The following is a 57671-nucleotide window of genomic DNA, read 5'->3' on the forward strand; positions in this document are numbered from 1 at the left end:
CTCTGTAGCTCTGAATATAATTGGCTTTTTACATCTCCAACAATGTGGGTATGAGTGGCTTATCTTATTATCAGTAAGTAGTGCTCCACTTTCTCTAATATCTTCAAGAATTGCCTCATTACCTTCTTGGTATGATAATCCTTCATACTTTCCAGCTTCTGATGTAAATCTTCCTCTGTTATCAACTGGGTTAACAACACCTAGGTCGTATTTTTGTCCAACTTCAAAGTCTTCCTTACCGTGTCCTGGTGCTGTATGAACACATCCAGTACCAGATTCTAGTGTTACGTGATCTCCTGTAATAACTAGAGAGTCCCTATCCATAAATGGATGTGCACATACTTGCCCATCAAGTTCTGATCCCATAAACTCAGCTACAACTTCTGCTTCTTCAAAGCTTAAAGCTTCCTTAACTGAATTTAACAGTTCCTTAGCAACAACGTAGTAAGCACCTTTTTCCTTAATAAGAACGTATTCAAAGTCAGGTCCTAATGCAATACCAAGGTTTGCAGGAAGTGTCCATGGAGTTGTTGTCCATATAATATAGTAAACCTTTGATAGGTCGATATTAAGTGATGAGAATACACCCTTATCTTCCTTTAGGTTAAATCTTACATAAATTGATGTTGAAGTCTTATCTGCATACTCAACTTCTGCCTCTGCAAGTGCAGTTTCACAAGAACTACACCAATATACTGGCTTAAGTCCCTTGTATATATAACCTTTTTCAGCCATTTTACCGAAAATTTCGATTTGCTTAGCTTCAAACTCTGGCTTAAGTGTTAGGTATGGATTTTCAAAGTCTCCAATAATACCAAGTCTCTTAAATTGAGCCTTTTGTCTTTCTACTTGGCTTAAAGCATAATCTCTACATTGACGTCTAAATTCAACAGAACTCATTGAATTCTTCTTAATTCCAAGCTTCTTAATAGCCATAAGCTCTATTGGAAGACCATGTGTGTCCCATCCTGGAACATATGGTGTATAGAATCCCATCATTGTCTTATATCTATTGATTATATCCTTAAGCACCTTGTTTAAAGTATGTCCTAAATGTATATCTCCATTTGCGTATGGAGGCCCATCGTGAAGAACAAATGAGTCATTGTTCTTATTCTTCTCAAGTGCTTTCTTGTATAGATTCTCGCTCTCCCACTTTTCTAATATAACCGGTTCTCTTTGTGGAAGATTTGCCTTCATGGCAAAGTCTGTTTTAGGTAGATTAAGTGTTTTACCATAATCCATCTTTTCGTTTTCCATGTATTTCCCTCCTTAAGTAAACAATTTCAGAGCAATAAAAAAGAGCAGACCACGCCCTCATGGGGCGAAATTCTGCTCGCGGTACCACCCAAATTTATAACTTCAGTAGATAACGGACAAGTAATCCGGCACAGCTTACTTAATTTCAGCCTGCAACTAAAAGGTGATTTTCAATAGGTTGAATCTGTGGGCTCTCACCACACCCCACTCTCTGCAAGATCTTCTGCTATTTACTCTTCCTCATCATTGTTTTTCCAATATTTATGCTTAATATACTACAAATAAAAAGGTATGTCAATAAAATTATGCCTGTGGTTTCTCATTTCTCTTATTGTTATACTTACCCTTACTATAATCCTTTTTATAGTCTTTTCTGTAGTCCTTTTTATAGTCTTTCTTATAACTTGGTCTTGTTTCAACTTTAACTTCTTTTTCGTTTGACTTATTTCCATTTTGTATATCTTTTGTTTCTAAAGCTTTAATTGCCTCTATTTCACCTGATATATTAATAGTGCAATCTGTTGCTACTTCCTTTTCGGCACTATTATTTTCAAGATACTCTTTTTCTTCTTTGGTAACTATAACTTTAGCCTCAACCTTCTCCTTTGAGATTCTTTCTTTTTTAGGCTCTCTGTTTAGTGATGTTTCAATTTCTATTTTTTCAACAATTTCAAGCTGGGCTTCTACCATCCCTTTAAATCTTGACTTAAAGGAATTAAACTGCTGCTTAATAAATTCATATTCCTTATTAATCTCACTAACTGTTGCTTCAGCCTTTTTAATAATTTCCTGTGCTTCCCTCTTTGCTTCACGAAGAATAATATCTGCTTCTTTTTCTGAATTATCCTTTGCTTGTTGAGCTGCACTTTGAGCTAGAACTAGAGTGTTTTGTAGAGTATTTTCCATGTTAGAATAGTGTTCTACTTTTTCCTTCAAAACTATGATCTGCTCTTTATAGTTTGCATTTGCCTTATAAATTTTCTCATAGTCTTCTCTTAGAGCATCAAGGAAGGTATCAACCTCATCCATGTCATATCCTCTAAAACCTTTTTTAAAGTCCTTATTGCTAATCTCATTAGGTGTTATTGCCAAAGTAATCCCCTCCAAATAATTATGTGTACTTAAAAATAGTCAATATTAGCCTTTCTTTCTTAGTGGTAGCAACAATTTGTCCCACCTTAGACTTTCCGAATCCTCTAACTGTTATAACATCATTTTCCGAAAGAACTTTGGAAACATCTATAGCTATAACAGAATTTATCTTAACTTCTCCCCCCTTTATAAGGGTTTGTGCCTTACTTCTTGAAATGTTATACATAGAAGCAATAACAGCATCTAATCTTAAAGAGGTTACATTAACAGATTCTTCTTTTAAAACTACTGACTTAACGTCAAGATTTTCAAGGCTAATTTCTTTTATTCTTACCCCAGAATTTTTAACTTTTGTAAGATTAATTTCTATATAGGATGAAACATCTTCATGTGCTAATACAATAGCACCACTATCAGATACAATAATATCTCCTATTTTTTCTCTCTTAATCCCTAGTGCTAATATAGAACCTAGGTAATCCCTATGTCCTACTTTTTCAAATTTTGTATTTGCGATTATTTGCAAGACCCTACATGGATATTCTAAAGTGGCCTCATATGGAGAAACTCCTGCCATATTGCGTTCAAATCCTTCATCGAATAAAAAGTCAACTTCCATTGACTCTTCGTATGCTAAATACTTTATAAATTCTTGTTCAGCAAGAGTTAAAAAATCTGTATAGAAAACATCCCATGTTTTCTTAGATAATCTCAGTTTTCCATAAAGCATAACTGCCCTATCCTTTTCAACCGAGAACCTATTCATAAGCCTATTTATATTCTTATCGTCTATAGTTAACATAATCTACACTTAGTAAGCAAAACTTCTTAATATACTTTGTATGATATTTAATGCAAAAATTGCAAAAATTGGTGATAAGTCAATTGGTAATGCTGAAGACATAAATCTGTCTTGTAGTTTTCTAAATGGCATTACTATTGGATCTATTACTATTCCAATTGCCCTAGAAAAAGCATTACTTCTTGGTATAATAAACCAAGATAAAAGCGCATCAATTATTATTAACCATTGCACCACAGATAGAAACTTAATAATTATTATCAATTATATTCCTCCTACTCTTCAACTATATTAATAGCGTCACTTGGTTGACCATTCACTTCAGTTCTTATATAGTTTGTAAGGTCCACATTTTCTCCTACAAGTATATATACAAGATGTGATATTTGAGCAAACTTACCATTAATCGCGTAACATGCTCCTCCAATATAGTCAATCATTCTTTGTGCTAGTGGCAGGTCTACATCTAGTAGGTTAACTACTGCTATTTTCTTAGATTTAACAGCATCTACAACCTCCATCATATCTTCCATTTCCTTTGGTTTTTTAAGGATAACCTTTGGTGAAGATGATGAGTTAATACTTACTACCTTACCTTTACCAGCTGTTTTTATTGCATCTATTTCGTCAAAATCATTATTCATTGGCTTTCTTCTTTCATTCTTATCAGATTTTTTTTGTTTTACTTCTTCCTCATACTCATCTTGAGTATCTTCCATGTCCATGTCGTAATCGTCCTCTTCGCTTAACCCAATTGAACTAATAACTCTTTTAAAAATTCCATTTTTGTTTTCCATAGTTATACCCTCCTTAAATTATTACTTAAGGTAATCCCTTTCTCCAAAGATTCCAGTTCCTACCCTAACCATGTTAGACCCTTCTTCTATGGCCACTTCATAGTCACCAGTCATACCCATTGAAAGATATTTCATTTCCATAGAATTGTCTTCTAGGCATTTTAAGTGGTCAAATAATTTTCTCATCTCTTTAAAGTAGTTTCTAGCTTCTTCCTTACTACACTTTGGGGGAATCGCCATAAGTCCACATATTTTTATATTGTTAAATTCCTTAACCTTTTCTATAAATGAATTTAACTCATCCTTATGTATACCTGACTTTGTAGCTTCATCGCCAATATTTATCTGAACAAGAGTATTAACTACTATACCCTTTTTATCAGCTCGTTTATTAATTTCTTCTGCTAAGGAAATGTTATCAAGTGAGTGAATAAGATCTACCTTATCAACTATATACTTAACCTTATTCTTTTGAAGCTTTCCAATAAAGTGCCAAGAAGCATCTGGTATATTTTCATATTTATCCATAACCTCCTGTACCTTGTTCTCTCCAAATACCTTAATATTACATTCCCATGCCTCTTTTAGTAATTCAATAGGTTTTGTTTTGCTAACTGCTATAAGAGTTATCTCCTCAGGTGTCCTTCCTGATACTTTTGCTGCCTTTTCAATGTTTTTGTATACTTCATTAATGTTACTCATTAAGTCCATTATATCACCTCTTACCTTACCCTAGACCCTTCTTTTAAGGAAGCTTTAGGGCTAACAATTATATTATCGTATTCCTTTAATGTACTATTTTTCTTTGGCACTACAACAGCATATTCTCCATCATCATATAAAACATTAACACTTTTCTCATCAACATATCCATTTGACTTTCTAACAAGAACCTTGTATCCATTTTCTACAACTCTTACTGCTGAGGATGGAATTTTAAACCCCTTATAGTCAGACTTAATTATATTTCCATTAAAACCTCTTTTAAAGTTATTAAAATCTAGTCCATCTATAAGCTTAAGTATTAGGAATGTTCCTTCCTTCCTACTTATACTATCTTCAACTATAGTCCTAAACTTCTTATTACCTATTTCAATGGTAAATACTTGACCTTTTTTAAAACTACCATCTTTATTTAAAAAAGAATATATATATACATTATCAGGGTCTATTATCTTAATACCCTTATTTCCAGGGGTATATCCTATAATTTTATCCAATTCAGTTAAACTTAAACTTTTTATATTTTTTAAGTTATACTTATTTTCAAAACCATCAACATTCCCAATAAGAACCCCTGCCTCGGGACTTTTTAAACTGCTCGTTATTTTCTCTCCCTTAGCAACCCTATAACCATCATCACTTTTAAATGTTAAACTGTCACTTCCCTCGAGAACATACTCCTTAGCAAAATACATTCCCTTAAAGCTTACTTTATCATAATAACTAGTCATTGTTGCTGTTACAGTTTCTACAGGCATCTTATAAATAAAGGTAACGTACACAATTGCTATGCAAAATAGATATATCAAGCTATTTCTTATTCCAATTTTTCTAAGCATACACTTACCTCCATCATAACTTATGTATTCTTCAAAGATAGATATAATCCTTCAAATATTTTATACTTTATTTAATAATTTTACTTGATTTTTCACTAAAATACAAAACTTTTATGTTTTTTTAATTAATTTAGGGTTTTTTGGAAAATAAAAATAGCCTTGATTAAATCAAGACTATTTTATATTTTATAATATTATACAAATTAAGCTTCCACTACCGTCGTTAACAATCCTTTGAATTGTTCTTTGAAGTTTTGCTTGAATATCCTCAGGCATTTTTTGAATCTTACTTTGAAGACCTTCCTTAACAAGTTCCTCTAAAGACTTACCAAACATATTTGCCTGCCATAACTTTTGAGGGTCTGTTTCATACTCTTCAAGTAAAGCCTTAACAATATCTGCTCCCTGCTTTTCAATTCCAACAATAGGTGTTACCTCTGTTTCTACATTTGTTCTAATTAAATGTAGTGATGGAGCGGATGCACGAAGCTTAAGTCCACATCTACTTCCCTGTTTAACAGGTTCAGGATCCTCAAGTCTTAATTCATCCATTTGAGGCGGTACAATTCCATAACCTGTTTCCCTAACATCTCTAAGAGCATCTGATATTTTATCATATTCCTTCTTAGCAACAGTTAAGTCCTTCATTAGGTTAAGAAGACCAAACTCGCTTTCAATTTTACTATCTGATATTTCACCTAGAATCTTAAAGAATAGCCCCTCTTGAACCTTCATATCAAGGGTAGCTTTTCCTTCCCCTAATCTGATTTCGTCGAAGTTAACATTTCCTATAAAATCTAGGTCCTCATATCCCTTAGCAACAAACTTAACATCTCTTAACTTATCAATTCCTACTACTGATGATTTAATAGCAAGAACAAAGTTCTTCTTAAGCCAATGTGAATTATCTAGTGCCTCAACCCACTCAGGTAAGTTAACACCGATTTCTTTAACTGGGAATTCAAATAGGATTTTTTCTAGAATTCCTGTTATATCATCCATGTTCATATTTAGTGCATCTACTATTTGTACAGGCACCTCATACTTTTCTTCCATAGATGCCTTAAGTTCCTTAGTTTCATTACTATATGGTGAAAGTGAATTAAGAAGAACTATAAACGGCTTGTTAAGCTCCTTAAGTTCTGAAATAACCTTTTCTTCAGCCTCTAAGTAATTATCCCTTGGAATATCAGTTAGACTTCCATCTGTAGTTACAACAAGTCCAATAGTTGAATGTTCTGAAACAACCTTTCTAGTGCCTATTTCAGCAGCCTTAATAAATGGTATTTCATCTTCAAACCATGGTGTTTTAACCATTCTTAACTCATCATTTTCAATATGTCCTGTTGCACCATTAACCATGTATCCAACACAGTCAACCATTCTAATCCTCATTCGAGCATTATCAGTAAGTACAATTTCTACAGCTTCCTCGTTAGGAACAAATTTAGGCTCAACTGTTGTTATAGTTTTACCTGAACCACTTTGTGGCAATGTATCCTTTGCCCTTTCCTTCTTGTGGCTGTTTTCAATATTAGGAATTACCAATAAGTCCATAAATCTTCTTATAAAAGTTGATTTTCCAGTTCTAACAGGTCCTACAACACCAATATATATGTCTCCTTGAGTTCTTTCGGATATATCTTTATATATATCAAAGTTATCCACTGCCCTACCTCCCTTTATTAGTTTTTCTGTTAATATATATTGTAAATCTAACCTGTTTAGAACAAAAAAGATGCAGATAATCTGCATCTTTTTAAAGAAGTTCTTCAGTTTCGTGTGTTTTATTTCTAATCATAAGTTCATTTACTGCTTCCTTAGGGTTTTTACCCTCAAATAAAACACTATATAAAGCCTCTACAATAGGCATATGTACATTTAGCTTTCTAGATAAATGATATGTGGCTTCTGTTGCGCTAATTCCTTCAACTACCATTTGAACCTCTTCAACAGCTTCCTCCATTGTTTTTCCCTGTCCAATTAATATTCCTGCTCTTCTATTTCTAGAATGCATACTTGTACAGGTAACAATTAAGTCTCCTATTCCTGAAAGCCCTGCAAATGTTAATCCATTAGCACCAAGAGCACTGCCAAGTCTTCCTATTTCAACAATTCCTCTAGTCATTAATGCTGCCTTAGAATTGTCACCATAGCCTATACCATCAACAATACCAGCTGCAAGAGCTATAACATTCTTAACTGCACCGCCAAGCTCTACACCCTCAATATCATCATTAGTATACACTCTAAAACTCTTAGTCATAAAAATATCTTGCACTGCATAACTAATTTCCTTATCACTTGATGCTACCACTACTGCTGTTGGAATTTCCCTTGAAACCTCCTCAGCATGACTTGGTCCTGAAAGCACCGCAACCTTAGCTTTTGGTAATACCTCGCTGATTATTTTAGACATTGTTTTATATGTTCCATTTTCAATACCCTTTGATAAATTAACAATAATTTTATCAGTATCAGTTATTAACTTTATCTTTTCGCATGTAACTCTTACAGCATGTGATGGAACACATAAAACAATAAGTTCAGTATTCTCTAGTGCCTCTTCTAAAGTTTCAACAGGGAAAACGCTACTAGGAAGTTTAACTCCCTTTAAGTATCTAGCGTTTTCTCTATCTTTTTTCATATCCTGAATTAGCTCTGTATTTCTATCATACGTATAAACATCATATCCCTTATTACCAAGTAATACAGCTATGGCAGTACCAAAGCTTCCTGACCCTATAATAGAAATCTTCATGTTTTTCCCCCTAATCATCCTTTTTCTCTCTATAAATTATCCTTATAGGAGTTCCTTCAAGTCCAAAATGTTGTCTTAATTGGTTCTCTAAGTATCTTTGGTATGAAAAGTGTACTATATTTGTGTAGTTTACAAAGAATACAAATGTAGGTGGCTTAGTTGAAACCTGTGTAACGTAGTAAATCTTAAGTGCCTTACCTCTTTCAACTGGTGGCTGCTTCATCATTACCGCTTCACTTATAACCTCATTAAGTACCCCTGTTTTAATTCTCATTGAATGCTTTTCTGATACAAACTTAATAGTCTCTATAAGCTTATTAATTCTTTGACCTGACTTAGCTGAAATAAATACTATAGGAGCATATGGCATAAATGCAAGGTCGCATCTTACCTTATCAGTAAACTCATTCATAGTCTTGTCATCTTTCTCAATAAGGTCCCACTTATTAACAACTATAACGCAAGCTCTTCCTGCCTCATGTGCAAGTCCTGCTATTTTTTCATCCTGTTCTGTAACACCTTCAGTAGCATCAATCATAATAACGCATACATCGGATCTTTCAATAGAAGAAATAGCTCTAAGTACACTATATCTTTCTACTTCTTCAGAAACTTTACTTTTCCTTCTAATTCCTGCAGTATCTATAAATAAAAATTTATCGTCTCCAAATTGTACATAGCTATCAATTGCATCTCTAGTAGTTCCTGCAACGTCACTAACTATAGCTCTTTCTTCTCCTGATAATTTGTTAAGAAGTGATGACTTTCCTGCATTTGGCTTACCAATAATAGCAACCTTAATATCAGAATCATTTCCAAGACCTTCTCCAATTGAATCAAAATTGTCAACAATCTCATCTAGCATATCACCAAGCCCTAGTGCCTGTGATGCTGAAATTGCAATAGGATCACCTATTCCAAGATTGTAGAACTCATATTTATTATCTTCAAGTGTAAGTGAGTCTATCTTGTTAACTACTAGTTCAACTGGCTTCTTTGACTTTCTAAGCATTGTTGCAACTTCATAATCAGCAGCTACAAGCCCTTCTCTTCCATCTACTATGAAAACAATAACATCTGCAGTTTCAATTGCGATTTCTGCTTGTCTTCTCATCTGCTTAAGAATAACGTCTTCACTATTTGGCTCTATACCACCTGTATCTATAAGAGTAAACTTATGGTTAAGCCACTCTACTTCTGCATATATTCTATCTCTAGTAACCCCTGGTGTATCTTCTACAATAGAGATTCTTTCACCTGCTAATCTGTTGAAAAGAGTTGACTTACCAACATTAGGTCTTCCAACAACAGCAACTATTGGTTTTGACATACAATCACCTCGTCTATAATTTTTTGGACTAAGTCTTCACCTGTGTATTTACATTTGACTATGTTTGTGTTTAAAGCCTCTCTTAGCTCATCTAATGTAATATCATCAAGGAAAATATCCTTATCTGCCTTAAGCATATTTGATGGAATAACTAGACACTTTTCAGGTTCTTTACCCTTAAAGTAGTTAATAATATCCGTTGCTACTATTAGTCCTGCAACTGATATTTCTCCACCAAAAAACTCATTTTTTATTTTGTGCACATTAATAGTTATATTAAGCTTTTTTTCTATTTTGTCTGCTTCAGCCCTAACATATTCATAGGCAGATTCACCGGTTATAATTCCAGCTACCTCTCCACTACCTTTTATGTTAGTTGTATCTAGAGCTTCATCCACACATGACTCTAAATACCTAATCATACCAATCCCATCCTCAATCTGTTCAAAATCATCATAATGCTCATATGATGGAAGATCCGTATTAGCAAGCACATAAAATTCATCTGCAAGTCTTATAAAAGGGGAGCCGCACTTATTCATTAAATCTTCCTGAATAACCTTAACCTCTTCTATTACTTTCATTGCAGTATCCTTATTATATGTTTTAAGTTCGTGTAGGTTATCTCTAAATCTAGTTACTCCTACAGGCACAACTGATAAACTTAAAACATTAGGATTTAAGCTATATAAATCATATATAGTTCTCTTTAGTTCTTCCCCATCATTAATTCCTGTACATAAAACAACCTGACAATTAACCTGAATATGGTTATCTGTAAGCATCTTCAGAATTTCAAATACCTTCCCTGCATTTTTATTCTTAAGCATCTCAACCCTAAGGTCTGGATTGGTTGTGTGTACTGAAACATTGATTGGACTTATTCTATATTTAATAATTCTTTCAAGATCTTCATCCTTCATATTCGTTAAAGTTACGAAATTTCCTTGTAGGAAAGATAATCTTGAATCATCATCTTTAAAGTAAAGACTGCTTCTTAAATTCTTAGGAAGCTGATCTATAAAACAAAATACACATTTATTGTGACATCTTCTTGCATGGTCAATTATAGGGTCTTCAAAATCAATTCCTATATCTTCATAGTAATCCTTTTCGATTTCTATTTCCCACTCTTCCATATCTGGTTTTCTAATAATAAGGGTTAAAACCTCATCACAAATAATGTATCTATATTCTATTATATCCTTAACTACCTGATCATTTATACTGACTAAAACATCTCCAACTTCAATCCCAACTTCTTCTGCTATGCTCCCCGCACTAACACTGCTAATTATTATATCTTTAGCCATAAAAATCACTCCATATTTTAAATTCAGTATACTTTAATTCATTAAGTTATAATACCATTTAAACACTTAAATATCAAGGCAAAGCAAAATATGAAAAAGGGTAGGAACCCCTACCCTTTAATTAATCAAAACGTCCAGTAATATAATCTTCTGTTTGCTTTTTGCTTGGATTATAGAATATTTTTTGTGTTTCATCATATTCGACAAGATCACCATTTAGGAAAAATGCAGTGTTATCTGATATTCTTCCTGCCTGCTGCATGTTATGTGTTACTATAACAACAGTATAATTTTTCTTCATCTGTGCTATAAGTTCTTCTACCTTAGAAGTTGAAATAGGATCTAGTGCTGATGTTGGTTCATCCATTAAGAGCACTTCTGGTTCTGTTGCAATTACCCTTGCAATGCACAGCCTTTGTTGCTGCCCACCTGATAATGATAAGCCAAGGTCATCAAGTCTATCCTTAACCTCATCCCAAAGAGCAGCCTCTTTAAGGCTTTTTTCTACAATAACATCAAGCTCTGCCTTACTCGTAATACCGTGTATCCTAGGTCCATATGCTACATTATCATATATTGACATAACAAATGGATTTGGCTTTTGGAATACCATGCCTATCTTCTTTCTAAGTTCATACACATCTGTATCCTTATAAATATCTTGTCCATTATAGTTAATTTCACCAGTAACCTTAACATTCTCTATAAGATCATTCATTCTGTTAAGAGATCTTAGAAATGTTGACTTACCACAACCTGAGGGCCCAATTAATGCAGTTACCTTATTCTTAGGTATTTCTATGTTAATGTCCTTTAAAGCATGGTTAGTACCGTAGTATAAATTTAAGTTTTTTACAGTTATTGCGCTTTTCAAATTAATTCCCCCCTAAGGATTATGTAATTATATCTTAATTTAGCTATGTTAACTTCTCATTAACTAAAGGTAAAGTTATAGTAAAGGTTGTTCCTCGTCCCACTAAAGACTTAACCCTAATCTTACCGTCAAAGAGCATAACTATATGTTTAACAATCGCAAGCCCAAGACCTGTACCACCTGATGTACGTGATCTATCCTTATCTACACGATAAAATCTTTCAAATAGCCTCTCAATATGTTCCTTTTCTATACCTATACCATTATCCTTAACTTTAATAACTATATTATTACCACTTTTCATTAAGTATATGTAAACAAATCCACCATCGTTAGTATATTTAATTCCGTTTTCTATAACGTTTATTAGCATTTGCTTAAATTTGTCCCTATTACCTACAATACATTCATCTTTTATAGAGCATATAAAATCTAATGTAATGTTTTTCTTATCTGCAATAGCCTTTGTAATGTCATATACCTCCCTAGAGGCTTCTTTTACATTAATAAGAGCATCGTGGTTAATATTGTCCTTATTTTCTATTTCAGATAGAACTAGCACGTCATTAATAAGCCTTGTTAACCTATCAGCTTCTATATTTATTATGTCTAAAAATCTATCATGTGTTGGCTTATCCTCTACATGTTTTAGAGTTTCAGCAAATCCCTTAATTGATGTAAGAGGTGTTTTTAGTTCATGTGATACATTGGCTACAAAGTCACTTCTCATCTGCTCAAGCTTTTTAACCTTAGTTATATCTTGAACCATAATTAATACTCCAATTACCTCTTTACCATTTTCATAGCTTATAGCATTTGTTGCTCTTATTTTAAGGTATCTAACCTCTGGGTAAGTAATTGTTATTTCTTCCTCACCACTTGGCATATCCCGAATAATCTTTTCTATGTCGTGATTTCTAATTACCTCAATAAAATACTTCCCTATTATTGTTTCATCAAGATTAAATAATGTTTGTGCAGCTGGGTTAATCATAAGTATTCTACTACTATCATCTATTACAATAATTCCGTCCTCACTGTTAGATAATATAGATACAAGTTTACCCTGTTTATCTGTAAGATTTGCAATAGTATCCTCAAGACTTTGTGCCATTAAATTAAATGAACTGGCAAGTTTACCAATTTCATCCTTACTTCTAAGTTTAATTCTTCTATTATAATTACCCTTAGATATTGTTTCAGCCATTTCCTTAAGTCTTGTTATAGGCTTTGTTATTATGCTTATATATATATACATAAATACTGATGATACAATAATTCCAACTATAATAGTAAATAAAATAATCTTATAATAGCTACTTTGAAGATCTTTTATAGCATCAAGTTTAACTGCTAAACGTATAACATATTCTTCACCATCAAGGATTACCTTCTTAGCATAGTAACACATATCAGTCTTAGCTGTTTTACTATACCTAACCACATATGAACTTCCTGTTTTAAAGGCTTCTCTAATTTCTTTTCTATCCTTATGATTATCAAGTGATCCGAAGTCAACACTTGAATCTCCAACAACTATTCCTGTTTTTGAAACAATTGTTATTCTTCTATTAATTTTAGAGTTAATTGTTTTTGCAATTTGACTAAAATTATCGATGTTAATTTCTTTTATGTACTCAGAAGTAATATACACCTCTGACTGTAATGCTTCTTTATTAGTTTCAAGTATAGCATGCTTTGTGTAACCATATAATATAAACCCTGTTATACCAACAGTTAATATTATGGTTATCATAAAAAGTGCAAAAAGCTTTTTTCTCATATTAACTCCTAATCCTTAAACTTATAGCCTATTCCACGTACAGTTTCTATATATCTAGGCATCTTATCGTCATCCTCAATTTTCTTTCTAAGGTGTCTTATATGAACGTCTACCGTTCTTGTTTCTCCATAATATTCATATCCCCATACCTTATCTAATAAGTAGTCCCTTGTTAGAACCTTTCCTCTATTAACTATTAAAAGTTTTAAAAGTTCAAATTCCTTAAGTGTTAACTCTATTTTTCTAGAAGACTTAGTAACCTCATGCTTATCAAGATTAATTTCAAGTTCCTCAATACTTATAACATTAGCCTTACTGTCATCCTTATGATTTCTTCTGAGAACAGCCTTTATTCTAGCAATTAACTCCCTAACTGAAAATGGCTTAGTAATATAATCATCTGCACCAATTTCAAGTCCAAGTATCTTATCTAGTTCTTCCCCCTTAGCAGTTAACATAATCACAGGTATATGTTCTGTATCCTTTGATCTATTAATGTGCTTACACACATCAAATCCATCCATTTCTGGAAGCATAATATCTAATAATATAAGGTCTGGTACCTTTTCTGTTGCGATCTTTATAGCTTCTTTACCATTTTGGGCAGTAATAACCTTATATCCATTTGATTCAAGATTATACTTTAAAAGCTCTATAATATGCATTTCATCGTCAACTATGAGAATTTTTTCATTTGCCATTACTATACCCCTCCTAAGAAATTTCTATAAATGAACCTATTCTTCCTGTTTTACCACTTTGTCTTCTATATGAATGAAAGATTTCACCTGTACATACACTACACATATCTAGGAAATCTATATTGTCTAATAAAATATTATTTTCTAGTGCTTCTTTTTCAACCTCTTTATAAAGGTCTACAAAATATTTGTTACCACGAATTTCATAAAAATTGAACTTATTTATAATATCAGCTGATACTTCAAAGCAGCAACTCCCAATAAAGGGTCCTATTGCAACTATAATATCCTCTGAACTCGTTTTAAATTCCTGCTTCATTTTACTTATGGTTTTAGTAAGTATTTTACCTACAACTCCACGCCATCCTGCATGTATAGCAGCTACTACTTTTTTGTTTTTGTCATATAAAAGTATAGGTACGCAGTCAGCTGTAAAAACTCCAATAGGTAAATTCTTCTCAGCTGTAATAATAGCATCTCCATCTTTTCCTACAACCTGGTCTACGTTATCTCTATTAACTAAATAAACATCTTGACCATGTACCTGATGAAGATATGCAATGCTACTTGACATATTACATTCTCTTAATATTATATTAAAATTCTCTTTAACATTGTCTTTGTTATCATTTGTATAAACACCAAGGTTTAAACTTTCAAATTCACCTTCACTAACACCACCATTTTTAGTACTAAAAAAATGTTTAATACCCTCATTAAGTAATGATTTACTTTGAATATATTCAAGTGAACCCTTTTTAACTATGTTAAATTTACTCATAATACCCTCCTACCAATCTAATGTAACAGCTCTTCGATTTTTAATGCTTTCTTTAACACTTACAACTCTTTGATTTTCAGATCCTCTAAAGGCTAATTTAAGCGATTTCTTATTATCTATAAAAGGACCATCTATTAAAACATCTATATTTTCAAGTAGTTCCTTTGTTTCTTTATTTTTATATAGGCTTTCAAATGTAAATCCTGAATAGGAAATAATATGAATATTATTCTCTTTAAGACGCTTTGCAATATATGCAAATTCCTTTGGTTGGTAAAAAGGATCCCCTCCACTAAAGGTTACCCCATCTATGTATTTTAAACTTTTTATTTCTTCAATTAAATCATCAACATCCATTTCATTATTTATATTAAAACTATGTGTACTAGGGTTATGACATCCCCTGCAGTTATGTTTACACCCCTGGGCAAAAATAACATATCTAATTCCTGGACCATCAACTACACTATCTTTTTTTACTCCTGCTAAATTTACCTTCATCTTCATCACCCTTTTAAATTATATCATATTTATTAATTCATTAAGTTAATTCTTAGCTACATATTTAACCTTCACTTAACATACATAGTTAATTATATTAAAAAAGGAGTCTCCTATTTGAGACTCCTTAAATTTATTAGTCGTGTTTAACTCTCAGATCTAGCTCTGCCTTTTTAGCATCATTAAATCTATCTACAGTTGAAAGATATCCTGTTATTCTTCTGATTCTTCTAATATCATGGTTTCCGCACTCTGGGCACATATCTTCCTCAATAATTCCGCTATGTCCACAAACTCTACATTCATCAATAGGGAAGTTTATTCCAGCATAACCTATATCACACTTGTTCATCCATCTTAGAATGTTTTCAAATGCATCAAGGTTTTGATTAATGCTTGAGTCAAGCTCTATATAAGAAATGTGTCCACCACTACATAGGCTATGGAATCTTCCTTCTATTTCCATCTTATCAAATAAAGTCATTTCCTTATCTACAGGAACATGGTATGAATTTGTATAGAATTCCTTGTCTGTTACTCTTTCTACACTACCAAATTTCTTACTATCTCTTGGTGTAAATCTTCCTGCTGTACCCTCTGCTGGAGTTGCATAACATACAAAATTAAGTCCTGTTGCTTCACTTGTTTTATCACAGTATTCTCTAATATGTGATATTATCTCATACCCAAGGTCAAGCGCTTCCTTACTTTCTCCATGGTGCTTACCTATAAGGGCTATAAGTGTTTCAGCAAGTCCTATAAATCCGATTCCAAGTGTACCATTTTTTATAGCATCCTTTATTGAATCATCAAGTCCTAAATTATCTGAACCTAGGTATAGCTTCTGTCCCATTAGGAATGGAAGGTCGCGTACCTTAAGGTCACAAACAACTGAGAATCTGTGTAGAAGCTGTCTACTACATAGATCAAGAATTCCATCAAGTTCATTAAAGAATTCCTTAATATTGTTTTTACCAGCTTTAAGAGCAAGTCTTGGAAGATTAATTGTTATAGGAGCAATATTTCCTCTTCCCGCTGATACTTCCTCACCATTTCTATTTGAAATAGTTCTTGTTCTACAACCCATGTATGATACTTCATCACCATACTTTTTATTAAAGCTTGTATCCATAAAGCTAAATGTTGGGTTCATTCTATGTGATGCTACCTTAATAGCAAGCTTGAATAGATCGTAGTTAGGATCACCTTCATTAAAGTTAATACCTTCTTTAACTCTAAATACAAGATTCGGGAATATTGGGCTTTCCCCCTTACCAAGTCCTCTATCAAAAGCTTCAAGCATAGCCTTTATTACCATTCTACCCTCTTCACTAGTATCAGTTCCAAGATTAATACTACTAAATGGAACCTGAGCACCAGCTCTTGAGTGCATACTGTTTAAGTTATATACAAGTGCCTCCATAGCTTGGTATACCTCTTCATATCCAGGCTTCACAGTTAGATTTCTAATAACATCCGCCATTGACTTATCAAAGTGTGGGAAACTTTGCCCACCAAACATATCATTTTGGTTACTTTGAAGAATAATAGCAGCTTGAGCTGTTGCTGATGCTATTCTCTTAGGTGGTCTTATATAACCATATCCTGTGTTAAATCCTGACTCAAACATTTTCCCAAGGTCTATTTGAAGACAGTTAATTGTTTTCCCATAAAAATCAAGGTCATGTATGTGTACATCGCAATTAATGTGAGCCTTTGACATATCTTCAGGAATAATATTATTTAAATAATATTGTTTACTTGCAGCTGATGCTATTTGAAGCATTTTAGCTGAAGGTGAGTTACCAATATTAGCATTCTCTCTACTTGTTTCAACTAGTATTTCGCGAACAACATCCATAAGCTCAGACTTTGCTTCCCTATATCTTGTTCTTTTATTCCTATGTAATATATATGCCTTTGCAGTCTTAGCATGTCCTTCCTCTATTAAAACCTTTTCAACAGTATCTTGAACATCTTCAACCCCTGGAACACTACTACCATCTAGTCCGTTTAAAAGCTGTGAAACAACTTTTTCTGCAAGAATTTCTGCTGTACTATAATCAGAACCTCCAACTCCTTGTGCTGCAAGGAATATCGCTCTTGCTATTTTTTCCTTACTAAATGAAACTAGTCTTCCATCTCTTTTTTTAATTTCTGTAACCATACACTGCACCCCTTCTATTTCTCCTCTAGTATCTTCTGCAATTCATTTAAAAAAGTATTTATATCTTTAAACTGTTTGTATACAGAAGCAAACCTAACATACGCAACATCGTCTAACTTCTTAAGCTTCTCCATTACAATTTCGCCTATATAGTTAGTACTAATCTCCCTGTTCATTGTATTTTGAACATGTCTTTCAATTTCATCTACAACATTTTCCATATCTGTAATTGAAACAGGTCTTTTTTCACAGGACCTTAAAACACCATTTAGAATCTTACGTTTACTAAATGGCTCCCTAGTACCGTCCTTTTTAACTACGTAGACTGGTATATCCTCAACCTTTTCATAAGTAGTAAATCTCTTTAAACAACTTATACATTCTCTTCTTCTTCTAATAGAAGCGTTATCTTCCGTAGGTCTTGAGTCAAGTACCTTAGTCTCTACATTTGAACAAAATGGACACTTCAATATATATCACTCCAAACACTATGTCTAGTGGTTAGTAACAAACTAAACACTCAACATTTAGTTACTTAAATTAGTATAACAACTATATATAGTATAGTCTAACCTAAAAAATTCTTATATAACTATATAAATATGTGGAATTTCAAATATATCATTACTTTCCTCACGAATACTTTATTTATATCCTCTTCTCTTCACTTGCATTTTTATTAAGTAAATCAACAAGCATTATGTCAACCCCAATAACCTTTATTTGATCCCATGTTATTTCTATTTCATCCTTCTTTTTAAATACTGAAAAAATCCCACTTTGATATGGAATAACAAAGGACTTTATATATGTAAGCTCCTCATCAAATACAATATCCCCAATAAAACCAAGTCTCCTACCCTCTGCAACGTCTATTACTTCCATATTTTTAAGTTCTGATAACTTAAGCTTATTTGTTTCTTCCTTCTTATCCATAAAACCACCTCCTACCAAAGATATATGCATATAATATGTAAAGTAGAATTGGTTTTATCGGTTTATAAAAATAAAAAAAGCTAGAAAATATTTCTAGCTTAATTAATACTATATTAAATTATAAATACTTTCTCATATGAGATAGGGCTGTTTTCTCAAGTCTTGAAACCTGTGCCTGTGAAATACCTATTTCATTGGCAACCTCCATTTGAGTCTTACCCTCAAAAAATCTTAGATTAAGAATATGTTTTTCACGATTATTCAGTCTTTGAATAGCCTGTTTAATTGATATATTCTCAACCCAGCTATCATCATGATTCTTATTGTCGCTTATCTGGTCCATAACAAATATAGCGTCACCACCATCATGGTAAATAGGTTCAAATAGGGATACAGGGTCTTGAATTGCATCTAGTGCAAAAAACACCTCTTCCCTTGGAATATTAAGTTCCTTAGCTATCTGGGATATATTCGGTTCCTTGTTGTTTTTTGCAATAAGCTTATCTCTAACCTGTAGCGCCTTATATGCAATATCCCTAAGTGATCTACTAACTCTAATTGAGTTATTATCGCGAAGATATCTTCTAATCTCCCCAATTACCATAGGAACAGCATATGTAGAAAACCTAACATTTTGGCTTAAGTCAAAGTTATCGATAGCTTTAATAAGACCTATACATCCAACTTGAAATAAATCATCTAAGTTCTCACCTCGATTGTTAAATCGCTGTATTACACTTAGAACAAGTCTTAAGTTACCCTGGATAAATTCCTCTCTAGCAGCTTCGTCGCCATTTCTAATCTTTAGCATTAACTCTCTCATCACATCTGCTTTAATAACAGGTAACTTTGATGTATTAACTCCACAGATCTCAACTTTATTAATCATCATAGGTCAATCTCATCCCCTTTAGTGTAGCTTTAATTACATTATCTCCCTATCACTATTTTTTTATACTCGGATTGACCTTACCAAATTTTCCTATATCATTTTATTTATGTCTTTTTTAAGCCTTTTTATTATTCGTTTTTCAAGTCTTGAAATATATGACTGTGATATTCCTAAAATATCTGCTACTTCCTTTTGGGTTTTTTCTCCTCCACCTTGAAGACCAAACCTAAGTTCCATAATTTGTTTTTCACGATTATTAAGCCTACACATTGCATTTTGAAGAAGTTCTTTTTCAACCTCTGACTCTATTTCGTGATATATAAGATCATTTTCTGTTCCTAAAATATCTGATAATAATAACTCATTACCGTCCCAATCTACATTAAGGGGCTCATCAAAGGATATTTCCGCCCTTACCTTACTATTTCTTCTAAGATACATTAATATCTCATTTTCAATGCATCTTGAGGCATATGTTGCAAGCTTTATATTCTTCTGTGGGTCAAATGTATTAACTGCCTTTATAAGACCAATTGTTCCTATTGAAATTAAATCCTCAACACTAATTCCTGTGTTTTCAAACTTTCTAGCAATATATACTACAAGTCTTAGGTTACGCTCTATAAGAGTACTTCTAACCTCTTCATCACCATTACGAAGCTTTTCAACAAGCTCCTTTTCCTCGTCTATTGTTAAAGGAGCAGGAAGTGCCTCATTTCCCCCAATATAATATACCTCATCCTTACCAAATAAATTAAAGTAAAGCTGACTAATATATGTTTTAATACTTAAAAGTTTATCTTTGATTATAGATATAATTCCCACTTTTTACCCCCCTAAATTAAAATTTCAGGAAATGCCAATGCATCAAAATTTCCCTCACCTAAAAAGGCCTTATTATGAAATGCTATTGTAATTCCCTTATTTACCTTCACCTTATCTTTTCCCTTAGCAACTATCATATCGGTTTTCACTCCTGTTAAAGAGCCACCGCTTGTACCAATTGCACTATATGGAATTAATCTAAGTCGTGATTTTAGTCCTTCTTCCTCAAATATTTTTGAAATCTCACTGTATGCAAGATCACCCTCTTCTTTTATAGGTAGAATCTCTTTAAGGGCATTAAAGTCTGATACTATTACCTTTGAACCTGATTGGTCTACTAGGTAGTTTCCTGTATCTATAAATCCTTTAATAATGCAGCTCTTACCATTTATAAACACTTCTAGTTCTACTGCCATATCATTTTCTTTGTAGTAGGTTTCAAATACATCAAATCCTATTTTTACAAATATAGTAGTTATAATGCTTCCTACAATAACAAACCCTGGGGACATTCTACTTAACATATATCCACTATCCAGAGAATTTATATCACCAAATATCATATAGAAAATGCCAATAATTCCTCCCCCTAAAAGGAATGCTATAGTATAGAATACAAAAACATATTTTAAAAATAGCTTTTTAGTTTTTGGAGTAAAAGCTATGTAAATCATTAATATAGATACTAAAACCTTAAAAGCTAAAGTGTAAAGTATGTGTAATTGATCGAAAAATATTACAAATACATAAAGGGCTCCTATAAAAGAAGCAATTAGCATCTTATAAGCTTTAGTATCTATTTTACATAACCTTTTGAGCAGATATATAAGAAAAAAATTCATAGCTAAATTTTGGAGTATTAACACATCTATATAAACCTCATAGCCCACAATTATTCCCCCCTATAAATTTACCCTGTAAACTCATAACATAATTATAAAACTTATATAATGTAAAATTTGTCAGTATATAAAAATATATTCAATAAACCATTCCCTATTTAACTACACTTTAGGACATAAAAAATAGGGCCTAAAAAGGCCCTAGGGGGAATGGGGTTATGTATAAAACTATAAAGAACGTATAGTGCGGGATATTCACCATACATCATTAAATATTATTAACCATATTCTAAGTTAATATACATATATATATTATTGTCACATTATATATAATAAAGAGGTTATTTTTTATATTCCTCTATAAGATACTTCATCATATCTAATGTATCTTCAAGTGGCTTTGTTGTAGTAAAGTCAACTCCTGCTTTTTGAAGAAGATTAATAGAATAATCACTTCCTCCAGACTTTAAAAACTCCATATAGTTACTTAGGTGTGACCTATCCTTAATTATTGACTTTGCCATACTTATACCAGCTGCAAGCCCTGTAGCATACTTATAAACATAAAATGAATCAAAAAAGTGTGGAATTCTTGCCCATTCTGACTGAACCTCTTCATCTATAACACATGAATTTCCATAATACTTCTTATATAAGTCTATCCATATTTCGCACATATCATCAGCTGTTAAAGATTCTCCATTATCACTTTTACCATGGATAATAACTTCAAATTCAGCAAACATACCTTGTCTAAAGAATGTTGTTCTAATCCCCTCAAGGAACTGAATTATAACGGCCTTCCTCTTGTCTCCTGTTAATGTATCCATAAGATACATATACATTAAACACTCATTTGTAATAGAGGCTACCTCAGCACAGAATATTGTATATGAAGAGTATACATATGGCTGAGTCTTTCTTGAGAAATACGAATGTACAGAGTGTCCCATTTCATGTACTAGGGTTAATACATCATCAAGTTTATCCTTATAATTTAGTAGAATAAATGGGTGTGTGTCATATGAACCCCATGAATAAGCACCTGTATACTTACCCTTATTATAATAAACGTCAATCCATCTATTATTAAATGCTTCATCTACAACAGCTAAATAGTCTTTACCTAATATATTTAAAGCGATCCTACTCATATCTTTAGCTTCTTCATAACTAAATGACATATCCTCCTCCTTAACTGGAGCATATAGATCATATAAGTGCATTGAATCAAGTCCTAATTCATTTTTCTTAAGTAGTATATATTCATCAAGTAGCGGTATTCCTTTATGTACAACATCTATTACATTTTGATAAACCTTTCTATCTATATTATCATCAAATAATGCTGCATCAAGTGATGATGTAAATCCTCTAGTTTTACTATAAAAAGTATCTTTTTTAACTGCTGAGGATAATATTGCACCATATGTAGCTTTAAATGAGCCATATGTATTAAACATACTCTTAAATGCATTTTCACGAAGAGTTCTATCATCACTTCTTATATATGAAGAATAACTTGAATCATTAAGTTCAAGGACCTCTCCCTTTGAGTTTTTAACATCTGGGTACTTAAGGTCTACATAGCTAAGCATTTTGTATATATTATCAAATGCCATAGCCATTTCTTGAGAGGATGATAAAATCTTCTCTTCTTTTTCGCTTAAAACCACTTTCTTCTTTCTAATAAGTTCCTTAATCATATTTTCGTATAATGAAAGCTTATGTTCTTCCTTTATTAAAGATAGGATTTTCTCTTCTCCGCCTTCTAATATTTCAGGTACAATAAATGACATTTCACTTGAGGAATCTACACTTATTTTCTCTCCAAGACTTGCAAGTGACTGTGATGCTGCATTAGCATTATCCTCATCCCGTTTCATAAATGTATAGGCTATGATTTTTCCAGCTAACCTTTCAACCTCATCTGATAACCATAAAACCTTGTAAAGATTTTCTCCACTATCAAGAACATGTCCCTTAATACTTAGTATTTCTCCTAATAAATGGTCTATTTTCTCCTTGTCCTTTAAAACTTCTTCCCTAGACTTATATATGGAATCAATATTCCATGTGTACTCAGGATTTATATTCTTTCTTTCTTTAACTTCCATTTAAATCACCTCATTATATAGTTATACCAATTTTTTATGATTTTAGTATAAAAATTTATAAATTAAAAAAAAGTAGCTAAAAGCTACTTTTAAATTTTATCTTCTTCTTTGATTTCTAAAGAACGGTGGAATATCTAAATCTATTGCACTATTTGGCATTTCAGGAGCCTTAGGCTTAACCTTAACTTCCTCAGCTTGTGTTACTGCTACTTCTTCTACAACTTCTTGAACAGCTGGCTTTGCAGCTTCAAATCCTGTTGCTATAACTGTAACTCTAACTTCTTCTCCTAGTGACTCATCAATAACAGCACCGAATATAATATTTGCATCTGGGTCTGCTGCTTCACGAACCTTATCCGCAGCTTCAGTTGCTTCAAAAAGACTTAATTCTGAACCACCAGCAATACTTAATAGTACTCCTGTAGCACCATTAATTGTAGTTTCAAGTAGTGGACTTGAGATAGCATTCATAGTAGCATCAACAGCTCTGTTGTCTCCACCTGCATATCCTATACCCATATGAGCTAGTCCTCTATCCTTCATTATAGTTGTAACGTCAGCAAAGTCTAGGTTAATAAGTCCTGGTACAACAATTAGATCTGATATACCTTGAACTCCCTGCTTTAATATGTCGTCTGCAACTCTAAATGCTTCAGTCATAGGTGTCTTCTTATCTACAACTTGAAGTAATCTATCATTAGGAATTATAACTAAAGTATCTACTTTTTCCTTAAGTTTTCTAATTCCATCATCTGCATGAACCATTCTTCTTCTACCTTCAAAAGCAAATGGCTTAGTTACTACACCAACTGTTAATATTCCCATTTCTTTTGCTATTTCAGCAACTACAGGAGCGGCTCCAGTACCTGTTCCTCCACCCATACCTGCTGTAATAAATACAAGGTCTGCACCCTTAAGTGCTTGGATTATTTCCTCACGTGATTCCTGTGCAGCTTTTTCCCCTATCTCAGGATTAGCTCCTGCACCAAGACCTCTAGTTAGCTTGTCTCCAATTTGAATCTTTTGACCAGCCTTTGAAAGGAATAGTGCCTGCTTATCAGTGTTTATTGAAATAAACTCAATTCCTTGAAGTTCTGCTTCTATCATTCTATTAACTGCATTGTTTCCGCCACCACCGCAGCCTACAACTTTAATCTGAGCGCCATTCTCTATATCAAACTCAAAATCTAGCACAATATTTCCCCCTTTAACTTTTTAGAAAAAGTCTGAAAAGAACTCTTTAACTTTTCCAAAGAATCCTGACTTTTCTTCATTATCATCTAATTCTTCAGTATCTGCAGCTACCTCATCATCATTATTATAAACATTCTCTTGTGATGATGTTTCACTTGATAACTTATTTTGAAGTGCATAAATTGCTATACCTGTTGATGCAGAATATGTAGGACTTGCAACTCCTATAAAATTAGGATATCCAAATCTAACTGGAATGTCAAAGTGGTTTTGAATAACCTCTTGAATTCCCTTAATATTAAATAATCCACCACCAGTTATTACAATACCTGCTGACAAATCATTGTCATATTCTGCTTTTTCTATAGCATCTCTTATAAGGTATAATATCTCAGATATTCTAGCCTCCATAACCTGTGCTACTTCGTATAGGCTAACACTTTTTTCACCCTTGCCACCTAGTGCATTTATTTTTACAGTTTCTTCAGGTTTAACAAGTGAACTTGTTGCAACCCCGTATTGTCTTTTAAGATTTTCTGAATCAGAGGATGATATTTTACATACCATAGATATGTCGCTTGTTATATGTCCCCCTCCAACTGGAATAACTTTTGTAAATTCTAAAGAACCCTTTTTATATATTGATATGTCAGTTGTCTCTGAACCTATATCAACAAGAGCTACACCTAGTTCCTTCTCATCTTCACTTAGAGTTATCATTGAAGTCCCTAGCGGTTCTAAAATAATTCCATCTAATTTAAGACCTGACTTTTCAACACTTCTAATAATGTTTTGTACTGTTGTGCATGATGCTACAACAAGATTAACATCAACTTCAAGCCTTACTCCCTTCATTCCGATAGGGTCCTTAATATCACCATAACCATCAACAATGTATTGCTCTTTGATTATATCAATAATTTCCTTATCCGAAGTTACAGAGAATACTCTTGCAGCTTGTAGTACTCTTTTAACATCATCAGAAGTTATTTCTCTATTGTCACCTGAAACTGCTATAACACCTTTATTTTTATATAGTCCAGCGTACCCACCAGGTATGTTTACAAAGGTAGACTTGATTTCTCTATTAGACATTTGCTCTGCTTGAGATACAGCATCTAATATAGCTTCAACAGTTGAATCAATATCAACTATAATACCCTTCTTAACACCTTTACATGGGGAAGTTCCAACACCTAATATATTAAACTGCTTCTTATTAATTTCAGCAAGTACTACACATACTTTTGATGATCCAATATCAAGTGATACTACTGTATTACTCATATAGTAATTAACCCCCTTATACCATTTGAAGTACTCTTTATATTATCTTTATCAATTTTATGTATTCGACACAAATATTTGATTTCCTCTTAATATACGAAAAAAAATCAAAATTTTTTATGTCTACTTATTACTTCCTTCCTTTAACTCCTTCATATACTTAATTTCTTTATTAGGCATATATGGAGGAAGGCTTTTCTCTTCAAATGCTTCCTGTTCAAGTATAAGACCACGAAGTTTAAATTTACCAAATGTATTTTCCTGTGATGCTAGGGTATACTCTATAGCACTTTGGTCTCCTATAACATCTATTTTAAAAGGGGGAACTATGTTATTTCCATCAACCATAATAGTTGGCCCTTCACAGGTTATAGTTGACTGTGCAACTACCCTATATCCATTTATAGCAATAGCCTCTGCCCCTGCATCTCTTAATTCGTTTACAGCCTCATAAAGGTCTACATTATGAACCACACTTCGATCTACCTCGAATTGTGTAGAATACTCCTCTTTTCTTTTATCGTCTAAAGTTATGGTAACTCCATCTCCTGTTACCTTAGTTGAGCCATAAAATAATCTAAGATAATTAAGTTCATCCTTAATCTCTCTTTTAACCTTATCATTGGCCTTATCCCCTGCTGACTGATACTTATTAATTTTTTCTTCTAGTTCATAATATTTCTTGTAAAGATTTCTATTTTCTGCTTTAAGTGAATTTGCTGCAATCTGCTGCTCTTTGTATTGGTTATATGTAAGAGGCCTATATGCATTGGATGAACTATTAAGCATAAGTAGCACTAAAACTATTCCTGATAATATACCAGTTAGTAATAGTAAAATCTTACCTTCATTAATTTTCATTTTCATCTCCACCTGTTGTAGCATTATCTACAGTAACAACTTCCTTTTTCTTTTGGAAAATTATTCTTCTTATATAGGCAAAGTTATTAAATAGTCTTCCTCCAAATACAAATACAGCTGCAAGATACATTGGTACATTAAGCTTATCACCAAGATAAGTTAGTGCTGCTGCAATTAGAATATTACCAAAGAAACCTGAAACAAAAATATCTGTATCAAACTTCTTTTCAAGTGCTGCCCTTACTCCTCCAAATATAGAGTCAAGTGCAGCTAGAATTGCAACAGGCATATAAGCCATAAATGCAGTTGGTATATCTATACTAAGAAAAGACCCTATTAAAATACCTATAACAAGTCCAATTAATGGTATCATATTATCACCTTCCTGTTTTTATATGCTTATATTCTACCTTGCTGCTAACTTTTAATATTTTAACATTTGGTTGAATTTCTATTTTAAAGTCACATTGACTTAGTTGCACTACCTTATCAGCAACACTTGATGGAATCTTAAAGGCCCCTTCAAGCACCTTAGGACTACCTATTGCCTTAATAACTACTGGAAGTTGAGAATCAAACTTTGAGTTATTTACCTTGATCATATTACCTGCTGCCCTTATTTGGGTGTTACCTACATAACGCTCATCATTAACAGATATAGCCTCAGCACCTGCTGCAAGTAATTCATTTACAGTATCTAAAATATCATCATCTACTATTGTAGTAGATATCTTTGTAGTTACATCTACTACAGGTGAAATTGTAATAACAACCCCCTCACCTTCAACATCTGTATGTCCTGCTAAAACCCTTAAGTTATCAAGCTCTTCCTTCATCTTTCCTGCTGTACTATTAGTACTAGCAGCAGACTTTTCGTATTCGTCTACCTTCTTTTGGTATTCTTCAACCTTAGCACTTAATTCCTTTTTTTGTTTGTTAAGTTCTTCAATTTCCTTGGTTATATTATCTCCAGTTCTTCCTGATGATAACGAATTAACATCAACATTGGTTATCCTAAACTGGAATGAAAGCATAATTCCAAGAACTAAACATACAAGACCTAGCGATAATTTTGACTTTAGTCCCTTCATCCCATATCTCCTTTAAATTTTTTTGAAAGTAGCTGACCCACTATCTAGTATTTTAATTTCACCCTTTTGGTTCTTAACCTGTGATGAATTTAATATAGATATAGCATATCCTAATTTATACTCAATATTATTTACAGAACCAATACTAATTACTGTTTCATTTTGAGTATATAATTTAATATCATATGGACTGGTCATGTCTATTTTCTTAAAAACAGTGCACTCCTTAGATGATGCAATAGCATTTGAGCATTTGTTAAATGCATTTATTTGCTCCTGCTTTTTGAATACGTTTTGATTTGGAGTGTACTTATCAACTCCAGTATTAATAAGCTCTGGAAGATTCCCGCCTGGGAACTTCGATACAACCTGCACCATTTTTCCAAACTCATCAATATTAACATATCCTTCTTTCATCTTTATTATAGCACCAATTTTCTTTTCTTTAACATCAATTACTACTGTTGATGGTAATTTTCTCGAAATATTAACATTTTCTATGTAGGGATTAGACTTAACAAGTTCACTAACCTTATCCTTATTGATTAAGAATATATTCTTATCCTTAAGATCAGATAAAACTTGAACTTCTTCTTTAGTTACAATACTCTCTCCTTTTACTTCAATATTACTTATAAGAAAGTAGCTGGACTTTAAACCAACTCCAGCTACAATTCCTAATATTATTAAAAGTAAAGATAAGTAAATAAGCACTTTTCTTTTGTTAGCTTTTTTCTTTTTCTTTTCAACTGACATATTAATCACCTAAGCTTTTATTTTAGTAATTCTTTAATAATATCGTATATTTTATCAGATGCATCAACAATTCCAATTGATTTTGATGCTCTTTTCATTTCTTTTAAACTTTCCTTATTCCCTGCAAGAGAAATAAGTTTTTTAGATAATATTCCTGAAGGTAAATCCTTCTCCGAAACTTTTATACCTGCTGATACCCTTTCAAGTGCATTTGCATTTAGTTCTTGATGGTTATTAGCAACATATGGTGAAGGTATAAGTATTGCAGGAATTGCAAGTGCTGTAACCTCTGATAATATAGTAGCCCCTGCTCTTGTAACAATAATATCACATGCAGCTAAGGCATTTTCCATCTCATAAAGGTATGGAAGAACCTTAATATTATTATTTAGATTAATTCCCTTATTCTTAATACTCTCAATAATAGCGTCGTATTGGGCTTCACCTGTAATAAATAGTAACCCCATATTTTGAGACTTAATATCTTCAATCATATTAACTACTGCTTCATTAAGATTTTTAGCTCCTCTACTTCCTCCAACAGCAAGTGCTAGGGTTATATCTTCACTAAATCCAAGTTTTTCCCTTGCCTTTTTTCTACTTGCTGAAAGAATTTGACTACGAATAGGGTTTCCTGTATATATAACCTTCTTCTCGTTAAAATACTTTCCTGACTCTTCAAATGTAATTGCAATTTTCTTTACGAACTTAGAAAGAATCTTGTTAGTCATTCCTGGAATAGCATTTTGTTCATGTATTATAGTTGGTATTCCTTTCATTGCAGCTGATAGAACAACAGGACCACATACATATCCTCCAGTTCCTATTACAATATCTGGCTTAAACCTTTTAATAATGCTACTGGCCATTGAATACCCCTTAAAAACCTTCTTAACTGATGAGAAGGTTTTTAAGGAAACTTTCTTGTTAAGTCCTTCTACCTCAATAAGTTCTATATTAAATCCCTCTTTAGGTACAAGTGTCTTCTCAAGACCATTTTTACTTCCAACAAATAATATTTCAGCATCTTTATGCTTTTCTTTAATTTTTTTAGCTATAGCAACGCCAGGATAAATATGTCCTCCTGTGCCGCCTCCTGATACTATAACTCTCACAATTATTCAACTCCATTTCTTTCGCCATAGCGGGATATACTAAGTAGTATTCCAATAGAAGCCAAAGTAAATACAAGTGAACTTCCTCCATAGCTTATAAGTGGTAATGTAACCCCTGTAACAGGCATGAATGATGATACAACTAGTAAATTAATACTTGCTTGTATTGCAATAAAGGATGTAATCCCTGTTGCAACTAATGTTCCAAACTTATCCTTGCAGTTAAGTGCTATCTTAAATCCTCTCCAAATAAGAACTGCAAATAAACTTATTACAAAGAATACGCCAATAAACCCAAGTTCTTCTCCAATAATTGCAAATATAAAGTCATTTTGTGCCTCTGGTATGTAAAGCCACTTTTGTCTTGATTGACCAAGTCCTAGTCCAAAAAAGCCTCCAGCTCCCAGTCCATAAAGTGACTGTATTGCCTGGTATCCACTTTCAAGTGGGTCTTGCCATGGATTAAGGAATGCAAAAACTCTTTTTCTTCTATAATCCGCCGACATAGCAAATGTAGCTGCAACCCCTATACCAGATAGGGCTAGTCCCATAAGCTGTCCTGGTTTAGCTCCTGCAACTATAAGCATACAGAATACTGTTGCAAATAATATAACCGCAGTACTCATATTAGGCTGAATAAGAATAAGTCCTGAGAATATTCCTGCAACAAATAGGGTTGGGAAAACCCCATATGCAAATGACTTAACTCTTTGTCCTTTTCTTGTAAGTACATCTGCAAAATAAACAATTAAAACTATTTTAGCAAGCTCTGATGGTTGAAGTGCAAAGGAATTAATTCCAATCCATCTTCTAGCACCATTTATTGGCGGAGTAAATAAAACCACCACTAGTAAAACCGATATAGTTATAATACCAATTGAAATAAGCCTTTTATTTTGAAGCTTCCGATAATCAATATTTGCAATAAATAACATTGCTATTATTCCAATTATTGACCAGACAGCTTGTCTGATTAAATGGTGATATCCTGTGCCCTTTTCCTGTAGGTCAGAAACCATACTAGCAGAGAATATCATAACTAGTCCTATGCCTAAAAGCATTAGAACTACTAAAAATAGTACGAAATCAATAGATTTTCTTTTTTCTTTCATTAAAGGCCTCCTATTTTAAAAACTAATAGCCAAGAACCCTATAAGACAACAAATTGCTGTTATTATACAAAACATTGATACTATTTTTGTTTCGTGCCACCCAATATACTCAAAGTGATGATGTATTGGGCTCATTTTAAATACTCTTTTTCCTGTAAGCTTAAATGATGTTACCTGTATTATTACTGATAGAACTTCTATAACATATACAAGTCCTACTATTAATAGAATAAATGGCATTTTAAGAAGTACAGCAAGTGCTGAAATAGCACCGCCAAGTGCAAGTGACCCAGTATCACCCATAAACACCTGTGCAGGATATGAGTTATACCTTAAGAATCCAAGTAAGGCTCCTGCTAGTGCTCCACAAAATACTGATAAATCTCCCTTTCCAAGTCCAAATGTAACAACCGCAAAGAATACTCCTATAATTAGAGTAACCCCTGATGCTAGTCCATCAAGCCCGTCGGTTAGGTTAACAGCATTTGTAGCTCCAACAATAACAAATACCATAAAAGGAATATAGAACCAACCAAGATCTATAAACTTAGAAGTAAACGGAATATGTACGTCACTTCCAATAGTCTTATATGCAAAAATAGTTAAGATTAAAGCAAATATAACCTGACCTATAAGCTTTTGGTAAGCTCGAAGTCCAAGGTTTTTCTTTCTGATAATCTTTAAGCTATCATCTAAAAGACCAATAATTCCAAACCCAAGTGTTGTTACAAGTGCTACTGTTAAAGGTCCTGTTAGCCCTCTATACACTACTATACTTGTTATTAATATTGCTATAATAAACATTACTCCACCCATTGTTGGAGTTCCTGCCTTAACCTGGTGACTTTCGGGTCCTTCTTCCCTTATACTTTGACCAAACTTAAACCTTTTAAGTGCTGGTATTACAAGCGGCCCTAGTAATAACACCATTATAAAGGCAACTACAGCCGATAATATTGTAATTTGCATTTTAGTTTCCCCTCTCTGTGTCTTTTAATATATAGTCTAAAATAGTTTCCATCTTCATACCCCTTGATGCCTTAAGAAGTAAAACGTCTTCACTTTTTAGATTATTCTTTATATAAACCTCAGCCTCTTCCTTGCTGCTAAAGTATTTAGAATCTATATAATCCTTTGCTTCTTCGTATATAAATCTTGCACTATTTCCCACTGCAATTAGCATACTTGCACTTTCCCTTGCAGCAATCCCTGTACTTCTATGTCCATTTTCACTATAATCTCCAAGTTCAAACATATCACCAAGTACAGCAATTTTTCTACTTCCCTTAAATGATTTTAAAACCTCAAGTGAGGATTTCATTGATTCAGGATTAGCATTATAACAGTCTGCTATTATTTTTATGTTATTTTCTCCTTCATATACCTTCATTCTCATTCCACATGGTAGAAATTTTTCAATTCCCCTTTTCATGTCTTCAATTTCCATTGAAAGCATATCTCCAATTGCAATTGCAACAAGTGCATTATATACGTTATATACACCCAGTGCATTTACTCTAATCGTTTCTTCCTTGCCTTTAAATAAAATCTTAAATTCTACTCCCTCTTCACCAAGATTACAAACATCATATGCATTATAATCTCCATTTGCGTTAACTGTAACCTTAATTACTTTATAATTATCACTTTCAAGATTCTTAAGATACTCATCATCTCCATTAACAATTAATGTAGACCCTTTTCTAAATCCCTTAGTGATTTCCATTTTAGCCTTAAGTATTCCTTCTTTACTTCCTAAATTCTCAATATGAGCTGTTCCAATATTAGTTATAACACCAATACTTGGACTTGCCATAAGTGAAAGCCTCTCTATTTCATGGAAGTTACTCATTCCCATTTCAACTACTGAAACTTCATGTTTACTATTTAGATTAAATAGAGTTTTTGGAAGTCCTATTTCATTATTAAAATTCTTATCTGTTTTATGAACATTAAAGCCCTCAGCTAGCATTGAAGCAATAACCTCTTTAGTAGAGGTTTTGCCAACGCTACCTGTTACGGCTATCATAGGTACATTAAATTTATTCTTGTAAAACCAGGCAATCTTCCCTAGTGCTACAAGTGTATCCTCAACTTTAATATATGGAATATCCACATCAATATCTTCGGAAACAATTGCTAGTATAGCACCTTTTTCCTTTGCAAGATTTACAAATTTATTACCATTAAAATTTTCGCCCTTTAAAGCTACAAAAACATCTCCATTAGAAATTGTTCTTGTATCTGTTGATACTTCCCTAACTACTGAGTCCTCATTAAAATTAACTACTTCTCCATTAAGAGCAGTCTTAATTTCTAAAAGGCTTAAGTTTTCCATTATTTATCCTCCTTAAGGAACTGTAATACGATTTCTTTTTCGTTAAAATCAATAGTCTTATCCTTTAGTATTTGGTATGTTTCGTGACCCTTTCCTGCAACAACAATAACATCGTCCTTTTTAGCATTGTTTATTGCATATTTTAGAGCCTCTTTTCTATCTACTATTATAACATATTCACAATTTGATTCCTTAACACCTGGAAGTATATCTTCTATAATTAAAGCTGGCTCCTCGCTACGAGGATTGTCTGATGTTACTATACAAAAATCTGCAACATCTCCCGCTGCTTTTCCCATAAGCGGTCTCTTAGTTCTGTCCCTATCTCCACCACACCCAAATAGTGCAATCAGTCTTCCTTTTGTATACTCTCTAGTTGAACTTAATATATTAATTAATCCATCTGGTGTATGTGCATAATCAATAATTATAGTAAATCCTTTATCTGAAGCTATTTTCTCACTTCTTCCTGGTACTGATAAAAGTGACTCAAGTCCAACCTTTATAGTTTCAAGTGATAATCCCATAATTAATGCTGCCCCAATACACCCTAGAGAATTGTATACGTTAAACTTCCCTGGTAGATGAAGTGAAATATGTACTACTTCTCCATTATAGTGAACATTAAATTCTGTTCCAGTGCTGCTAATTGAAATATCACTTGCGCAGAGCATAGCATCACTTGTTAATCCGTATGTTAACACCTTATCATTATATCTTTGAGCTGCCTTTTTACCGTATTCATCATCTATATTTATAACAGCCTTTTCACATTCTTCAAATAAAGCCATTTTAGCTTCAAAATAACTTTCCATATCATTATGGTAATCTAAATGATCTTGAGTTAGGTTAGTAAACACTCCAACCTTAAACTTAACACCATAAACTCTTTTAAGGTCTAGTGAATGTGATGAAACCTCCATAATACATGAATCTGATCCCCTGTTAACCATCTGTGAGAACATTTCCTGTAAATCCCTTGACTCAGGAGTCGTTCTTTTAGCCTCAACTGATTCGTTACCAATAACGTTATATATTGTTCCAACAAGTGAAGGTAGTTTACCTGCCTTTTCAAGAATAGACTTCATCATAAATGTTGAAGTTGTTTTACCGTTAGTACCAGTAAATCCTACTACATCCATTTTATCCGAACTATTTCCGTAGAAGTTACTTGAAATAATACTCATAGCTCCCCTAGTATCTTTAACCTTTACAATTGTAACATCCCCAGTTACCTCAACGTCCTTCGACACTACAACAACTGATGCTCCACTTTCTACTGCGTTATTAACAAAAGTATGTCCATCTACATTTAGCCCTATAATTGCGAAAAACAGCGAGTCCTTCTCTATATCCTTAGTACTGTAGCAAAGTTTATTAACCTCTCTATCTTTTCCAATTACTTCAGCACCTTCTAAACCTTTTAATAATTTAGTAATATTCATAAAAAATTCCTCCTAAATTGTATATAGCACAATACGGCAAATTAAAGCCATATTGTGCTAGTATTATTCTTGAAAATCCTGTAATTTTTCTAAAACTATTTTTATATTGGTTCCCTTATCTACCTCAGTGGATGGTTCAATATCCTGATGGGTTGCTATTCCATCACCTTCAAAAGATACCTTTAGACCTATTGAGTCACAAAGTTTTTGTATCTCATTCTTGTCCATTCTTTCAAAGTTTGGTACAGCTACCTTTGAATTTGAATTCTCATCTACTCCTAAATATAAGGAAATCTTAGTTCCTTGATTAACACTCATACCTGGCTTTGGACTTATATCATATACGGTTTTACCAGTTCCAATAACATTAAAGTCAAGCTTTAATTCTTGAAGCTTTTTCTTAGCATCTTCTAGTAACATTCCTCGAACGTCAGGAACTACAATTTTCTGTTTATTTTCAGGAAGAATTCCTTCATCCTGACCAATACCCATGTATCTTAGTATATCCTCAAGTAGCTTTTGAGAAGTTGGTGCAGCAGTTTGCCCACCGTAGTAAGCTACTGCTGGGTCTGGTTCGTCAATTGATAGTAACAGTACAAAGCGTGGGTTGTCAATAGGCGCAATTCCAGCAAAGGAAGATACATACTTCCCTGGGGCATACTTACCATTTTCAACCTTCTGAGCTGTTCCTGTTTTACCACCTATTCTATAACCTTCAACTCCAGCCTTTTTAGACCCTCCAGTTATAACAACCTCCTCCATCATACTACGAATGGTTTTAGCTGTTTCCTTTGATATGGCCTTCTTAGTTACCTCTGGCTTAACATCCTTTACAACTGAGGTATTACCATTTTCATCGGTATATGTTATTTGCTTTACAAAATGAGGCTTATAAACTGTACCATCATTTGCAAGGGCACCTAGTGCAGAAATAAACTGTATAGGAGTAATTGAAACCCCTTGTCCAAAGGCGATTGTGGCAGTTTCAACTGTTCCAACTTTTTCAAGAGGCATTATAATCCCTCTTTCTTCCCCTGGAAAATCTACTCCTGTTTTCTTGCCAAGGCCAAATGAATTTATATATTTATATAATTTATTTTTACCAAGTTTCTCTCCAAGTTCCATATAACCTACGTTACATGAGTTTTGAAGAATTTGTGGGAAGGTTTGAACTCCGTGTCCACCAGCCTTCCAGCACTTTCTAACACCATCTCCTACCTTCTTAGAACCTGAACATGAAAATCTATCATTCATAGTTACAGCATTCTCTTCAAGTGCAGCTGCTGATGTAAAAAGCTTAAATATAGACCCTGGCTCAAAGTTACTATTAACAATAGGTAGTTTCCACTTAGCCATAGATTCCTTAGCACTTCCCTCTACAGGATTGTTAGGATCGTAATCTGGTTTACTAGCAGCTGCTAATATCTCCCCAGTACTCGGATCAAGTACAATAGCCGATGCACCCTTTGCTTTAAACTTAACTACAGCCTCTTCAAGGGCCTTCTCTGTAAAGTGTTGAATAGTTTGATCTATTGTTAATACAACGTCATTACCATTTTTAGGTTCAATATATGTAGACATATTATATGGTAGTTCTCTATGGTATTTATCCGCTTCACCCATAAATCTACCAGGAATACCCTTTAATTCATCATTATAGTGCTGTTCAATGCCACTTCTTCCATCCCCATCTATATTTGTGTTACCAATAACCTGTGATGCAAGTGTTGTGTTTGGATAGTACCTCTTAGTATCTTCTGTAACAACTATTCCAGGGAGTTTAAGATTTCTAATAGCATTTCCCTGTTCTTTTTCTATTCTTCTTGCAATAGTAACACTTGACATTGGAAGACCATTTGGAAGTGTTTTGTTTAGCTTTCTAAGGATTTCTTCCTCACTTATCTGAATTACAGGAGAAAGTTTTTTAGCTATTTCTTCCTTAGAAATCTTTTTCTTATCAATTGCTTTCCTAATATCCTTTAGATAAGCATCTACTCTTTCTACATTTCCACTTACAGCTAGAGGTTCACCATTTCTATCGGTTATATCTCCACGCTTAGCTTCTATTTTAGTATCGTAGGTCCACTGCTCCTTAGCCCATTTTTGTAGTTGTGGAGACCACACTATTTGAACCCATGCATATCTACCTACGATAATAGTCAATACAGTAAAAATAATTAGTAGAAGAATTACTATTCTTTTTCTATTAGTTACAGATGTTTTAGCTCTAGGCTTCAACAAGCACGCCCCCTTAATAAATTAGTCCTAGTATCCTTTGCATAGTGCTTAATGCTGATTCTTTATTCGGTTTAGTTTGATTATCTCCTAGGGGATTAACACTTATAAAAAATGTGTTTTCCTTGGTAGGTTCAACCATGTTATGTATATTTATAGCATCTGCCTCAATAGCCTTTAAGTTATTCTTCTTAGCAAGTTCTACACTAATATTCTGGTTTTCTGATTGAAGTTTAGATACTACTGTTTTTTGCTCCCTTATATCCGTTGAAAGTGCAAGAATTGCTGTATATCTTCCAACGCATACAAATGAAAGAATAAAAAGAACAGCAACAATTCCTAAGACTTTTAACTTAACCTTAACCTTGTTTTTAGACTTTTTTACTCTTTTATTTTTAGGTTTTTGAAGACTTTCCTTTTCTACATTATTCTTTTTGTAGTCATAAGCAGTGCTTCCATAAACATATTCCCTTGAACTTGGATTATTGTTTTTCCTTACCAATTTATTCACCCCCGTGAGTTTTTAGAACTAAACCTTTTCTGCTACCCTAAGCTTTGCACTTCTTGATCTTGGATTAATCTCAAGCTCCTCTTCGCTTGGAGCTATTGGTTTTCTTGTTATAACCTTAACTTCTTTTTTCTTGTTACATATACACATTGGAAATGATGGTGGACATGTACAAGGATTTTCTTTTTCTCTATATGTGTTTTTTACTATTCTATCTTCAAGTGAGTGGAAGGTTATAATACATAATCTTCCCTTCTTATTAAGTACACTTAGACAGTCCTTAATAGTGTTTTCTAAAATCTCTATCTCTTTATTAACTTCAATTCTAATAGCCTGGAATGTTCTTTTTGCTGGATGTGGACCATCTCTTCTTGCTGATGCTGGTATTGCAGCCTTTATAATATCTACTAGTTCAAATGTTGTTTTAATTTCCTTTTCTTCCCTAGCCTTTACTATAAACTCAGCTATTCTTGAAGCCCATCTCTCCTCACCATATTCGGTTATTATTCTTTGGATTTCTTCTTTAGAATAGTCATTTATAATATTCATTGCAGAAAAATCATTATGTCTATTCATTCTCATGTCTAGTGGAGCATCCTGCATATAGCTAAATCCTCTTTCTGCTTCATCTAGCTGATGTGATGAAACCCCAAGGTCTAATAGTATTCCATCAACCTTATCAATGTTAAGGTCTTCTAATACCTTTTTTATGTTACAAAAATTACTGTGTACATATTCTACATTGTTGTAATCCTTTAGTCTTTCACCTGACGCTTTTAATGCGTTAGTATCCTGGTCTATACCTATTAATAGACCTTTTTCGGAAAGTCTTTTAATAATTTCTGAGGAGTGACCTGCACCGCCCATTGTTCCATCTACGTATATACCGTCACTTTTAATGTTAAGACCATCTATACATTCATTTAATAGTACTGAAACGTGTTCAAAATTCATAAATATCAACCTTTCTATAACATGCCAAGCTCACCCATTTTTTCTGCTATTTCTGCAAAATCTATATTCTGGTCATTATAATCTACCCATTTTTCTCTGCTCCAAATCTCTACTCGATTTGAAACTCCAATAGTTACAATTTCCTTATTTATGTTGCCGTACTGCATAAGATTTTGTGGCACAACAGCTCTCCCTTGTTTATCTATTTCAATTTCAGTTGCTCCTGAAAAGAAAAATCTAACAAATACCCTTGCATCTTTACTTGTAAGTGGAAGCTTTTTAAGCTTTTCTTCGAGTATCATCCATTCAGATGATGGGTAGGCATAAATACATCCGTCTAGACCCTTAGTCATAACAAAGGGACTTCCTAGCTCCTCACGAAGCTTAGATGGGATAATTATTCTGTTTTTTGCATCAAGGGCATGTTGATATTCCCCAATAAACATATTACTCCCCTACCTTACCTTTTTACTCCACTTATAACCACTTATAACCACTTAATATATATTCTATAATAAAAATTATAATCCTACCATACTAATTATTAAATTTTTCAGTTTTTATTCACCTTTTTATCCCCTATTGGTACTATCTTCGACAAAATCATACATTCTTCTCCAAAACCATCTTTTAAAGCGTAAAATACATCTTCAATTTCTATGGATTTTGCTATGTCTGTTATCTCCAAAAAGCACCCTCCCTTGTTCCTTGCAGTTATAATATTATTTAAAAGGGAGAAGCTATCATCAAATATTCTAGTATAGCTTCCTAGCATCATTTTCTTAACTGAATTAAACTCTTCAACTTCAATTCCATTATTAATGAAGGAACTCACCTCATTTAAGAAAGCATCTCTAACATACTCAGGGCTTTTTGAAATTCCCCCAATAACATTAAATCCAAACTTACTATGGAGATTAACTCCATATCCAAAACTTTGGTCTATATATCCTTCGCTATAAAGCCTTTCATAAAGTGATGACATGTTTCCACTTAAATATTCCATTAACATATTAAAGGTAGCATCTTTTTTAAGAATTTCCCTTCCCTTTAATAATGAAGTGTTTTGTTTAAATCCTAAAAGGAAATTAGTATCAACTACCTCCATATGCTCATCAATTAGAGAATCGCGAACTCTATTTTGCTCACTTGGGTAAATTTTAAAGGTTTTACCTCCACTTTTAAATTTGTCTATTGAATCTATAAATTCAAATAATTCATTCTCATCTATTTGTCCTACAACAAATAATTCCATGTTAGAACTTGTGTAGAAAGTTTCAAAGCACTTAATCAGCATTTCATAGGTGATTTCATTTATATCTGATACTTCACCTGCAACATCATACCTAACAGGATTCTTATGGTACATTCCCTTAAGCATATTGTCATAAACCTTAGCAAAAGGGTTATCCTTATACATGTTTATTTCCTGGGTTATAATTCCCTTTTCTTTTTCTGTGTTTTCCTTTGTAATATAAGGACTTTGAAGACAGTTAAAGAAAAGTCTTATATTATCCTCTATCCTATCTGTACATGAAAAATAATACACAGTTGCCGTAGCATTAGTGTAGGCATTTATACTTCCACTTTGCTTTGAGAATCTTTCAAATGTATCCTTATTTTTAGATTCAAACATCTTGTGTTCTAAAAAATGGGCAATCCCCCTTGGGGTTTTAACAAACTCATTTCCATTTGAAATAAACTCAGTATCAACTCCTCCATAATTTACAAGCATAGCCATATGAAATGATGATGCATTTTCCCTTTTTATAAAGGAGACCTTTAAACCACTAGGAGTTGTATGTTGAAAGTACTTTTCTATATTGCTTTTTTTAATTTTCATTATTAACCCTCCCTAGGAAATAAATAGTATCTTCACTTAATGTATTAGCAGCTTTTATAACCTGATCCCTTGTAACAGTTGTTATTCTTTCACATAGATCATCTAATGTATAGTCTGATGAGTATATATTTAAACCCTGTATATATCCTATATACGTATATTTGTTATCCTTAATTCCTTTAAGTGAGTGTTTAGTAGCACTTTTCGCTGTTTCAAGCTCTTCATCTGTAAATTCTCCATTTTTAATGGATGATAAAATTTCCTTAATTCGTGAAACTGCAATATCTTTACTAGATGGGTCTATTCCACATGCAACAAACATCATGCCCTTATGTTTTTCAACTGTACTATATATTGTGTAGCATAGACTTTCCCTTTCACGTAAAGCCGTAAAAAGCTTCGCCTCAGGCCCTCCTCCAAACAGTCTATTAACAACACTTAATGCTGGAAACTCTAAACTATTTATATCTATATCCGTTCTAAAGCCAATTACAAGCTTTCCTTGATTTGTATCTATATTCTCAACAAATTCTTTTTCTTCATCTATAATCTTTTTATCAATTGATATACTAATCTTCTGTACATCATTAAAATCAAATCTGCTTTTTAATTTAGGTAGAAATTCTTCCCTATTAACATTTCCCATAACATAAATATTCAGTGGCATATTATTTATTATTTCTTTATATCGTTTATAGCACCCCTCGTTAGTTAGGGATTCAATAGACTCCTCATCACCAAGCTTATCTATTGAATATGCCTCGTTACTACACATTACCTGAATAGCTCTGTCAAAGGCATAACTTTCCTTATCATTTATCTTTCCCTTAAATGCAGATAGTAAATTTCTCTTTTCTTCCTCAAAGTATGTATCATTAAATCCATTTTCACCTCTTAAGGGATTATTGATTATACTATGTAAGAACTCAAGTATTTCATCTTCATAATTACCATCAACACATTCAAGACTCGGATTAATGTAGTTTAGATGTAGGGATACTGTATAAATCTCCCCCTTAAGATTAATATCACTGCCAACAATAGATCCATAGTTAGAATTTAAAAATCTTGATATCTCCCTTGAGGTTTTGTATTTTTCACATCCTCTTAAAAGGATACTAGATACTAATGCATTTTTTGATGCATTCTTGTCTAATGGCATATAATACATAAACCATATGATTATTGACTTCATTGATTTATTTTCAAGAAAGTATATATTTTTGCCCTTTGATAGTTCCTCGCTATAACAGTTCATAAAAACCTCCAATTAATAAACATTTATATATTAACTTTCCCCTTAAAAATCCTTTGTATTCCTTATTATTTAACATATGCAAATTTCTTAATGCTTGAAGGATACATAACTATGGTTTATAATTTATAGGATGATTACTTGAAAGGAAGATTATAGATGAAACTAGGTATAGTTGGTTTACCAAACGTAGGTAAAAGTACACTTTTTAATGCAATAACTCAAGCTGGAGCTGAGTCAGCTAACTACCCATTCTGTACAATAGAGCCAAACATAGGTGTTGTTAGTGTTCCAGATGATAGACTAGAAAAACTTGCAAACGTATATTCTTCACAGAAGATTCTACCTGCTGCTATAGAATTTTATGATATAGCAGGACTTGTTAGAGGCGCTAGTAAGGGAGAAGGACTTGGAAATAAATTCCTTGCTCATATTAGAGAAGTTGAATCAATAGTTCACGTTGTTAGATGTTTTGACGACGGTAATATAGTTCACGTAGATGGTTCAGTAGATCCTATTCGTGATATTGAAACTATTAACTTAGAACTTATATTCTCAGATATTGATGCTATTGATAAGAAGATAGACAGAAACAAGAAGCTTGCAAAAAGCGGAGATAAAAATGCTGTTAAGGAAACTGCATTCTGTGAAAAGCTTAAGGCTCATCTTGAAAGCGAAAAGCCTGCAAGAACTCTTGATATGACAGATGATGAAAAGGAAATGATTAAGCATCTATTCCTTTTAACATCAAAACCTGTATTATATGCAGCTAACCTATCAGAGGACGATTTAATTAACGGTTATGGAGAGAACCCATATCTTAACAAGGTAATCGAATATGCTGCATCAGAAGGATCTGAAGTTATTCCTATATGTGCAAGGGTTGAAGAAGAAATATCAACACTTGAGGACGATGAGAAGGCTGAATTCCTTGCTGATTACGGATTAAGCGAGCCTGGTCTACATAGACTTATTAAGGCAAGCTACAAGCTACTAGGACTTATTAGTTACCTAACTGCAGGACCTAAGGAAACTAGAGCTTGGACTATTAAGGCTGGAACTAAGGCACCTGCTGCTGCTGGTAAAATCCACTCAGATATCGAAAGAGGATTTATCAGAGCTGAAGTTGTTGCTTTTGATGACTTATTTGCTGCTGGTTCTGAAGCTGCTGCTAAGGAAAAAGGGCTTATTAGACTTGAAGGTAAAGAGTATATTATGAAAGACGGCGACGTTGTAGAATTTAGATTCAACGTTTAATAGAAAATGGGAACCTAAGATGATCTTAGATTCCCATTTTTTTATTTTTTATCTCCCTTAGATGCTGAATATGCATCTAACTTATCTTTAACTCTTTCCTTAACATATAAATATACATGTCCTTGATACTTACTTAAAACATCACTTTGACACACTATTTCAAAAACCTCTTCAACCTTTTCAACTGCATACACATGGAAAAGACCATTTCTAATAGCCTCTAACACTTCCTGACTTAATATTAAATCATCAATATTTTGCTTTGGAAGTATTGCTCCTTGAGTGCCATCAAGACCAAATCTTTTACAAACCTCAAAGAATCCTTCTATTTTCTCGTTAACTCCTCCAACAGGTTGTACCATTCCCTTTTGATTAACAGAACCTGTTATCGCAATTGACTGACTTATTGGGGTATCTGATAGGCTAGATGTTAATGCTACAAGCTCTGCAAGTGATGCTGAATCTCCATCTACTCCTGAATATAACTGTTCAAAACAAATACTTGCTCCAAAGCTTATAGACTTATCCTTACCATAGGTTTCATTAAAATACCCTGATAAAACAAGTATTCCCTTACTGTGGATATTTCCACTCATATCAACTTCTCTTTCAATATTAACTATACCATCACTTGATGAATATGTTGCAATTGTTATTTTGTTTTGGCGACCAAATCTATAATCACCTATATCTAAAACAGAAAGTCCATTAATCTCTCCAACCTTATATCCATTAACATCGGTAATATACTTACCCTCTTCATACATAGCAAGTACCTTTTCACGATACATACTATGTCTATATTCAACCTTTTCAAGTGCATCTGATATATCATGTGCATCTATTTGAACCTTACCTCGTTTTTTCGTAAGCGAAGCAGCCTCTTCTATAAGATCTACTATTTTCTCCATTCTTGCTGAATAGTATTTCCTACTGTCAACAAGTCTTGCAGAGTATTTAAATATTATCTTAACCCCATCTCTAGTAATAGGTGGCAATGAGTTTTCACTACAATAGTTAGAAATAAATCCTAGAATTTTCATTGAATTTGACCCTGTATTTTTAATTTCTGTATCAAACTCTGCCTTAACCTTAAAGAACTCCCTAAAATACTCATCATTATCATATAAAAGATAATAGGTGTACATATTACCTAAAAGTACTATCTTAATATCAAGTTCAATATCATCAGGTACTAAATTGGTTAATGAAATTACGTCATACTGGCTTTTTAGGTTTTGAAGGCTTTGAATTGAGATTTTCTTGGTTTTAAGACTTCTCTTAAGAGCCATCCATCCACCATAACTTTTTAAAAGTGCCTCAGCCTCTATAACAAGGTATCCACCATTTGCCTCATGTAGACTACCTGGTTTAATCATTGAAAAGTCTGTTATAAGACCTGAGTGCTTATTTTCATATTCTATACTACCAATAAGGGAGCTATAGTCTGGGTTTTCCTCAAATATAACAGGTACACCCTCTTGGTCCTTATAGGTTACAAAAACATTTACATCATATCTTTTAAAGAAACTGTCATCAAACTCCTCTGAATCCTTTTCATCTTCATACTCAATAAATATCTCTATATATTCAATTATATCTTCTTGAAGGTCATCAAGGTAATCTAGTATATCCCTTGAATAACCATATAACATTTTTAGATTTTTAAAACTATCGTCCATTATAGCAAGAGAAACACTACTATCAAGGTCTTGTAGACGTTGTCCCATTTGCTTTTTAATTTCCTTAGTCTTTTTAATAACCTCAAGAGCTACAAGCTTAAGTTCTGAAACCTTTGCATTTATTTCTTCCCTTTCCTTCTCTGTTAAATCCTCGTATTCTTTTTCGCTCATTTCATCTTCATCATCACGAAGGGGAATAAATGCAAATCCTTCAGATGTATTTTTAACCTTAAATCCATTTAACCCTGCTTCATTTTGAAGTATATTCATAAGCTTTGATATTTTTTTCTTATACTTATCTATAATATCATTTCTTTCTCTCTCATAAATATTGTCAGTAAAACTTCTTGGCACTTCTCTATATAAAAGATTCATAAGTTCTTCTATATCTTCTTTAAATTTTGGAGCTTCCCCAGAGTGTAACCATAGTGCTCTAGGTTTGTAAGGATTAGAAAAATTATATACATAACACCAATCTTTTGGGGTTGGTAGGTTTTTAGCATGTGCTTTAAGTTTTTCTAAGATATAACTTTTTTTTCCTGTTCCCATACCCCCTGAAACAAAAATATTATACCCTACCCTATCCATAGAAAGACCAAACTCAACAGCATCAACTGCCCTATCCTGACCTATTATATCTCTGTAACCACTAATTTCCCTTGTAGAATTAAACTCTGGTAGAAAATCAAAATCCATTAGAAGATTTTGATAGGTTAGCTCATTTTTATTACGCATAATATCCCTCCCCCACCTTAATATAATATTCTACCTAAAAAATAATATCCTTATTTATGCAAGGTAAAAAATAAAACTCTTCTAAATATCATATTTGTTTCTCCTAATTTGTGTTACATAATATATTTGAAAAAATAAAAAAACTCTACTTTAAAGTAGAGCTTCTTAAATATATATTTAATTTTAAGGCTTAATATGCGTTTATTTTAGAATCTACTCCAATAATATTTAATGAATTACTTGTTCCAAGTCTAGTTGCACCTGAATTAATCATGCTTACTGCATCCTCATATGTTCTAACTCCACCTGAAGCCTTAACCTCAGATACTTCTCCTGAAATCTCCTTCATTAACTTAACATCTTCAATAGTAGCTCCTCCTGATGAGAATCCTGTTGATGTCTTTACAAAGTGCGCTCCAGCTTTATTTGATAGTTTAGTAGCTAACGCCTTTTCTTCCTCGGTTAAAAGTGCTGTTTCTATAATAACCTTAACAATGGCTCTATCCTTAACAGCATCAACTACTCTTTTAATATCATTATAAACGTAATCTTCATCCCTATCCTTAAGACGTCCTATATTAATTACCATATCTACTTCAGTAGCACCATTTTCCACTGCATCAATAGCCTCGTATTCCTTAACCTTAGTAGTTGTAGCACCTAAAGGAAACCCTATAACCGTACATACCTTAACAGGTGTGTCCTTAAGTAGGCTATAACACTTATTAACGTTACATGGATTAACACATACAGATGCAAATAGATATTTTTTAGCTTCCATGCAAAGCTTCTCTATTTGATCATATGTTGCCTCTGCCTTTAGTAGTGTATGGTCTATATACTTTGCTATCTCTTCTCTTTTCACTTGTTATCCTCCTTAAAAATAATAATATTTTTATAGTCTATTATATTTTACCCAATGTCTACATAAAATTAAACATAAACTATTTGACAAGTTAATACTTTACTCTTTAAAGTATATGCCCTATAATTTATTAGTATATACATATATTTATAGTTCTTTATGCTATAATTATAAAGAGGTATTATCTTATTTTATTAAATTGATAAAGGAGATTGAAACATGGGCTTCAAAGAAACGATTGCTAAAAAGTACGCTGATACTTACTATAAAAGATACGGTGATAGAATAACTCAGGTTCAAGGACACATTCTAAGTGTTAAGGTAACTTCAAAGTCATTCCTTGGAATTTTTAACATTCTTACTGCTGATATAGTTGTTAAACTTGATAGAAACAAGGCTATTGCAAGATGTCAGTACAAAATTAAGAAGTGGTTCAAAAAGCCAAGCTTTATGAATCTTGCACAGGGACACTCAGTTATTGTTCAAGGTGTTAAGGGCAAAAGAGGTAAGGAAAATAGTGATCTTATTTCAGTTGTTAACATTAGAAATCTTACTACTAAGGGAGACCTTGTTGCAGTAGATCAGAAAATTAAAAAGGTACAACAAAGACAATCAAAATAAAAGAACTCCTTAGGATAACCTAAGGAGTTTTTATTTTACCTATAACCAAAGTAAAGGAGTGCATCTGCACTCCTTTATATTATTTTCTATACCAAAATAAACTTGATATTAATGACATTACAAGTGAAAGTAGTAATACTACTCCCCAATTAAGTATTGATAATCCCTGGGTGTGGAATATTCCCTGCATTACAGGTAGGTAAACAATACCTAAAAGTAATATAAATGAAGATAATACTGCAAGAACTAAATATACATTACTAAATAAACCAAGATTAAATACAGAACTTCTTTCACTTCTACACTCAAATACATGGAAAAGCTGAGACATAACAAGTGTACAAAGTGCAACTGTTCTAGCAAGCATTAGGTTTCCATTCCAATAAACAAGTGTTACTGCAAAAGCAACTACCGTAGACATACCAATTAATGCTCCCCTTAAAACAATCTTACCCCAAAGCCCATCTGCAAAAATACCCTCATTCTTCTCCCTAGGCTTTTTCATCATAACGTCTTTTTCTGCTTTTTCAAGGCTTAAAGCCATTGCTGGAAGTCCATCTGTTGCAAGATTAACAAGTAATATTTGTATAGGAAGAAGTGGTATAGGAAGGCTCATTAAACTAGCAACGAACATTGTTAACACTTCACCTATATTACAGGATAAAAGATATCTTAAGAATTTTCTTATATTATCATATATAACTCTACCTTCACGAACAGCCTCAACTATAGTTGTAAAGTTATCATCTAGAAGAATCATTGATGATGCTTCCTTTGTAACATCTGTTCCCTGTATTCCCATTGAAATACCTATATCAGCTTCCTTTATAGCTGGTGCATCATTAACACCATCCCCCGTCATTGCAACAACTTGTCCTTTTCTCTTAAAGGCCTTTACTATTCTATACTTATGAGCAGGTGACACCCTAGCAAATACTCTTATTCTATCAATACTATTATCTAGCTTTAAGTCGCTCATTTTATCAAGTTCTTCACCTGTTACAACTAAACTATCCTTATCTACCATTGAAAGCTTTTCAGCTATAGCATAGGCTGTTAACTTATGATCTCCAGTAATCATAACAGGTGTAATTCCAGCTAATCTACATTCGAGTATAGCATCCTTAACCTCTTCCCTAGGTGGGTCTATCATACCAACAAGACCTAGAAAAACTAGATTATCTTCAACTATAGAATCTGAATCCTTATATGCAAGTGCAAGCACTCTTAATGCTTCCTTTGCCATAGAGTTACTAGCCCCAGCTATTTTTTCCTTCATTTGAGCAGTTAGTTTTATAACCTCTCCTCCAATGTTTGCATAACTACATCTTGAAAGCACCCTCTCAGCTGCTCCCTTAGTAAACACTATGCTTTGAGATGAGTTTTTACAAAGTACAGACATCATTTTCCTATCTGAATCAAATGGATTTTCACGTATTCTTCTATATTTATCACATAATTTATCATTACCAAATGCTTTTTGGCATAGAACAACAAATGAAATTTCAGTAGGGTCTCCAATATACTTACTAGTAAGCCCTCCCCTTGATGGTTCAGTATGTGCATTATTACATGCCATACCACATTCAAGTAGCATTTTAAGAGTTATATCACTTTCTATATTTACCCTTGCAGAATTATATGTTATTTTACCACTTGTATCATATCCACTACCTGTTACCTCGTAGGTTTTATCAAGTGCATAGATTTTCTTAATTGTCATTTTATTTTGTGTTAATGTTCCTGTTTTATCTGAACAAATAACCTTAGTACATCCAAGTGTTTCAACGGCTTGAAGCTTTCTAACTAATGCTTTTTTCTTCATCATTCTTTGTACACCTAGTGCAAGGGATACAGTAACAATAGCAGGAAGACCCTCTGGAATCGCTGCAACAGCTAATGACACCCCAACAAGGAACATTCTATAGACATCTTCTCCTCTAATAATACCCGTAACAGTTACAACTCCACATACTATTAAACATCCGATAACTAAAACCTTACCTAGGTTATCAAGCTTTTCTTGAAGTGGAGTTTGCTTAGTTTCTATTTCTCCTAGCATACCTGCAATTTTACCCATTTCAGTTCCCATACCCGTAGAAATAACCCTAGCTCTTCCACGACCAGCAATAACGCTACATCCCATATAAAGCTTATTTTTATCACTTACATTTGAATTTTGTTTATGTACAAACTTTTCGACTGGAACAGATTCTCCAGTTAATATAGATTCATCACTTTGAACCGAGAATCCGTTAACAAGTATACAATCAGCAGAAATTCTATCTCCTGCCTCAAGTTCTAAAATATCACCGAGGGCTACTTCCCTAGCGTTAATTGTACATATCTTACCGTCTCTAACAACCTTTGCAGTTGGTGCTGAAAGATTTTTTAAAGCCTCAAGTGACTTTTCTGTTTTAAATTCTTGAACAAATCCTAAAATTGCATTAAGTAAAATTATAATTAATATGGTTACAGCATCTGCCTTCTCCCCCATGAATCCTGATATTAGGGTTGCACCTAAAAGCACCCATGTCATAAAATCATTAAATTGAGATAATAAAATTTTAATCAATGATGTCTTTTTCTTCATTTCTAGTTCATTATAACCATTTGCTTCAAGTCTTTTTGCAGCATCCTTTGAAGAAAGACCTTGATTAAAATCAATTGGGCTATTATTTAAAATGTCATCCTTTTGTAGCCTCATTTAATTCCACCTCCTAAGTCATATTATTTATTTATATTAAGTAAACTTCTAACTTAGAAGTAAACTTTACAAAATAGTATATTAAAGTAGTCCCTTGTGTTATAATAAAAATGTTATTCTGAAGTAGGTTTGTCTTAAAACGCTATTAAAGATATATGCAGAATAATTAATACTATGCTAAATTTAAAATTTTAATTATAAATTACGATTTTTATCGGAGGTGCCTTTTAAATGAAAGATCTTATTTATATAACAGGGCATAGAAGTCCAGATACAGACTCTATTTGTTCAGCTCTGTCATACGCTAACCTAAAAAGAGAATTAGGATTTAATGCTAAGGCTGTTAGACTTGGAAACGTTAGCCGTGAAACTCAGTTTGTACTAGACTACTTTAAGGTAGATGCTCCTGAGTTTATTGAAACAGTTAAGCCTAAAATATCAGAACTTAATATTGATAAAACAGAAGCAATAAGTGAAAATACAACAGTTAAAACTGCATTTGCTATTATGAAAGAAAGAGATGTTAAAATCCTTCCTATAGCTGATGAGGATAATAAACTTGTTGGAATTACAACTCTATCAGATATGGCTGCAAAGTATATTGGAACACTAGAAACTAATGTACTTCAAAAAAGCAATACATCTAAAGAGAATATTATTGAAACTTTAGATGGAACTATAATATGTGATAGTGACTCACTTGAGACTTCAGGTGAAGTTATTATAGTTGCTATGTACCCAGATGATGCTAAGAAATTCATTAACAAGGGTGATATAGTAATTACAGGTAATGTTGGAACTAGCCAACTTGCTGCTATTCAAAATGGAGCTTCTATTCTTATAGTAACTGGTGGTTTTACTGTTGATTCAATGATAATTGAAGAAGCTAAAAACGCTGGAACTATGATTATTAGCACTCCATTTGATACATTTACTGCATCAAAGTATATTCACCAAAGTATTCCAGTATCATATGTTTCAACTCCACTTGAAAATATTGTTGCATTTAAGGAATTTGAATTTGTTGAAGATGTTAAGGATGCTATGAGTAAAACTAGATTTAGAAGCTATCCTGTTATTGATTCAAAGGGAGTTATTAAGGGATTCATCTCAAGATATCACCTTATGACTCAAAACAAGAAAAATATTATACTAGTTGACCACAACGAAAAAGCTCAATCAGTAAACGGTATTGATGATGCTGAAATTCTTGAGATTATTGACCACCACAGAATTGCAGATGTTCAAACTGCAAAGCCAATAATTTTTAGAAATGAAACTGTTGGATGTACTTGTACAATCGTAGCTAAAATGTACTTCGAAAACGACGTAACTCCATCTAAAGAGTTTGCTGGACTTATGTGTTCTGCTATTTTATCAGATACGCTTAAGTTTAAATCACCTACTTGTACAGAAACAGATGTTAAGATTGCAACTAAGCTTGCTGAAATTGCTGGTATTAACATAGATGAATATGCAATGGAAATGTTTAAGGCTGGTACATCACTTAAGGGTAAAACAGCTGAAGAAATATTCTATCAAGATTTTAAAGACTTTAAATTAGCTGGATTTAAGATAGGTATTGGTCAAGTTAATACTATGGATATAGATGGACTTGGTGACACTAAGCTTGAAATAATTGACTTTATGGGTAAGCTTTGTGAAGAGAAGGACTACAATATAGTAACCCTAGCTTTAACTGATATTATTAAAGAAGGGTCAGAGCTACTATTTGTTGGACCTGATAAGGATATATTATCTCAGGCATTTAATATAGATGTTTCAGGAACAAGTGCTTACCTTCCTGGTGTTGTATCAAGAAAGAAGCAAATAGTTCCTCCTATATCAACTGTTATAGAATAAAATTATAGGTCGATTTCAAAATAATAATTTGAGATCGACCTTTTTTTAATATTATGGACTTATATACTTAATAAGGCTGCTAACATGGTCAGCAACCTTATTACCTTATTAAACTAATTTTATTCTGCGTCTTTAATTGATAGTTCAACTTTTTTCTTATCAAGGTCTATATTAATAATCTTAGCCTTAACAATTTGTCCAATTGAAAGCGCCTTGTCTACCTTATCAACTCTTTCATTTGATATCTTAGAAATATGAATTAAACCATCTACTCCCTCAACAACCTCAACAAATGCTCCAAAGTCAGTAAACCTTAATACTTTAACTTCTAAAACATCATCAACCTTATACTTTTCAAGCATAGTTTCAAATGGCTGCTTTTCAAGCTTTTTCATGCTTCCTGAAACCTTCTTACTATCCTTATCAACTCTTAAAATCTCTGCACTAGCCTTGTCACCAATCTTATAGTGCTTTGATACGTTAATATTTCTAAGCCATGAAATTTCAGCCTTAGGAACAAATACATCTACTGCACCTATATTTATAAATAAGCCAGCTTCAATTATTGCCTTAATATTACCTGTAATTATCTTACCTTCTTCAAGTGTTTCAAATGCATTTGCAACATCTCTTTGCCTTTTCTCTTCAAGAATCTCTTTTCTAGAAACTATAATTTGAATGTCACGTCTTTCTTCCTTAATCTCATTAATTCTAACCATTAACTTCTTATTAAGAACTTCTTCCCTATTCTTAGTTCCTGAAAGTGATGCAGGCATAAATACCTTAAATCCATTAAACTTACCTGAGTATCCACCCTTAACTTCCTCAAGCATAGTAACTTCTACTTCCTCTTCTGATTCTTTAAATACTCTAATTTTATCTATTTGTCCCTCTTTTTCAAGTGAAAGTCTACTTAATACAACGTTACCTTCTCCATCGTTCATTCTAACAACTTCAGCTTCAATAACATCGCCACTCTTAAACTTACCAATAAAGCTATCACCACATGATGGCATATTGTTAATATCTATTATTGCGTCTGATTTATAACTAATATCAAGGTACATAACTCTTTCCTTAACGCTCATAACAGTTGCGTTAACCTTAGTTCCTACCTTAATGCTATCTAGCATATCAAAATACATATTAAACTCATCGTCTGATATCTCTTCTTTTTGTTTTTCTATGTTCATGTCTATTTCTAAAGACTTAATTTTCTTAATTACTCTATCTATAACATAATCTGGTGTAGAAGCACCTGCTGTAATACCAACTACTTTACATCCTCTAATTGAGTCAAGGTTTAACTCTTCTTCTGTTTCAATAAAGTATGAGTTTTCACAGTTTTCCTTTGAGATTTCAAAAAGCTTTCTAGAGTTTGAGCTTTCCTTGCCTCCAACAACAATCATAGCGTCTACCTTAGATGATATTTCACGAGCTTCTGACTGTCTTTCGTCTGTAGCACTACAAATAGTATCAAAAATAACTGTTTCCTTAGCTACTCCTATAAGTGAAGAAACTATTTCCTTCCACTTAACTCTGTTAAATGTTGTTTGTGCAACTATGCAGATTTTACCGCCTTTAACACCCTCAACATCTTCTATATTTTGAACAATAAATGACTCTTTACACCATCCACTAATTCCCTTAACCTCAGGATGGCTTGGATCACCTATAATTATTATCTTATAACCTTCATTTGATTTCTTTTCAGCTATTCTGTGAATATTCTTTACAAAAGGACAAGTAGCATCTATTATGTTAGCACCCTTATCTTCTAGGGTTTTAATTTCTGATTTTGAAACTCCATGGCTTCTTATTACAACTCCAAGGTCTTTCTTTGCATCCTCAAGGTTATCAAGTATAGAAACACCCTTTCTTGAAAGGTCCTCTACTACTTGCTTATTATGTATTATTGGTCCATATGTTTTAACCTCATTGTCTACACTAGCTAAGTTAACCTTATCTATTGCATTTTTTACTCCAAAACAAAATCCTGCGCTTTTAGCTATTAATATTTGCATTGTCTTCCTCCTTCTCTAAGCCTCTAATCCTATCTAAGACCATTGAACTTAAAGCTTTATAGTCCTCACTTGTAAGCTTTTTATCTATGCCCTCTAAAAGGTTTATCGGCTTTCCATAGGTTATAGTTATGGTAGAAAATCTCTTAAAGCTTGATTTTATATTTACAGGAACAACTGGTTTTTGAGATTTAACAGAAAGCATAGCAACACCAGACTTTGCCTGTGAATCCTCGTCTTGCTTAACTCTAGTGCCCTCTACAAATATCCCAATAAGCTCTCCTGACTTTAAGGCCTTTATACTGGTTTTTATAGCTGCAATATCAGCAGCACCTCTTTTAACAGGAATCATACCTGACCCACCAAATATAAATTTCCCTATAAAACTTTTAAATAATTCTGCCTTAGCCATAAACCTAACCTTACGTTTGCAAGTAGTTGCAAGTAAAAAAGGGTCATAATTACTTAAATGATTTGCAGCAAGTATGGCTCCACCTTCAGGTATATTTTCATATCCTTTTACAACTACCTTAAATTTAAGTTTAAGATATATATTAACAGAATTCTTTACTATCCAATATATCAATTTTCTATCTCCCTTCAATTAGGGATATCATTTCACTAACTACCTCATCAATACTTTTGGAAGTAGTATCAACAAGTATAGCATCCTCAGCTTGACAAAGAGGGGTTACCTCTCTTGTCATGTCAACCCTATCCCTTTCTTTTATATCGTTTATAACATCTATAAGGCTTACATCCATTCCTTTTTCTTTAAATTCTCTATATCTTCTCTCAGCTCTTTCCTCAACGCTAGCTGTTAAGTAAATCTTAGTTGAAGCATTTTTAAGAACCCTAATCCCTATGTCCCTACCATCCATTATAACACTTTTTTCTGATGCCATGCATCGCTGCATATTAACAAGTTCATCTCTAACTAAGCTTATCTTAGCGATACTTGAAACATTTTCGCTAACATAGGGTGTTCTTATTTCTTCACTAACATCTACACCGTCAAGATAGACCCTTCCATTTATTAGGTCTATTTTTGTTTCACCTAATATATTCGTAATTTTTTCAATATCGTCTATCTTAATATTGTTATTTAAAACCTTAAGTGTTAGTGCTCTATACATCGCACCTGTATCTATATATTCTAAATTAAGTTTTTTAGCAACCATCTTACATATTGTGCTTTTGCCAGCCCCTGCTGGTCCATCTACAGCTACTACTATTTGACTCATAGTCTCCTCCTAACTATTTACTCCTGCACAGTATCCTGTTGAAAAGGCTACCTGCATGTTAAATCCACCTGTTAGCGCATCAACATCTAAAAGTTCCCCTGCAATAAATAGACCACTTACAATCTTTGATTCCATTGTTGATGGGTCTACTTCCTTAACATTTACTCCACCCCTAGTTATAATCGCCTCTGCTAGAGGTCTTGTTGACACAATTGTTAACTTAAATGCCTTAATTAAACTTATAAGATTTCTTCTTTCTTCCTTAGTAATAGAATTTGTCTGCTTATCCTCATCAATTCCTGATAAATTAATAATTATTGGAATTAACTTTTTAGGTAATAACTCATCTAAGGAATTTTTAAATTGCTTGTTTTTGTACTTATCAAAATCCTTTATAATTCTCTTATCAAGCTCTCCCTCTGTTAAAGCAGGCTTTAAGTCAATATAAAACTCAACTTCCCTTGGAAGAATATCGCTTATTTTTCTACTTGCTGATAATACTATAGGACCTGATAGACCAAAATGGGTAAATAGCATCTCCCCAAAGTCTTTATGGATACTTTTACCCTTATGCTTAATATTAATTTCAACATTTTTAAGTGCCAGTCCCATAATATCCTGAACAAATTTTTCCTTTGTTACAAGTGGCACAAGTGATGGCTTAATATCTGTTATCTTATGTCCACATCTTTTAAGTATGTCATAACCGTCTCCAGTAGAACCTGTAAGAGGATATGAAGCTCCTCCTGTTGTTATAATAACGCTATCTGCTGCTATCTTTCTTCCATCTTCAAGAATAATACCCTTAGCAGAACCATCTTCTACAATAATATCTTCAACCTTTGATTTAAGCATAATTTTAACAGAATTTTCTTGTAGATACTTCTCAAAACATCTGATAATATCACTTGACTTGTCTGATTCAGGAAATACTCTATCTCCCCTCTCAACCTTAAGCTTAACACCTTTAGATTCGATCATGTTCATAACATCTTGATTCGTAAATGTATATAGTGAACTATACATAAATATACCATTACCTGGAATGTTTTTTATAATATCTTCAACATCTTTATTACTAGTAACATTACATCTTCCCTTACCTGTAATAAACATTTTTTTGCCTATTTTATCGTTTTTTTCTATTAATAATACTTTATTTCCCTTTTCAGCTGACTTAATGGCTGCCATCATGCCAGCTGGTCCAGCCCCAACTACAACTACCTGTTTCATTTATTCTCCTTATAAGACCAAAAAGCCTTTTTTATTTTTAAAAACTATATTTACAATAACATAAATCCCCTAAAAATTGAAGAAGTAAAAGCAAGGGAAAACCCTTGCTTTTACAGTGAATTTATAGTGTTGTTTTGTTTTTATATGTGTACACGTTATACTCATCCCATATGCTTTCAAGTGTCTCAAAGGTCTCAGAAACCTTATCCTTCTCCCTAATACTTACTGCTACAATCAATGCGTTAATAACGCTTAATGGTGCTACTAGTGAGTCAACAAATGAAGCCATATTACTTTGTGCTATTAATGTATGGTCTGCACTTGATGCTAGTGGTGAAAGTAAGCTATCTGTAATAGCTACAACCTCTGCATTTTTGCTCCTTGCAAACTTAAGTGCTTCAACTGTAGTACTTGAGTATCTTGGAAACCCAATTCCAATAACAACATCTCCCTCTTTAACTCGAAGTAGCTGTTCAAAAACATCACTAACTCCATTAGAAATAAGGTTAACGTTATCAAGTACTAGGCCTAGATAAAACCCTAAAAAGTCTGCTAGTGCCTCTGAACTTCTATATCCAACAATGTATATTCTATTCGCTCTAAAAATTGAGTTAACAACCTCTTCAAATGTAGTATCGTTAATTTTTTCTAGTGTTGCTCGGATATTTTCCATATCAGCCTTTAAAACGCTTTTTAAAACGTTTTCTTCACTAATATAATCACTTGATAATTCTATTCTTTGAACAGATGTTAATTTAGTCTTAATCATTTCCTGAAGTGCTTTTTGAAGCTTTGGATATCCACTGAATCCAAGTTCATTGGCAAATCTAACAACTGTAGATTCACTTACACTAACTGTTTGACCAAGTTTCGCCGCTGTCATAAATGCAGCCTTATCATAATGTTTTAAAATGTACTCTGCAATAAGCTTTTGTCCTTTACTTAACCTTGGAAACTTAAGCTGTATTAGCTTCATTAAATCCTGTCTATTTTGTTCCATAATCCAACCATCCTTCTTGATGTGGTATTAAAAATGTTAAATTGTTACGCTTAAATTATATAAAAAATGCAATATCATTTTAACATTTTTTCATTTACAATGCAAGAAAGACGTCTTAATGTTTCATCCAGCTACTAACTTTTTCTATTGTATTGAAATTTGTTAAGTCATAATTTAGTGGGGTAACTGTTATGTAACCATTGTTTATGTAATATATATCAGTACTTTCAGTTATATCATCCTTAGGATAACAAATATTTAAATACCCTTTTTCTCCTTTTTCATCTTCAACAACTTCATAGCAACCTGAATAAATCTTATTTCCCAAATTGCAAACTTCAATTCCTTTTATTTCACTTTTTGGTATATCTGGAAAGTTAACATTTAGTACTGTTTTATAATCTAGATTATTTTTTATTGCCTTATTTATTATTTCCACTGCATATTCTGCACATTGAATAAATCTTTCTTCACTTTCTACTTCACCGTTAAAAGATAATGCAATTGAAGGCTTTTTTTGCATAGCTCCTTCTATTGCAGCTGAAACTGTTCCTGAATAAAGTACATCAGAACCTAGATTCGATCCTATATTAATTCCTGAAATAACCAAATCTATATCCTCATCTAGAAACTCAGTGGCAATTTTTACACAATCAGCTGGTGTTCCATTTATACTGTATACCTTTGATTTTATTTCATGTAAATTAACTTGATTTGCATATAGGGTCTTTTTAATAGTTATAGAGTGGCTACATGCACTTCTTTGACTTGAAGGTGCTACTACTATAACCTCATGGTGCTTTTCAAGCTCTTTTGTTAGATAATATATTCCCATTGCATTATATCCATCGTCGTTTGTTATTAATATTTTCATAAAAAACTCCTTTTAATTAAATAATTTTTTTAAAATCCATCCATACTATATAAAAATACAGAAATTTCTCCCTCTGAAAGGATGACTTTTATGATACAAATAGACGATGCCGGAAGTGGCAGTCTAGTTGGTGGTACAGTAATCGGCTTAATTAGGGTAGAAACTGGAGATTATTATCAAGAGATAATCCCTATTAAGTGCTTTAAGTCCCCTAATTTTGAGGAAAAGAAATATGATGA

Annotated in this window: 53 protein-coding genes and 1 other annotated feature (2 of these 54 cut by a window edge); of the genes, 4 read left to right on the top strand and 49 right to left on the bottom strand. The window is 32.9% G+C overall.

The window, feature by feature from the left end; genetic code table 11:
• From ileS to yfmF, 40 genes are all read right to left on the bottom strand, one after another.
• Positions 1 to 1245 carry the 5' portion of an isoleucine--tRNA ligase gene (ileS, locus tag RR539_RS01065; protein WP_332473051.1) on the bottom strand. Its footprint begins 1542 nt before the window's first position, so the window shows 1245 of its 2787 coding nt (coding positions 1-1245); its start codon is at positions 1243 to 1245; the stop codon falls past the left edge of the window.
• Between the two features lie 72 nt (positions 1246 to 1317).
• Positions 1318 to 1516 (bottom strand) — a binding site (T-box leader).
• A gap of 47 nt (positions 1517 to 1563) precedes the next feature.
• Entirely contained in the window at positions 1564 to 2352 is a 789-nt protein-coding gene (locus RR539_RS01070) for a DivIVA domain-containing protein (RefSeq protein WP_332473004.1), read from the bottom strand.
• Positions 2353 to 2371: 19 nt separating this feature from the next.
• Entirely contained in the window at positions 2372 to 3154 is a 783-nt protein-coding gene (locus RR539_RS01075; RefSeq protein ID WP_332473003.1) for a YlmH family RNA-binding protein, read from the bottom strand.
• A 9-nt stretch (positions 3155 to 3163) separates the two neighbouring features.
• Positions 3164 to 3391, bottom strand: a complete 228-nt coding sequence (locus RR539_RS10880) for a YggT family protein (RefSeq protein WP_442878378.1) — start codon at positions 3389 to 3391, stop codon at positions 3164 to 3166.
• A 38-nt stretch (positions 3392 to 3429) separates the two neighbouring features.
• A complete protein-coding gene (locus RR539_RS01085; protein ID WP_332473001.1) occupies positions 3430 to 3951 on the bottom strand; it encodes a cell division protein SepF in 522 nt (173 codons plus the stop codon).
• 21 nt (positions 3952 to 3972) lie between these two features.
• Positions 3973 to 4662, bottom strand: a complete 690-nt coding sequence (locus RR539_RS01090) for a YggS family pyridoxal phosphate-dependent enzyme (protein ID WP_332473000.1) — start codon at positions 4660 to 4662, stop codon at positions 3973 to 3975.
• Between the two features lie 11 nt (positions 4663 to 4673).
• Entirely contained in the window at positions 4674 to 5513 is an 840-nt protein-coding gene (locus tag RR539_RS01095) for an HlyD family efflux transporter periplasmic adaptor subunit (RefSeq protein ID WP_332483331.1), read from the bottom strand.
• A 186-nt stretch (positions 5514 to 5699) separates the two neighbouring features.
• Positions 5700 to 7181: a stage IV sporulation protein A gene (gene spoIVA / locus RR539_RS01100; protein WP_332472998.1), complete on the bottom strand. Its 1482-nt coding sequence runs from the start codon at positions 7179 to 7181 to the stop codon at positions 5700 to 5702.
• 91 nt (positions 7182 to 7272) lie between these two features.
• Positions 7273 to 8274 carry an NAD(P)H-dependent glycerol-3-phosphate dehydrogenase gene (locus tag RR539_RS01105; protein WP_332472997.1) on the bottom strand — a complete coding sequence of 334 codons (1002 nt, stop codon included), beginning with the start codon at positions 8272 to 8274 and terminating at the stop codon, positions 7273 to 7275.
• Positions 8275 to 8284: 10 nt separating this feature from the next.
• Positions 8285 to 9604 (bottom strand): ribosome biogenesis GTPase Der, encoded by a 1320-nt coding sequence (der, locus tag RR539_RS01110; RefSeq protein WP_332472996.1) that lies wholly within the window; start codon positions 9602 to 9604, stop codon positions 8285 to 8287.
• Positions 9589 to 10917, bottom strand: a complete 1329-nt coding sequence (locus RR539_RS01115) for a DUF512 domain-containing protein (RefSeq protein ID WP_332472995.1) — start codon at positions 10915 to 10917, stop codon at positions 9589 to 9591. Before RR539_RS01115 ends, der begins: the two co-directional genes overlap by 16 nt.
• Before the next feature lie 121 nt (positions 10918 to 11038).
• On the bottom strand, positions 11039 to 11791 hold the full coding sequence (pstB, locus tag RR539_RS01120) for a phosphate ABC transporter ATP-binding protein PstB (RefSeq protein WP_332472994.1): 753 nt from the start codon (positions 11789 to 11791) through the stop codon (positions 11039 to 11041).
• Between the two features lie 43 nt (positions 11792 to 11834).
• Positions 11835 to 13574 (bottom strand): two-component system histidine kinase PnpS, encoded by a 1740-nt coding sequence (gene pnpS / locus RR539_RS01125; protein ID WP_332472993.1) that lies wholly within the window; start codon positions 13572 to 13574, stop codon positions 11835 to 11837.
• 8 nt (positions 13575 to 13582) lie between these two features.
• The gene (locus RR539_RS01130; protein ID WP_332483332.1) at positions 13583 to 14275 is read right to left on the bottom strand and encodes a response regulator transcription factor; all 693 of its coding nucleotides are present in this window, start codon (positions 14273 to 14275) and stop codon (positions 13583 to 13585) included.
• 13 nt (positions 14276 to 14288) lie between these two features.
• A complete protein-coding gene (pgeF, locus tag RR539_RS01135) occupies positions 14289 to 15056 on the bottom strand; it encodes a peptidoglycan editing factor PgeF (protein WP_332472991.1) in 768 nt (255 codons plus the stop codon).
• A gap of 9 nt (positions 15057 to 15065) precedes the next feature.
• Positions 15066 to 15563, bottom strand: a complete 498-nt coding sequence (nrdG, locus tag RR539_RS01140; RefSeq protein ID WP_332472990.1) for an anaerobic ribonucleoside-triphosphate reductase activating protein — start codon at positions 15561 to 15563, stop codon at positions 15066 to 15068.
• A gap of 130 nt (positions 15564 to 15693) precedes the next feature.
• Complete coding sequence (gene nrdD / locus RR539_RS01145) at positions 15694 to 17724, bottom strand: anaerobic ribonucleoside-triphosphate reductase (protein ID WP_332472989.1); 2031 nt, start codon at positions 17722 to 17724, stop codon at positions 15694 to 15696.
• Between the two features lie 14 nt (positions 17725 to 17738).
• On the bottom strand, positions 17739 to 18194 hold the full coding sequence (nrdR, locus tag RR539_RS01150) for a transcriptional regulator NrdR (protein ID WP_332472988.1): 456 nt from the start codon (positions 18192 to 18194) through the stop codon (positions 17739 to 17741).
• Between the two features lie 178 nt (positions 18195 to 18372).
• Positions 18373 to 18660, bottom strand: a complete 288-nt coding sequence (locus RR539_RS01155; protein WP_332472987.1) for a YlmC/YmxH family sporulation protein — start codon at positions 18658 to 18660, stop codon at positions 18373 to 18375.
• A gap of 118 nt (positions 18661 to 18778) precedes the next feature.
• Complete coding sequence (gene sigG, locus RR539_RS01160) at positions 18779 to 19552, bottom strand: RNA polymerase sporulation sigma factor SigG (RefSeq protein ID WP_332472986.1); 774 nt, start codon at positions 19550 to 19552, stop codon at positions 18779 to 18781.
• Positions 19553 to 19642: 90 nt separating this feature from the next.
• Complete coding sequence (gene sigE / locus RR539_RS01165; RefSeq protein WP_332473050.1) at positions 19643 to 20338, bottom strand: RNA polymerase sporulation sigma factor SigE; 696 nt, start codon at positions 20336 to 20338, stop codon at positions 19643 to 19645.
• A 50-nt stretch (positions 20339 to 20388) separates the two neighbouring features.
• Entirely contained in the window at positions 20389 to 21267 is an 879-nt protein-coding gene (locus tag RR539_RS01170; protein ID WP_332483333.1) for a sigma-E processing peptidase SpoIIGA, read from the bottom strand.
• A gap of 293 nt (positions 21268 to 21560) precedes the next feature.
• Positions 21561 to 23336, bottom strand: a complete 1776-nt coding sequence (gene pepF, locus RR539_RS01175) for an oligoendopeptidase F (RefSeq protein WP_332500165.1) — start codon at positions 23334 to 23336, stop codon at positions 21561 to 21563.
• Between the two features lie 96 nt (positions 23337 to 23432).
• The gene (ftsZ, locus tag RR539_RS01180; protein ID WP_332472983.1) at positions 23433 to 24530 is read right to left on the bottom strand and encodes a cell division protein FtsZ; all 1098 of its coding nucleotides are present in this window, start codon (positions 24528 to 24530) and stop codon (positions 23433 to 23435) included.
• A gap of 21 nt (positions 24531 to 24551) precedes the next feature.
• Complete coding sequence (ftsA, locus tag RR539_RS01185) at positions 24552 to 25817, bottom strand: cell division protein FtsA (protein WP_332472982.1); 1266 nt, start codon at positions 25815 to 25817, stop codon at positions 24552 to 24554.
• Positions 25818 to 25940: 123 nt separating this feature from the next.
• Positions 25941 to 26678, bottom strand: coding sequence for a DUF881 domain-containing protein (locus tag RR539_RS01190; RefSeq protein WP_332472981.1), 738 nt, complete (start codon positions 26676 to 26678; stop codon positions 25941 to 25943).
• Positions 26668 to 27051 (bottom strand): small basic family protein, encoded by a 384-nt coding sequence (locus RR539_RS01195; protein ID WP_332472980.1) that lies wholly within the window; start codon positions 27049 to 27051, stop codon positions 26668 to 26670. Before RR539_RS01195 ends, RR539_RS01190 begins: the two co-directional genes overlap by 11 nt.
• Positions 27052 to 27055: 4 nt before the next feature.
• Positions 27056 to 27769, bottom strand: a complete 714-nt coding sequence (locus tag RR539_RS01200) for a DUF881 domain-containing protein (protein ID WP_332472826.1) — start codon at positions 27767 to 27769, stop codon at positions 27056 to 27058.
• Between the two features lie 12 nt (positions 27770 to 27781).
• Complete coding sequence (locus RR539_RS01205; RefSeq protein ID WP_332472825.1) at positions 27782 to 28525, bottom strand: cell division protein FtsQ/DivIB; 744 nt, start codon at positions 28523 to 28525, stop codon at positions 27782 to 27784.
• 17 nt (positions 28526 to 28542) lie between these two features.
• A complete protein-coding gene (gene murG / locus RR539_RS01210; RefSeq protein WP_332472824.1) occupies positions 28543 to 29640 on the bottom strand; it encodes an undecaprenyldiphospho-muramoylpentapeptide beta-N-acetylglucosaminyltransferase in 1098 nt (365 codons plus the stop codon).
• A 2-nt stretch (positions 29641 to 29642) separates the two neighbouring features.
• The gene (gene ftsW / locus RR539_RS01215) at positions 29643 to 30752 is read right to left on the bottom strand and encodes a putative lipid II flippase FtsW (RefSeq protein ID WP_332472823.1); all 1110 of its coding nucleotides are present in this window, start codon (positions 30750 to 30752) and stop codon (positions 29643 to 29645) included.
• A 15-nt stretch (positions 30753 to 30767) separates the two neighbouring features.
• Positions 30768 to 31721, bottom strand: coding sequence for a phospho-N-acetylmuramoyl-pentapeptide-transferase (mraY, locus tag RR539_RS01220; RefSeq protein WP_332472822.1), 954 nt, complete (start codon positions 31719 to 31721; stop codon positions 30768 to 30770).
• Between the two features lies 1 nt (position 31722).
• Positions 31723 to 33090: a UDP-N-acetylmuramoyl-tripeptide--D-alanyl-D-alanine ligase gene (locus RR539_RS01225; RefSeq protein WP_332472821.1), complete on the bottom strand. Its 1368-nt coding sequence runs from the start codon at positions 33088 to 33090 to the stop codon at positions 31723 to 31725.
• On the bottom strand, positions 33090 to 34535 hold the full coding sequence (locus tag RR539_RS01230; protein WP_332472820.1) for a UDP-N-acetylmuramoyl-L-alanyl-D-glutamate--2,6-diaminopimelate ligase: 1446 nt from the start codon (positions 34533 to 34535) through the stop codon (positions 33090 to 33092). The genes RR539_RS01225 and RR539_RS01230 overlap by 1 nt, the downstream gene beginning before the upstream one ends.
• A 63-nt stretch (positions 34536 to 34598) precedes the next feature.
• On the bottom strand, positions 34599 to 36773 hold the full coding sequence (locus RR539_RS01235; protein ID WP_332472819.1) for a stage V sporulation protein D: 2175 nt from the start codon (positions 36771 to 36773) through the stop codon (positions 34599 to 34601).
• Positions 36774 to 36786: 13 nt separating this feature from the next.
• On the bottom strand, positions 36787 to 37272 hold the full coding sequence (locus RR539_RS01240) for a hypothetical protein (RefSeq protein ID WP_332472818.1): 486 nt from the start codon (positions 37270 to 37272) through the stop codon (positions 36787 to 36789).
• Between the two features lie 27 nt (positions 37273 to 37299).
• Positions 37300 to 38232 carry a 16S rRNA (cytosine(1402)-N(4))-methyltransferase RsmH gene (rsmH, locus tag RR539_RS01245; RefSeq protein WP_332472817.1) on the bottom strand — a complete coding sequence of 311 codons (933 nt, stop codon included), beginning with the start codon at positions 38230 to 38232 and terminating at the stop codon, positions 37300 to 37302.
• Positions 38233 to 38246: 14 nt separating this feature from the next.
• The gene (gene mraZ / locus RR539_RS01250; protein WP_332472816.1) at positions 38247 to 38678 is read right to left on the bottom strand and encodes a division/cell wall cluster transcriptional repressor MraZ; all 432 of its coding nucleotides are present in this window, start codon (positions 38676 to 38678) and stop codon (positions 38247 to 38249) included.
• A gap of 107 nt (positions 38679 to 38785) precedes the next feature.
• Positions 38786 to 40075 (bottom strand): EF-P 5-aminopentanol modification-associated protein YfmH, encoded by a 1290-nt coding sequence (gene yfmH, locus RR539_RS01255; protein WP_332483334.1) that lies wholly within the window; start codon positions 40073 to 40075, stop codon positions 38786 to 38788.
• Positions 40065 to 41333 carry an EF-P 5-aminopentanol modification-associated protein YfmF gene (gene yfmF, locus RR539_RS01260; protein ID WP_332472814.1) on the bottom strand — a complete coding sequence of 423 codons (1269 nt, stop codon included), beginning with the start codon at positions 41331 to 41333 and terminating at the stop codon, positions 40065 to 40067. The genes yfmH and yfmF overlap by 11 nt, the downstream gene beginning before the upstream one ends.
• 156 nt (positions 41334 to 41489) lie before the next feature.
• Here yfmF and ychF point away from each other — a divergent pair, with 156 nt between their 5' ends.
• Complete coding sequence (gene ychF, locus RR539_RS01265; protein WP_332472813.1) at positions 41490 to 42587, top strand: redox-regulated ATPase YchF; 1098 nt, start codon at positions 41490 to 41492, stop codon at positions 42585 to 42587.
• 41 nt (positions 42588 to 42628) lie between these two features.
• Here ychF and RR539_RS01270 read toward each other — a convergent pair whose 3' ends face one another.
• Positions 42629 to 45004, bottom strand: coding sequence for a Lon protease family protein (locus RR539_RS01270; protein WP_332472812.1), 2376 nt, complete (start codon positions 45002 to 45004; stop codon positions 42629 to 42631).
• A gap of 190 nt (positions 45005 to 45194) precedes the next feature.
• Positions 45195 to 45869, bottom strand: a complete 675-nt coding sequence (gene deoC / locus RR539_RS01275) for a deoxyribose-phosphate aldolase (RefSeq protein WP_332472811.1) — start codon at positions 45867 to 45869, stop codon at positions 45195 to 45197.
• A 219-nt stretch (positions 45870 to 46088) separates the two neighbouring features.
• On the opposite strand from deoC, the gene RR539_RS01280 reads away from it, so the two are divergent.
• Positions 46089 to 46490, top strand: a complete 402-nt coding sequence (locus tag RR539_RS01280) for a hypothetical protein (RefSeq protein ID WP_332472810.1) — start codon at positions 46089 to 46091, stop codon at positions 46488 to 46490.
• Positions 46491 to 46569: 79 nt separating this feature from the next.
• On the opposite strand, the gene RR539_RS01285 is transcribed toward RR539_RS01280, so the two are convergent.
• Entirely contained in the window at positions 46570 to 49197 is a 2628-nt protein-coding gene (locus RR539_RS01285; RefSeq protein WP_332472809.1) for a calcium-translocating P-type ATPase, PMCA-type, read from the bottom strand.
• Between the two features lie 231 nt (positions 49198 to 49428).
• Between RR539_RS01285 and RR539_RS01290 the strand changes: the two genes are divergently transcribed.
• Positions 49429 to 51060 carry a putative manganese-dependent inorganic diphosphatase gene (locus RR539_RS01290; protein ID WP_332472808.1) on the top strand — a complete coding sequence of 544 codons (1632 nt, stop codon included), beginning with the start codon at positions 49429 to 49431 and terminating at the stop codon, positions 51058 to 51060.
• Positions 51061 to 51179: 119 nt separating this feature from the next.
• Here RR539_RS01290 and RR539_RS01295 read toward each other — a convergent pair whose 3' ends face one another.
• From RR539_RS01295 to surE, 6 genes are all read right to left on the bottom strand, one after another.
• On the bottom strand, positions 51180 to 53084 hold the full coding sequence (locus RR539_RS01295) for a bifunctional 4-hydroxy-3-methylbut-2-enyl diphosphate reductase/30S ribosomal protein S1 (RefSeq protein ID WP_332472807.1): 1905 nt from the start codon (positions 53082 to 53084) through the stop codon (positions 51180 to 51182).
• The gene (locus RR539_RS01300; RefSeq protein ID WP_332472806.1) at positions 53065 to 53667 is read right to left on the bottom strand and encodes a lysophospholipid acyltransferase family protein; all 603 of its coding nucleotides are present in this window, start codon (positions 53665 to 53667) and stop codon (positions 53065 to 53067) included. Before RR539_RS01300 ends, RR539_RS01295 begins: the two co-directional genes overlap by 20 nt.
• Positions 53668 to 53671: 4 nt before the next feature.
• Positions 53672 to 54325: a (d)CMP kinase gene (gene cmk, locus RR539_RS01305; RefSeq protein WP_332472805.1), complete on the bottom strand. Its 654-nt coding sequence runs from the start codon at positions 54323 to 54325 to the stop codon at positions 53672 to 53674.
• A 9-nt stretch (positions 54326 to 54334) separates the two neighbouring features.
• Complete coding sequence (locus tag RR539_RS01310) at positions 54335 to 55558, bottom strand: NAD(P)/FAD-dependent oxidoreductase (RefSeq protein ID WP_332472804.1); 1224 nt, start codon at positions 55556 to 55558, stop codon at positions 54335 to 54337.
• A 121-nt stretch (positions 55559 to 55679) separates the two neighbouring features.
• Positions 55680 to 56558: a MurR/RpiR family transcriptional regulator gene (locus RR539_RS01315; RefSeq protein WP_332483335.1), complete on the bottom strand. Its 879-nt coding sequence runs from the start codon at positions 56556 to 56558 to the stop codon at positions 55680 to 55682.
• Between the two features lie 115 nt (positions 56559 to 56673).
• The gene (surE, locus tag RR539_RS01320; protein WP_332472802.1) at positions 56674 to 57432 is read right to left on the bottom strand and encodes a 5'/3'-nucleotidase SurE; all 759 of its coding nucleotides are present in this window, start codon (positions 57430 to 57432) and stop codon (positions 56674 to 56676) included.
• Positions 57433 to 57522: 90 nt separating this feature from the next.
• On the opposite strand from surE, the gene RR539_RS01325 reads away from it, so the two are divergent.
• On the top strand, positions 57523 to 57671 hold the beginning of the coding sequence (locus RR539_RS01325) for a hypothetical protein (protein ID WP_332472801.1). It continues 493 nt past the right edge of the window; 149 of the gene's 642 nt are visible here — the first part of the coding sequence; the start codon lies at positions 57523 to 57525; its stop codon lies off the right edge, out of view.

It is taken from the genome of Clostridium sp., from assembly GCF_036639235.1.
In the GTDB taxonomy this organism is placed as follows: Bacteria; Bacillota; Clostridia; order Clostridiales; family Caloramatoraceae; genus Clostridium_AB.

Bases quoted from the DNA above. Each gene is read 5' to 3' on its own strand.
- RR539_RS01075 (WP_332473003.1), bottom strand. From the start codon at position 3,154: ATGTTAACTATAGACGATAAGAATATAAATAGGCTTATGAATAGGTTC.
- RR539_RS01085 (WP_332473001.1), bottom strand. From the start codon at position 3,951: ATGGAAAACAAAAATGGAATTTTTAAAAGAGTTATTAGTTCAATTGGG.
- RR539_RS01090 (WP_332473000.1), bottom strand. From the start codon at position 4,662: ATGGACTTAATGAGTAACATTAATGAAGTATACAAAAACATTGAAAAG.
- RR539_RS01095 (WP_332483331.1), bottom strand. From the start codon at position 5,513: ATGCTTAGAAAAATTGGAATAAGAAATAGCTTGATATATCTATTTTGC.
- RR539_RS01105 (WP_332472997.1), bottom strand. From the start codon at position 8,274: ATGAAGATTTCTATTATAGGGTCAGGAAGCTTTGGTACTGCCATAGCT.
- der (WP_332472996.1), bottom strand. From the start codon at position 9,604: ATGTCAAAACCAATAGTTGCTGTTGTTGGAAGACCTAATGTTGGTAAG.
- RR539_RS01115 (WP_332472995.1), bottom strand. From the start codon at position 10,917: ATGGCTAAAGATATAATAATTAGCAGTGTTAGTGCGGGGAGCATAGCA.
- pnpS (WP_332472993.1), bottom strand. From the start codon at position 13,574: ATGAGAAAAAAGCTTTTTGCACTTTTTATGATAACCATAATATTAACT.
- RR539_RS01130 (WP_332483332.1), bottom strand. From the start codon at position 14,275: ATGGCAAATGAAAAAATTCTCATAGTTGACGATGAAATGCATATTATA.
- pgeF (WP_332472991.1), bottom strand. From the start codon at position 15,056: ATGAGTAAATTTAACATAGTTAAAAAGGGTTCACTTGAATATATTCAA.
- nrdG (WP_332472990.1), bottom strand. From the start codon at position 15,563: ATGAAGATGAAGGTAAATTTAGCAGGAGTAAAAAAAGATAGTGTAGTT.
- nrdD (WP_332472989.1), bottom strand. From the start codon at position 17,724: ATGGTTACAGAAATTAAAAAAAGAGATGGAAGACTAGTTTCATTTAGT.
- RR539_RS01155 (WP_332472987.1), bottom strand. From the start codon at position 18,660: ATGGATAAGAAGGAAGAAACAAATAAGCTTAAGTTATCAGAACTTAAA.
- sigG (WP_332472986.1), bottom strand. From the start codon at position 19,552: ATGATGATTAATAAAGTTGAGATCTGTGGAGTTAATACATCAAAGTTA.
- pepF (WP_332500165.1), bottom strand. From the start codon at position 23,336: ATGGAAGTTAAAGAAAGAAAGAATATAAATCCTGAGTACACATGGAAT.
- ftsA (WP_332472982.1), bottom strand. From the start codon at position 25,817: ATGAGTAATACAGTAGTATCACTTGATATTGGATCATCAAAAGTATGT.
- RR539_RS01190 (WP_332472981.1), bottom strand. From the start codon at position 26,678: ATGAAAATTAATGAAGGTAAGATTTTACTATTACTAACTGGTATATTA.
- RR539_RS01195 (WP_332472980.1), bottom strand. From the start codon at position 27,051: ATGATACCATTAATTGGACTTGTTATAGGTATTTTAATAGGGTCTTTT.
- RR539_RS01200 (WP_332472826.1), bottom strand. From the start codon at position 27,769: ATGAAGGGACTAAAGTCAAAATTATCGCTAGGTCTTGTATGTTTAGTT.
- RR539_RS01205 (WP_332472825.1), bottom strand. From the start codon at position 28,525: ATGTCAGTTGAAAAGAAAAAGAAAAAAGCTAACAAAAGAAAAGTGCTT.
- ftsW (WP_332472823.1), bottom strand. From the start codon at position 30,752: ATGAAAGAAAAAAGAAAATCTATTGATTTCGTACTATTTTTAGTAGTT.
- mraY (WP_332472822.1), bottom strand. From the start codon at position 31,721: ATGCAAATTACAATATTATCGGCTGTAGTTGCCTTTATAATGGTGTTA.
- RR539_RS01225 (WP_332472821.1), bottom strand. From the start codon at position 33,090: ATGGAAAACTTAAGCCTTTTAGAAATTAAGACTGCTCTTAATGGAGAA.
- RR539_RS01230 (WP_332472820.1), bottom strand. From the start codon at position 34,535: ATGAATATTACTAAATTATTAAAAGGTTTAGAAGGTGCTGAAGTAATT.
- rsmH (WP_332472817.1), bottom strand. From the start codon at position 38,232: ATGAATTTTGAACACGTTTCAGTACTATTAAATGAATGTATAGATGGT.
- mraZ (WP_332472816.1), bottom strand. From the start codon at position 38,678: ATGTTTATTGGGGAATATCAACATGCCCTTGATGCAAAAAACAGAATA.
- yfmH (WP_332483334.1), bottom strand. From the start codon at position 40,075: ATGAAAATTAAAAAAAGCAATATAGAAAAGTACTTTCAACATACAACT.
- yfmF (WP_332472814.1), bottom strand. From the start codon at position 41,333: ATGAACTGTTATAGCGAGGAACTATCAAAGGGCAAAAATATATACTTT.
- ychF (WP_332472813.1), top strand. From the start codon at position 41,490: ATGAAACTAGGTATAGTTGGTTTACCAAACGTAGGTAAAAGTACACTT.
- RR539_RS01270 (WP_332472812.1), bottom strand. From the start codon at position 45,004: ATGCGTAATAAAAATGAGCTAACCTATCAAAATCTTCTAATGGATTTT.
- RR539_RS01280 (WP_332472810.1), top strand. From the start codon at position 46,089: ATGGGCTTCAAAGAAACGATTGCTAAAAAGTACGCTGATACTTACTAT.
- RR539_RS01285 (WP_332472809.1), bottom strand. From the start codon at position 49,197: ATGAGGCTACAAAAGGATGACATTTTAAATAATAGCCCAATTGATTTT.
- RR539_RS01290 (WP_332472808.1), top strand. From the start codon at position 49,429: ATGAAAGATCTTATTTATATAACAGGGCATAGAAGTCCAGATACAGAC.
- RR539_RS01295 (WP_332472807.1), bottom strand. From the start codon at position 53,084: ATGCAAATATTAATAGCTAAAAGCGCAGGATTTTGTTTTGGAGTAAAA.
- cmk (WP_332472805.1), bottom strand. From the start codon at position 54,325: ATGAGTCAAATAGTAGTAGCTGTAGATGGACCAGCAGGGGCTGGCAAA.
- RR539_RS01310 (WP_332472804.1), bottom strand. From the start codon at position 55,558: ATGAAACAGGTAGTTGTAGTTGGGGCTGGACCAGCTGGCATGATGGCA.
- RR539_RS01315 (WP_332483335.1), bottom strand. From the start codon at position 56,558: ATGGAACAAAATAGACAGGATTTAATGAAGCTAATACAGCTTAAGTTT.
- surE (WP_332472802.1), bottom strand. From the start codon at position 57,432: ATGAAAATATTAATAACAAACGACGATGGATATAATGCAATGGGAATA.